This is a genomic window from Bacillus sp. NTK071 (assembly GCF_017303315.1).
Taxonomy (GTDB): domain Bacteria; phylum Bacillota; class Bacilli; order Bacillales; family Guptibacillaceae; genus Guptibacillus.
The window spans coordinates 1-57,671 of record NZ_JAFKOI010000017.1; the positions used below are offsets into that span (position 1 = coordinate 1).

Annotated in this window: 48 protein-coding genes (1 of these 48 running past the window's edge); 7 read left to right on the plus strand and 41 right to left on the minus strand. The window is 39.0% G+C overall.

Going from position 1 to position 57,671, the window contains the following annotated elements; genetic code table 11:
* Positions 1 to 111 precede the first annotated feature (111 nt).
* The 14 genes from JI666_RS18185 to fakB form a co-directional block, all read right to left on the minus strand.
* Positions 112 to 1,317, minus strand: a complete 1,206-nt coding sequence (locus JI666_RS18185) for a PDZ domain-containing protein (RefSeq protein ID WP_206894450.1) — start codon at positions 1,315 to 1,317, stop codon at positions 112 to 114.
* A gap of 82 nt (positions 1,318 to 1,399) precedes the next feature.
* Positions 1,400 to 2,839, minus strand: coding sequence for a S41 family peptidase (locus JI666_RS18190; protein WP_206894529.1), 1,440 nt, complete (start codon positions 2,837 to 2,839; stop codon positions 1,400 to 1,402).
* 157 nt (positions 2,840 to 2,996) lie between these two features.
* Entirely contained in the window at positions 2,997 to 4,328 is a 1,332-nt protein-coding gene (locus JI666_RS18195; protein ID WP_286170948.1) for a murein hydrolase activator EnvC family protein, read from the minus strand.
* 50 nt (positions 4,329 to 4,378) lie between these two features.
* The gene (gene ftsX / locus JI666_RS18200; protein WP_206894451.1) at positions 4,379 to 5,272 is read right to left on the minus strand and encodes a permease-like cell division protein FtsX; all 894 of its coding nucleotides are present in this window, start codon (positions 5,270 to 5,272) and stop codon (positions 4,379 to 4,381) included.
* A complete protein-coding gene (ftsE, locus tag JI666_RS18205) occupies positions 5,262 to 5,948 on the minus strand; it encodes a cell division ATP-binding protein FtsE (RefSeq protein WP_206894452.1) in 687 nt (228 codons plus the stop codon). Before ftsE ends, ftsX begins: the two co-directional genes overlap by 11 nt.
* Before the next feature lie 551 nt (positions 5,949 to 6,499).
* Entirely contained in the window at positions 6,500 to 6,883 is a 384-nt protein-coding gene (gene cccB / locus JI666_RS18210) for a cytochrome c551 (protein WP_206894453.1), read from the minus strand.
* A gap of 43 nt (positions 6,884 to 6,926) precedes the next feature.
* Positions 6,927 to 7,799, minus strand: coding sequence for a YitT family protein (locus tag JI666_RS18215; RefSeq protein WP_206894454.1), 873 nt, complete (start codon positions 7,797 to 7,799; stop codon positions 6,927 to 6,929).
* Positions 7,800 to 8,065: 266 nt separating this feature from the next.
* A protein-coding gene (gene prfB / locus JI666_RS18220; RefSeq protein WP_136947065.1) for a peptide chain release factor 2 occupies positions 8,066 to 9,176 on the minus strand; the annotation gives its coding sequence in 2 pieces (ribosomal slippage) (positions 8,066 to 9,103 and positions 9,105 to 9,176; 1,110 coding nt in all).
* A 206-nt stretch (positions 9,177 to 9,382) separates the two neighbouring features.
* Positions 9,383 to 11,896 (minus strand): preprotein translocase subunit SecA, encoded by a 2,514-nt coding sequence (secA, locus tag JI666_RS18225; protein ID WP_206894456.1) that lies wholly within the window; start codon positions 11,894 to 11,896, stop codon positions 9,383 to 9,385.
* Positions 11,897 to 12,111: 215 nt separating this feature from the next.
* On the minus strand, positions 12,112 to 12,672 hold the full coding sequence (gene hpf, locus JI666_RS18230; RefSeq protein WP_136947177.1) for a ribosome hibernation-promoting factor, HPF/YfiA family: 561 nt from the start codon (positions 12,670 to 12,672) through the stop codon (positions 12,112 to 12,114).
* Between the two features lie 219 nt (positions 12,673 to 12,891).
* Complete coding sequence (gene cspD, locus JI666_RS18235; protein ID WP_136947176.1) at positions 12,892 to 13,092, minus strand: cold-shock protein CspD; 201 nt, start codon at positions 13,090 to 13,092, stop codon at positions 12,892 to 12,894.
* Between the two features lie 141 nt (positions 13,093 to 13,233).
* On the minus strand, positions 13,234 to 13,956 hold the full coding sequence (locus JI666_RS18240) for a ComFC family protein (protein WP_206894458.1): 723 nt from the start codon (positions 13,954 to 13,956) through the stop codon (positions 13,234 to 13,236).
* Positions 13,941 to 15,434 (minus strand): ATP-dependent helicase ComFA, encoded by a 1,494-nt coding sequence (locus tag JI666_RS18245; protein ID WP_524535775.1) that lies wholly within the window; start codon positions 15,432 to 15,434, stop codon positions 13,941 to 13,943. The genes JI666_RS18240 and JI666_RS18245 overlap by 16 nt, the downstream gene beginning before the upstream one ends.
* Before the next feature lie 22 nt (positions 15,435 to 15,456).
* Entirely contained in the window at positions 15,457 to 16,305 is an 849-nt protein-coding gene (gene fakB / locus JI666_RS18250; protein ID WP_206894462.1) for a fatty acid kinase binding subunit FakB, read from the minus strand.
* A 307-nt stretch (positions 16,306 to 16,612) separates the two neighbouring features.
* Here fakB and JI666_RS18255 point away from each other — a divergent pair, with 307 nt between their 5' ends.
* On the plus strand, positions 16,613 to 17,536 hold the full coding sequence (locus tag JI666_RS18255) for a C40 family peptidase (RefSeq protein ID WP_206894465.1): 924 nt from the start codon (positions 16,613 to 16,615) through the stop codon (positions 17,534 to 17,536).
* Between the two features lie 287 nt (positions 17,537 to 17,823).
* Here the strand turns inward: JI666_RS18255 and JI666_RS18260 are convergent, their stop codons facing one another.
* Both JI666_RS18260 and JI666_RS18265 read right to left on the minus strand, forming a co-directional pair.
* Complete coding sequence (locus tag JI666_RS18260) at positions 17,824 to 18,528, minus strand: response regulator (protein ID WP_048311681.1); 705 nt, start codon at positions 18,526 to 18,528, stop codon at positions 17,824 to 17,826.
* Between the two features lie 3 nt (positions 18,529 to 18,531).
* Positions 18,532 to 19,683 (minus strand): sensor histidine kinase, encoded by a 1,152-nt coding sequence (locus JI666_RS18265; protein WP_206894467.1) that lies wholly within the window; start codon positions 19,681 to 19,683, stop codon positions 18,532 to 18,534.
* 365 nt (positions 19,684 to 20,048) lie between these two features.
* On the opposite strand from JI666_RS18265, the gene JI666_RS18270 reads away from it, so the two are divergent.
* Together JI666_RS18270 and JI666_RS18275 are read left to right on the plus strand one after the other, a co-directional pair.
* Positions 20,049 to 20,681, plus strand: coding sequence for a YigZ family protein (locus JI666_RS18270; protein ID WP_206894469.1), 633 nt, complete (start codon positions 20,049 to 20,051; stop codon positions 20,679 to 20,681).
* A 203-nt stretch (positions 20,682 to 20,884) separates the two neighbouring features.
* Entirely contained in the window at positions 20,885 to 21,964 is a 1,080-nt protein-coding gene (locus JI666_RS18275) for a glycosyltransferase family 4 protein (protein ID WP_206894471.1), read from the plus strand.
* Positions 21,965 to 22,021: 57 nt separating this feature from the next.
* Here the strand turns inward: JI666_RS18275 and JI666_RS18280 are convergent, their stop codons facing one another.
* The 19 genes from JI666_RS18280 to JI666_RS18370 form a co-directional block, all read right to left on the minus strand.
* The gene (locus tag JI666_RS18280) at positions 22,022 to 22,987 is read right to left on the minus strand and encodes an LCP family protein (RefSeq protein ID WP_206894473.1); all 966 of its coding nucleotides are present in this window, start codon (positions 22,985 to 22,987) and stop codon (positions 22,022 to 22,024) included.
* Positions 22,988 to 23,021: 34 nt separating this feature from the next.
* Positions 23,022 to 24,140: a glycosyltransferase family 4 protein gene (locus JI666_RS18285; protein WP_206894475.1), complete on the minus strand. Its 1,119-nt coding sequence runs from the start codon at positions 24,138 to 24,140 to the stop codon at positions 23,022 to 23,024.
* Positions 24,137 to 25,363: a glycosyltransferase family 4 protein gene (locus JI666_RS18290; RefSeq protein WP_206894477.1), complete on the minus strand. Its 1,227-nt coding sequence runs from the start codon at positions 25,361 to 25,363 to the stop codon at positions 24,137 to 24,139. The genes JI666_RS18285 and JI666_RS18290 overlap by 4 nt, the downstream gene beginning before the upstream one ends.
* 372 nt (positions 25,364 to 25,735) lie before the next feature.
* The gene (locus JI666_RS18295; RefSeq protein ID WP_206894479.1) at positions 25,736 to 26,800 is read right to left on the minus strand and encodes a glycosyltransferase family 4 protein; all 1,065 of its coding nucleotides are present in this window, start codon (positions 26,798 to 26,800) and stop codon (positions 25,736 to 25,738) included.
* Positions 26,797 to 28,488 (minus strand): methyltransferase domain-containing protein, encoded by a 1,692-nt coding sequence (locus tag JI666_RS18300; protein WP_206894481.1) that lies wholly within the window; start codon positions 28,486 to 28,488, stop codon positions 26,797 to 26,799. Before JI666_RS18300 ends, JI666_RS18295 begins: the two co-directional genes overlap by 4 nt.
* A 178-nt stretch (positions 28,489 to 28,666) precedes the next feature.
* Positions 28,667 to 29,368: a glycosyltransferase gene (locus tag JI666_RS18305; protein WP_206894483.1), complete on the minus strand. Its 702-nt coding sequence runs from the start codon at positions 29,366 to 29,368 to the stop codon at positions 28,667 to 28,669.
* Between the two features lie 21 nt (positions 29,369 to 29,389).
* Positions 29,390 to 31,510 carry a glycosyltransferase gene (locus JI666_RS18310; RefSeq protein WP_206894484.1) on the minus strand — a complete coding sequence of 707 codons (2,121 nt, stop codon included), beginning with the start codon at positions 31,508 to 31,510 and terminating at the stop codon, positions 29,390 to 29,392.
* Positions 31,511 to 31,533: 23 nt separating this feature from the next.
* Positions 31,534 to 32,904 carry a nucleotide sugar dehydrogenase gene (locus JI666_RS18315; protein WP_286170950.1) on the minus strand — a complete coding sequence of 457 codons (1,371 nt, stop codon included), beginning with the start codon at positions 32,902 to 32,904 and terminating at the stop codon, positions 31,534 to 31,536.
* Between the two features lie 12 nt (positions 32,905 to 32,916).
* The gene (locus JI666_RS18320; protein ID WP_206894488.1) at positions 32,917 to 34,200 is read right to left on the minus strand and encodes a nucleotide sugar dehydrogenase; all 1,284 of its coding nucleotides are present in this window, start codon (positions 34,198 to 34,200) and stop codon (positions 32,917 to 32,919) included.
* A gap of 61 nt (positions 34,201 to 34,261) precedes the next feature.
* Positions 34,262 to 35,470 (minus strand): glycosyltransferase, encoded by a 1,209-nt coding sequence (locus JI666_RS18325; protein WP_206894489.1) that lies wholly within the window; start codon positions 35,468 to 35,470, stop codon positions 34,262 to 34,264.
* A complete protein-coding gene (locus JI666_RS18330) occupies positions 35,467 to 36,192 on the minus strand; it encodes an ABC transporter ATP-binding protein (RefSeq protein WP_206894490.1) in 726 nt (241 codons plus the stop codon). Before JI666_RS18330 ends, JI666_RS18325 begins: the two co-directional genes overlap by 4 nt.
* Complete coding sequence (locus JI666_RS18335; protein ID WP_206894491.1) at positions 36,193 to 36,972, minus strand: ABC transporter permease; 780 nt, start codon at positions 36,970 to 36,972, stop codon at positions 36,193 to 36,195.
* 317 nt (positions 36,973 to 37,289) lie between these two features.
* Positions 37,290 to 37,943: a hypothetical protein gene (locus JI666_RS18340; RefSeq protein ID WP_206894492.1), complete on the minus strand. Its 654-nt coding sequence runs from the start codon at positions 37,941 to 37,943 to the stop codon at positions 37,290 to 37,292.
* Positions 37,944 to 37,987: 44 nt separating this feature from the next.
* Complete coding sequence (locus JI666_RS18345; protein WP_206894493.1) at positions 37,988 to 40,075, minus strand: cell wall-binding repeat-containing protein; 2,088 nt, start codon at positions 40,073 to 40,075, stop codon at positions 37,988 to 37,990.
* Positions 40,076 to 40,341: 266 nt separating this feature from the next.
* Positions 40,342 to 41,484, minus strand: a complete 1,143-nt coding sequence (gene wecB, locus JI666_RS18350) for a non-hydrolyzing UDP-N-acetylglucosamine 2-epimerase (RefSeq protein ID WP_206894494.1) — start codon at positions 41,482 to 41,484, stop codon at positions 40,342 to 40,344.
* A 103-nt stretch (positions 41,485 to 41,587) separates the two neighbouring features.
* Positions 41,588 to 42,379 carry an SGNH/GDSL hydrolase family protein gene (locus JI666_RS18355; protein WP_206894496.1) on the minus strand — a complete coding sequence of 264 codons (792 nt, stop codon included), beginning with the start codon at positions 42,377 to 42,379 and terminating at the stop codon, positions 41,588 to 41,590.
* A 503-nt stretch (positions 42,380 to 42,882) separates the two neighbouring features.
* Positions 42,883 to 46,998, minus strand: coding sequence for a cell wall-binding repeat-containing protein (locus JI666_RS18360; protein WP_206894498.1), 4,116 nt, complete (start codon positions 46,996 to 46,998; stop codon positions 42,883 to 42,885).
* Positions 46,999 to 47,273: 275 nt separating this feature from the next.
* On the minus strand, positions 47,274 to 49,358 hold the full coding sequence (locus tag JI666_RS18365; RefSeq protein WP_206894500.1) for a cell wall-binding repeat-containing protein: 2,085 nt from the start codon (positions 49,356 to 49,358) through the stop codon (positions 47,274 to 47,276).
* Between the two features lie 148 nt (positions 49,359 to 49,506).
* A complete protein-coding gene (locus tag JI666_RS18370) occupies positions 49,507 to 49,656 on the minus strand; it encodes a hypothetical protein (RefSeq protein WP_206894503.1) in 150 nt (49 codons plus the stop codon).
* A 216-nt stretch (positions 49,657 to 49,872) separates the two neighbouring features.
* Between JI666_RS18370 and JI666_RS18375 the strand changes: the two genes are divergently transcribed.
* The 3 genes from JI666_RS18375 (at position 49,873) to JI666_RS18385 (ending at position 52,167) form a co-directional block, all read left to right on the plus strand.
* A complete protein-coding gene (locus tag JI666_RS18375; protein WP_206894504.1) occupies positions 49,873 to 51,135 on the plus strand; it encodes a helix-turn-helix domain-containing protein in 1,263 nt (420 codons plus the stop codon).
* 15 nt (positions 51,136 to 51,150) lie between these two features.
* Positions 51,151 to 51,288, plus strand: coding sequence for a hypothetical protein (locus JI666_RS18380; protein ID WP_206894506.1), 138 nt, complete (start codon positions 51,151 to 51,153; stop codon positions 51,286 to 51,288).
* A gap of 99 nt (positions 51,289 to 51,387) precedes the next feature.
* Positions 51,388 to 52,167 (plus strand): HAD hydrolase family protein, encoded by a 780-nt coding sequence (locus JI666_RS18385; RefSeq protein ID WP_206894507.1) that lies wholly within the window; start codon positions 51,388 to 51,390, stop codon positions 52,165 to 52,167.
* Between the two features lie 17 nt (positions 52,168 to 52,184).
* On the opposite strand, the gene JI666_RS18390 is transcribed toward JI666_RS18385, so the two are convergent.
* The 5 genes from JI666_RS18390 to JI666_RS18410 all read right to left on the minus strand — a co-directional run bounded on the left by JI666_RS18390 (position 52,185) and on the right by JI666_RS18410 (position 57,253).
* Positions 52,185 to 53,177: a Gfo/Idh/MocA family protein gene (locus JI666_RS18390; RefSeq protein ID WP_286170951.1), complete on the minus strand. Its 993-nt coding sequence runs from the start codon at positions 53,175 to 53,177 to the stop codon at positions 52,185 to 52,187.
* 204 nt (positions 53,178 to 53,381) lie between these two features.
* Positions 53,382 to 53,669 carry a hypothetical protein gene (locus JI666_RS18395; RefSeq protein WP_206894508.1) on the minus strand — a complete coding sequence of 96 codons (288 nt, stop codon included), beginning with the start codon at positions 53,667 to 53,669 and terminating at the stop codon, positions 53,382 to 53,384.
* Positions 53,670 to 53,812: 143 nt separating this feature from the next.
* Positions 53,813 to 56,047: a SpoIID/LytB domain-containing protein gene (locus JI666_RS18400; RefSeq protein ID WP_206894509.1), complete on the minus strand. Its 2,235-nt coding sequence runs from the start codon at positions 56,045 to 56,047 to the stop codon at positions 53,813 to 53,815.
* A 212-nt stretch (positions 56,048 to 56,259) separates the two neighbouring features.
* Entirely contained in the window at positions 56,260 to 56,745 is a 486-nt protein-coding gene (locus JI666_RS18405; protein ID WP_206894510.1) for a VanZ family protein, read from the minus strand.
* A gap of 55 nt (positions 56,746 to 56,800) precedes the next feature.
* Entirely contained in the window at positions 56,801 to 57,253 is a 453-nt protein-coding gene (locus tag JI666_RS18410; RefSeq protein WP_206894511.1) for an SRPBCC family protein, read from the minus strand.
* A gap of 227 nt (positions 57,254 to 57,480) precedes the next feature.
* Here JI666_RS18410 and JI666_RS18415 point away from each other — a divergent pair, with 227 nt between their 5' ends.
* Entirely contained in the window at positions 57,481 to 57,618 is a 138-nt protein-coding gene (locus tag JI666_RS18415) for a hypothetical protein (RefSeq protein ID WP_206894512.1), read from the plus strand.
* A gap of 9 nt (positions 57,619 to 57,627) precedes the next feature.
* Here JI666_RS18415 and ykzP read toward each other — a convergent pair whose 3' ends face one another.
* Positions 57,628 to 57,671: the final stretch of a protein YkzP gene (gene ykzP, locus JI666_RS21845; RefSeq protein WP_286170953.1), read on the minus strand. Its footprint extends 91 nt past the window's final position; only the last 44 of its 135 coding nucleotides appear in the window; its start codon lies beyond the right edge, outside the window; its stop codon occupies positions 57,628 to 57,630.

A 57,671-nucleotide genomic window follows, 5' to 3' on the forward strand; every position in this document is an offset into this window, starting at 1 on the left:
TTCCGCTCCAATCTGCTAAGTGTGAAATTGTCAAAAATTATTCTAAAAGCTTCAAACTTTTTTAAGAAAAGCAATATAAAAGAAGGCTATAGATTAGCCTTCTTTTATAAGTTATTGAGCTTCTTCTATATCATGTAGGCGGTGTTCTTTTACAAACAACAACCCTAGCTCATGGTGTTCGTTATGATACAACGCTTTTTGTTCAAACCTTACTTCACCATTAAAATCGAGCACCTCTAATTTGCAATGTGCTGCATTTCTTTGAAGTGCTGTATAAAAGTCAGTTCCTTTTCCTAGTGGAATTCCGTTCACTTTTGAAATTACTTCACCAACTTGTAAATTCATATGGTCTGCTGGAGACTCAGGTAGAATGCCTAGAATGACTAGTCCTTCATTTCGTTCGTTAAAATAAGCTGCCTTATTCTTTCCGCGATGAAGAAGGAGGATCGTTGCTCTCATAACAACAACAACACCCAACATAATCAATGCAAGCCATTCATTATTCATAAAGTAACTTACTAGTCCGATAACCACAGCACCTACACCTAGAAGTAGTACCTGCCTTCCATTTCTCTTAAGTTCAGGAACAGGGAGAGCATGGTGAATGAGCTTCTGAAAACCTATTGGTAGTGGTAGAAGAATAAAAGAATAGGTCTGATCTCCAAAATTTAAAAGAGGCCACCATGAGAATGCCTCGACATTGCCGACAGGAAGAAAAAGAAAGAGTGGAATGAGCCAAAGTCTTTGAACCTCATGACCTCCCACAAGCTTGCCACGTTTACTTTCAACCAACCTTGGAGATGTCTGACTGACAGCATTCCTAGAGATGAGTAAACCTTCCATCAACACCAGAAAACCAACTAAAAGGACAACGGCTGTCATTGACGTTGAACCTATACCCTCTTGGAACGAATTTAATCGTTCGCTTCCAAAATCAATTGGTGTATAAAATAATGCAGCTACAACAGGTAAGATAAACGTAAATGCTGGGGAAAGAAATCGAATTTGTCCTGTAACAAGAAGTAAAAAAGCAGCGATACTTATAGCTATCGTACTACTGAATGGTAGTGTAATACCGAGAAACATATTAACTATCATAAATGCTGCTCCCGCTATTATTCCTGGTACGATAGCAAACGCCACATCGTCGAGAGCATCGTGAACGCGCGTATGAAAATCTCGACGATCTCGCTTTACCCGTGAGAGCCCAAGAATGAATGCCCCAATTAGCGTGATATACGTTAAAGGATGTAAAAATAAGCTGATTATCCCTTTTAGTATGGAAAGACCAATATTGTCCATTTTATATTCCTCCATGCTTTTGCCCCTGTCAGAAAAAAATTCCGCAGGATTTCCTGCGGAATAGCTTCGACATCAACAGTTTGTTTCCTTCTTGGAATTATTTAGCAAGAAGTTCTACAGCTGTTTCAAGCTGAACATCGTTATCAGAATTACGAATTGAATCTACGATATTTTCTTGAAGTTTCTGTGCAGTCTTCTCATCAATTTTTCCAGATACATTCATATTGTTTGAGCGCTGGAATGCTTTTACTGCAGTAACTGTTTTGTCACTATAATAGCCGTCCGTTCGTCCAGGTTCAAACCCAAGACCTTTTAACATCACTTGTGCTGATTCCACCTGTTTATTGTTTTGGTCAAACTCCAGAGTTTTCTCTGCTGACAAAGGATTTACGTAGAAATAAGCTGGCTGTTCAGCTTCTACAGTTGGTTCAATTCCTTTTTTATGAATCCAATTCCCATCTGGTGTGAGCCACTTGAACATGGTGAGCTTAATATTACTTCCATCACCTAAATCTACAGTTGTTTGAACCGTCCCCTTACCGAACGATTTCTCTCCAACAAGATCATATCCACCAGCCTCTTTAAGAGCGCCTGCTAGAATTTCAGCTGCAGATGCACTCCCACGATCAATCAAACCAACGATCGGATAATCTTTTTTCTTTTCTAATGAAGAGACAGAACGCTGTTTCTCTCCCTGACGATCTTCAATTTGAACATATGGTTTATCACTAGGAATAATCTCTTCAGCCATATCAGAAACAACGTTTAAGAGTCCGCCGGGATTATTACGAACATCAAGTACTAGTCCATCGATTCCTTCATTTTCAAGTTTTTTAAGTTCTTTGGAAAAGCTTTTCGCTGTATTTTCTGAGAAAGAAGTAACCTGGAGAACTCCAATTTTCTTGCCATTTTTCTCAACCGTATCCGCATATACGGTCTCAATTGGTATCTCGTCTCTTGTCACCTTCACTTCCATTACTTCAGAAACACCTGGACGTTGGACACCAAGCTTCACAACCGTCCCTTTTTCACCGCGAATTTTCAAGACAGCATCATACAGATCAAGTCCCTCTGTACTTTCACCGTCAATCGTCATAATTTTATCGTTTGGACGAAGACCTGCCTTTTCAGCCGGAGAGTCTTTATAAGGTGACACGATCGTCACTCGACCATCATCCATATTAACCTCTGCACCAATACCTTCAAACGAGGATCCAAGTGATTGGCTAAACTGTTCTGCTGTCTTTGGATCCATATAAACGGAATAAGGATCATCGAGTGTATCAATCATTCCTTTAATAGCCCCATCTAGAAGATCTTTTTGATCGACATCTTTCACATAGCGATCAGTAATCAGCTCATACGTTTTATTTATTTTCGAAAGTTCCTCTGACTCAATGTCATTTCCTGAGCCAAGTGTCATCGACTGTTCACTTCCTTGAGACTCGTCCTGAAAGAGTGCGAAAGCCGCATATGTACCACCCGAACCCACGAGTAAGGCAATCACGACGAGTAACGCGACAACTTTCCCCTGTATCTTCAATGTACTCACCTCTTCTGATTTGAAGGAAAAGGCACCCCATCATAACGATGCGATGCCTTTTCATCTTATTGTACTATATGATTCAGTTGTTTTCATTATGTTTCCATCTCAGATTGTGACAGGGACAGAACAGTCATTAACCGTCTCGAGATTAACGGAGGTAGTTCATTGGGTTAACGGCATTAGACTTGCTTGCATTCCATCCACCTTTATGGATTTCAAAATGCAAATGCTGACCTGTTGAATGACCTGAGTTACCCATTGTTCCAAGATATTGACCTGCACTTACTGATTGGCCAGTAGACACAGCACGATTTCTCAAATGAGCATAAACAGTTGTATACATTTGACCGTTAATGCTATGCGTTAAGAACACAACATTTCCATATGATGAAGATTTATATGATCTTAGTACTGTACCTGCAGCAGCCGCTGATACAGGGTTAGCCCCACCTTGTGCAATATCAATTCCTTCATGCATTCTACCCCAACGGCTTCCAAATCCAGATGTGATTGGACCAGCTGCTGGTTTTGAGAAGATTGCACTGCCAGATGGTTCTGGAGCAGGTGCCGGTGCTGGTGAAGATTGTGAGCTGCTTTCATTCGAGCTAGAAGATTTCTTAGATTTTTTTGCTGCTGCCGCTTCGGCTGCTGCCTTCTCTTTAGCTGCTTTAGCTGCGGCTTTACGTTCTGCTTCTGCTTTACGAGCTGCTTCTTCAGCACGTTTAATCTCTTGCTGAACAGCTTTCTCTTGTGCTTCTAAAAGCTCAGCACTTTCGTTTAAATCCATCATGTGATTATGAAGCTCGCCTTCTTCTTCTTCAAGAGACTTCATAAGCTTATCTTTTTCAGCCTTTTTAGCATCAAGTTCTTTTTTAAGCTCTTCTAGTTCAGCTTTTTTATCTTGTAGTGATGCTAGCTTATCTTCGACTTCCGCTTTCTTCTCTTCTACAGCAAGCTTGTCCGCTTTGTGCTCTTCAAGAATCTTTTTATCTTGATCTGCAATTGTATTAAGAGCAAGAACACGTTCAACTAGATCTCCAAAGTCTTTTGATCCAAGTAATACTTCCATGTAGTCAACAGTTCCTCCACCGTTCTGCTGCATGGAACGAACGCGATCCTTCAATAGCTTGTCTCTTTCAGCAATGCGATCTTCAAGGACAGCAATTTCTTCTTTAAGCTCATCGATTTGTTCATTAGTCTTTTGGATTTCATTTTCTTTTGTTGAAATCTTATCGTCTGTTTCAGCTACTTCTTTATCAAGTCGTTCAATTTGAGAACGAACATCTTGTTGCTCTGCCTTCACATCAGCAAGCTCAGACTCTTTCTCTTTAAGCTCCTGCTCATTTTTTGACTGCTTATTTTTCACATCATTTAATTGCTCATCAAGACTTGCTGCGATCGTAGTTTGTGGAACTGCTGCTGATAGTCCGCTCAATCCTAGAGTTAATGTTAGTGCAGTTGCGATCATTTTACGCTTCAATCTTTGTTCCTCCCCCGAAATAGATGAATCTATTTATCTAGTAGTTTTCATTAAACTTTCAAGAACTTACGCATTGACGTAAGGCTTCCCCAGACCCCGATGATAACTCCCAGGACAACTAGAAGTCCTGATAGTTGATACACAAAAGGTGTTACTGGTAATAAGTCGATAATAAAAGTTGGAAAACGGTTTGCAATCAATTCTATTAAATAATAGTAACCGTATATTAACAAACCGATTGGTATGAGTGCACCAAGAATCCCAATTAATATGCCTTCTATTAGAAAAGGCCAACGAATAAACCAATTTGTTGCACCTACTAATTTCATAATTTCAATTTCATGGCTTCTAGCAACAATTGTAAGTTTAATAGTATTTGAAATGAGGAACATAGCTGTAAATAGTAATCCAATTACGAGTGCCAGTCCAACATTACGTGCGATTTCCAAAACTTTAAATAGTTTATTGACGGTATCTTCTGCGAACTCCACGTTCTGTACATACTCTAGCTGTTCAATTTCTTCAGCGACTTTATTGACGTCTTGAGGATCTTTTGTTTTGACAAGAAAAGCATCGCTCAATGGATTTTCATCTCTTAATGATTCAAAAACTTCGCCTTCATCGCCAAGATTATTAATTAATTGATCAAGCCCTTCTTCTTTCGATTGGAAGGTAGCTGATTCAACCTCTGAAATGTTTTCAATCTTGCTTTTCAATTCGTCCTGTTGTCCTTGGTTAGCTGTAATATCAATAAACGCGCTTATTTCAACGTCGCTTTCAAGTTGATCTCCAAAGGCATTTAAATTGAGCAGTAATGCGAGACATACACCTACAAGAAGTAAGGTGACGGTTACAGCTGATATGGAAGCAAACGTCATCCAGCCATTTCGACCAAGATTCTTAAAACCTTCTTTTCCATGCCGACCAAACGTTTTAATTTTCATACCCGTATTCACCTCTTGCTTCATCACGGGTTACTAAACCACCATCTATTGCAATAACACGTTTCCTAAATGTATTCACAATATCTTTATTATGAGTTGCCATAATAACAGTCGTACCGCGATTGTTAATTTGATCTAATAAATCCATAATCCCCCACGCCGTTTCTGGATCCAGATTACCAGTTGGTTCATCTGTAAGTAGAATGCTAGGATTATTGACGATCGCTCTTGCTATTGAAACCCTCTGCTGTTCCCCTCCAGATAGCTCATCCGGTAAGAACCTCGCTTTGTTCTTCAAATTAACGAGACTTAGAACTTCCATGACCCGCTTGCGAGTTGATGCTTTGCTTTCTTCGATGACTTCAAGAGCAAAAGCGACGTTTTCATATACGGTTAGCTTTGGAAGAAGTTTAAAGTCCTGAAAAACAACGCCGATTTCGCGACGAAGTTTAGGGACGTGTTTATTCTTCATCTTGCCAACATCTTTTCCATTGATGATGATTGTTCCACTTGTAGGCACTTCTTCCCGATACATCATTCTCATAAAGGTCGATTTACCGGCTCCACTTGGTCCTACTATGTAAACAAACTCGCCTTTCCCAATCTTGATATCAATGCCGTTAATAGCTTTTATTCCGTTGTTGTATGTCTTCCATATATCTTTCATTTCGATCAAAATGTACCACTTCCTACTTGCTTAAATTCTCGATGCAAACTCTTAGAATGTAGGTTTAATAGAATAGTGAATATGTGTTTGTTTTTACATCTGTAGATATTATAACAAACAAATTCGCTAATTTAAGACAAATTTTTATTACATTTCTGTTTCAGCTTCGGCGCTATATGACATCTTTTGCAATGATGTATTAATATTTCATAGAAACTTACACAATCTCAGTCTTTATACATTTTGTTCGATTTAAACTTCATTAATTTTTGTTCACGAACAATGTTGATTTTTGACTCATTTACGCCCTGCGGCGACCTTTCGAATGAGCCCAAAATCGAGAAATCAACACTATGAGCTAACATAGCCTTATTTTAAAGCTCTTTTCTAATAGCTGTTAAATTGTTGATCTTGAGTTGGTTCTAAATATAATCCACCTTCCAAAGGGGATTGGAGTGGAAATCAACCACCTCTCTTGTAGCAAAAAATTCTATGCACAAAATCTACTTATAAAAAATCAACAAAAAAGCACGCGCTGCTATGCGAGTGCCCACTGTTCCTTATTTCATATCTGCTAGCCATTTTGCTACGTTTTCTTCTTTTTCCGTATCGCCTCTAAGGATATTACCTGGCATTTGCCCTTTGCCGTTTTGAATAATGTTCAAAATTTCATCTTTTGAGTAGCGTGAACCGACAGCTGTTAAACTAGGTCCAACTTTACCTTGTAAATTCTCACCATGACAGCTTAAGCAATTGGCATCATACGTAGCACGTGCTGCTTCAGCATCATATTCTCCAGAAGATTCACTCGTCTTATCTGAAGAGTTATTTGTGGATTCCTCATTCATAGAGCTTTCATTTTCACCGTTTTCGTTACCGCCACCACATGCAGCTAATCCTAAAATAAGAACCAATCCAAGCACCATACTCATCCACTTTTTCAATTATTCCACTCCTAATGAATCTTTTTACATTACTATTACCTGCTTACTCTCTTTTAAAACCTTCCCCCAACACTTCAGTTGCATTTGAAACAATTACAAATGCAGAAGGGTCAACATCCTTAACAAGTTGCTTTAATTTCGTTACTTCGTTTTGTGCGACAACGACCATTAAGATCGGGCGCTTATCGTTTGTGTAGCCACCTTGTCCTGATATTCGAGTCACACCGCGATCGACCACTGTTATAATCCCTTCACGAAGCTCTTCCTCTTTATCTGAAATGATGAGAGCCATTTTGGAATAGCCTAAGCCTAGTTGTACAACATCAATGGTTTTTCCTGTTAAGTACATTGCAATGAGTGCATAAAGTGCTTCTTCAAGGCTGAAAACAAAAGCTGATGCGACGACAATCATCCCATCAATCATAAAGACACATGTTCCAAGCGAAACACCACTATATTTGTTTACAATCTGTGCAGCTAAATCTGTTCCACCAGTAGACGCTTTCCCTCTAAAAACGATCCCAAGTCCAAGTCCTACTCCAAGACCGCCGAATAATGCAGCTAGTAACGGATCTGTCGTAGCTGGTTCAACGTTCTCTGTCAATTTAACGACAAATGGGAGAAAAAGAGTACCCACAAGGGTTTTCGGACCGTATTTCTTACCAAGAAAGATTAATCCACTTATAAATAAAGGAATGTTAAATGCCCACTGGACGTATGCAGGTTTCCAATCGAACACCCCTTTCGTAATCGTACTAATTCCGCTTACGCCACCTGAGGCAATACTATTCGGTAGTAAAAAGAGGTTAAAGGCGATCGCAACAATGGCAGACCCTACTATAACGCTTATGTACTCTAATATTCTGTGTGATAATGAAACTCTTTTGGCTGTAAACTTCGCTAACGTTGCAATCATAAAGGCATTCACTCACTTATTGTATGTTTTTCGTCACTGCCGAATTTTCAGCAAAATCCTTCAGTAGTATATCACCGGTCCGATAGGGTGTAAACCGCATTGTAGCAGCGCGTTATCAGATTGAAGTGTTGAATTCTCCTCATCAATTTGGACGTTTTTCATGAGTATTTCACTATCCCATTTCCTTTTCTTACTTTGCCCCATCTCACTTAAAATTAATTTGGCAATTGAAAAAGCCTCCGTTAAAAACAGAGGCTTTCAGATCTTTAATTATTCTCATTTAAACGTGAACGTAGGTAAGCATCAATAAATGGATCAAGGTCCCCATCCATTACCGACTGAGTATTACCAACCTCAACATTTGTTCGGTGGTCTTTCACCATGCTGTAAGGATGAAAAACATAAGAACGAATTTGGCTTCCCCAACCGATCTCCTTTTGTTCTCCTCGGATCTCATCAAGTTCTGCTTCCTGTTCCTCAATTTTCAATTGATACAGTTTAGCTTTCAGCATTTTCATTGCTTGTTCACGGTTTTTAATTTGAGACCGCTCTCCCTGACAACTTACCACAACATTTGTTGGCAAGTGCGTAATTCGTACAGCAGAATCAGTTGTGTTAATATGCTGTCCACCAGCACCACTTGCACGATACGTATCGACTTTTAAATCTTCTGTCCGAATATCAATTTCAATTTCATCGTTAAATTCAGGCATAACCTCACAGGATACAAACGAAGTATGTCGTCTCCCACTTGAATCGAATGGAGAAATTCGAACAAGACGATGAACGCCTTTCTCAGCTTTTAAATAGCCGTATGCGTTATGTCCTTTAAAGTTCAGCGTTACACTCTTCACTCCTGCTTCATCACCAGGAAGATAATCAAGCGTCTCAACTTTGAATCCTTTTTTCTCTCCATAGCGTGTGTACATACGCAGAAGCATAGATGCCCAGTCTTGAGACTCGGTTCCACCTGCGCCAGGGTGAAGTTCAAGAATTGCATTATTCTTATCATGCTCTTCACTTAAGAGAAGTGTTAATTCGAATTGATTAACTGTTTTCTTCAGATCTTTAATTTCTACTTCCAGCTCCTCGAACAGTTCCTGATCGTTTTCTTCTTTGACTAGTTCATATGAAACTTCAAGGTTTTCATAGCCTTCTTGAAGTGAGTCAAATTCATTAACAATTTCTTTCAAGCTATTTGATTCATTAATGACTTTCTGAGCAGCATTCTGGTCATTCCAGAAATCAGGATCTGTCATTTGTATGTCTAATTCATCAATGCGAGCTCTCTTATTTTCGAGGTCAAAGAGACCCCCTAAAATCATTTAATCGTGTTTCTATTGTGTTAAGTTCGCTACGAATTTCATGCATTTCCATTGCGTACACCTCAGCTTCGTTTTTTTCCATAGAATCGTGTAACCCTTCCGAAAAGGGTTAAGTTCATTCCGCACACTTCAAAACCGATTCGTTTAGCGGCAAAGTTGAACCCCACCTAAACGCATTGGTAATACGTTTTAAGGTGGGGGTTACTTCCCCTTATGGTTGGGATAGGCAGGTGTTCATCGTTGAACACCTACTCTAAATTATTCTGCTTTGCCGTGACAGTTCTTATATTTCTTACCACTTCCGCAAGGACAAGGATCATTACGTCCAATATCCTGCTTCTTCTTAACAGGTTTTGGCTTAGTGCTTCCTTCTTCTTTTGGATTAACAGCTTTTCCTTCAGCTACTTTTTCACGCTTTAGGTTGCTTTCAACCTGTGCTTTCATAATATAAGTAGCCACTTCTTCTTCGATCTCCGAAACCATATCTTCAAACATTTCATAACCTTCGAATTGATACTCACGAAGAGGATCGTTTTGACCATATGCTCTTAGATGAATTCCCTGACGCAACTGATCCATAGCATCAATATGATCCATCCATTTACGATCAACGCTTCGAAGAAGGATAACTTTTTCGAACTCGCGCATGCGCTCTGGCTCAAATGATTCTTCCTTCTCATCGTAGTTAACCTTCATTTTCTCAACAAGCAACTCAACGATTTCCTCTTTATCAAGACCTTTAATATCTTTTACAGTAACCTGACCTTCTTGAAGGAAAATTCCTTTCGCATGGTCAATGATTGCCTGATGGTCCCATTCTTCCTGAATATCTTCATCACCTGTATGCGCATCAACAATGCGTGTAATAACAGAAGTTAGCATTGTTTCAACAATTTCACGTAGGTTATCAGACTCGAGCACTTCTGCACGCTGTGCATAGATGATTTCACGCTGTTGTCTCATAACATCATCATATTGAAGGAGCTGTTTACGAGCATCGTAGTTGTTACCTTCTACTCGTTTCTGTGCCGATTCAACTGCTCGTGAGACAAGCTTTGATTCGATCGGTTGATCTTCTTCCATACCAAGTCGGTCCATCATATTCATCATGTTGTCTGAACCGAAGCGACGCATCAGTTCATCTTCCATTGATATATAGAATCTTGATTCACCCGGGTCACCCTGACGACCTGAACGTCCTCGGAGCTGATTATCAATACGTCTACTTTCATGACGCTCTGTTCCCAGAATAAACAGTCCACCAAGATCAAGTACACCAGTACCAAGTTTAATATCTGTACCACGACCGGCCATGTTTGTTGCGATCGTCACAGCACCTTTTTGGCCCGCTGATTCAATGATTTCCGCTTCTCGAGCATGGTTTTTTGCATTTAGAATGTTATGCGGAACACCGCGTTTTTTCAAGAATTGTGAGATCAATTCTGATGTTTCTACGGCAACCGTACCAACTAGAATAGGTTGCCCCTTACGATGACGCTCTTCAATTTCTCTTGCAAGCGCATGAAACTTACCATTCGTTGACTTGTATACAAGATCAGGGTAGTCCATACGAGCAATTGGTTTGTTCGTAGGAATAGCAATAACATTCATATTATAAATGTTACGGAACTCTTCTTCTTCCGTTTTAGCTGTACCTGTCATTCCAGAAAGTTTGTCGTACATTCTAAAATAGTTCTGGAATGTAATTGTAGCAAGCGTCATGCTTTCACGTTGAATAACAAGACCTTCTTTTGCCTCAATGGCCTGGTGAAGTCCGTCACTGTAACGGCGGCCAGCCATTAAACGACCAGTGAAGGAGTCAACAATGACAACTTCTTCTTCTTGTACAACGTAATCCATATCCAGTTGCATAATGAAATTCGCTTTCATTGCCTGGTTAATATGATGATTTAGCTGTACATGTTTGTAGTCGTACAGATTTTCAATGTTGAAGAATTTCTCTGCTTTCGTAATTCCATCTTCCGTTAACTGAACGTTCTTCGTTTTAATATCGACGTTATAGTCTTCTTCTTCTTTTAGTGTCCTAACGAATTGATTCGCTTGGATGTAGAGCGTTGTTGACTTTTCAGCACTACCAGAAATAATAAGTGGCGTTCTAGCTTCATCGATTAAAACGGAGTCTACTTCATCGATGATCGAGTAGTGAAGCGGACGCTGAACCATTTCTTCTTTATAAAGAACCATATTGTCGCGAAGATAATCGAATCCAAATTCATTGTTTGTTCCGTAAGTGATATCAGCGGCATACGCTTCAGCTTTTTCTTCTTTTGAAAGGCCACTAACATTTAACCCAACAGTTAAACCAAGAAAGTGGTAAAGCTCACCCATTTCTTCTGCATCACGCTTAGCAAGGTATTCGTTAACTGTAATAACGTGAACGCCTTTACCAGTTAAAGCATTCAAATATACGGGCATTGTTGCACTTAGCGTTTTACCTTCACCAGTTTTCATTTCAGCTATGTTTCCTTCATGAAGAGCCGCAGCTCCCATAATTTGCACAGGAAATGGACGCATACCAAGAACACGTTCAGATGCTTCGCGAACTGTGGCATACACTTCTGGTAATAGTTTATCTAGCTTTTCACCTTTTTCAATTCGTTCTTTGTATTCGTCCGTTTTATTGCGGAGTTGATCATCTGATAACTTTTTCATTTCATCTGAAAAAGTCTCCACTTGATCTGCAATCTTTTGCAAACGGCTTATCTGACGCTCATTGCCATTCGGTATAATCTTACGTAATAAACCTTTCATAGAAACGCTCCTCTTTTGTTGTCAGTAGAGTGCTATCATATATCTAACTAAACTAAATTTTTTATACTATGTAGTTATTTTAACAATTAGTTGCTAGAGGTACAAGAAAGTAAAAAACGAAGTCCCTTATCAATATATTCATGAAGGAAAAGAACGAACGCTACTAGCATATATAAAGGGCAGGGGGAAAGCCCCTGCCCTTGTTCATTTATTCTTTAATCTTGCTCAATTAATCCATATTTCCCATCTTTACGGCGATAGACAACGCCTGTGCTTCCAGATACAGCATTTGAGAAAACGAAGAAACTATGACCAAGCATGTCCATTTGAAGAATTGCTTCCTCTACGTCCATTGGCTTGAATGTAAAGCGCTTTGTTTTCACTACCTGTAATTCGTCTTCATCTAGATCAGCTTCAGCAACGCTTGTTGTTGTAGGGTTGAGTTCATCGCGGAACATATATTTAACGCTGCCTTCCTGACGGAATTTGCGGTTAACTTTTGTTTTATGCTTGCGAATTTGACGCTCTAGCTTTTCTACAACTAAATCAATTGCTGCATACATATCTTGATGCTCTTCTTCAGCTCGAAGTAGAAGGTTAGGCATTGGAATCGTTACTTCGATCATTTGCTGATCGTTGTAAACCTTCATATTGACATGAACATCAGAGTTAGGTGGAGTATCGAAATACCTTTCAAGTTTACTTACCTTCTTCTCAGTATATTCTCTCATTGCAGGTGTAACCTTAATGTTTTCACCACGGATGTTGAAATTCATCATGTGGCACTCCTCCTTCCATGCTATAACTATATTATTCGATATACCCTTCACGTTACCCTCTATAAACTTAAAAAAATCACAATTATTTTTACGTTTTTTTCACAAAACCCTCTATTATCCGACAAATTTTTACACAGTTACTTTTTATTACCTTTTTTAAGCATATAAAAAGCTCCTATCATAGACGATAGAAGCTTCATTGATTGGAATTTTTATTTAAGATACTTTTTCTACGTTAGCAGCCTGTGGACCACGAGCGCCTTCAACGATTTCGAATTCAACAGTTTGACCTTCTTCTAATGATTTGAATCCTTCACCGCTGATTGCAGAAAAGTGAACAAATACATCGTCACCGTCTTCTCTCTCAATAAATCCGAAACCTTTTTCATTGTTAAACCATTTTACTTTTCCCTGCATCTTGTTCAACATTCCCTTCAGAAATCTTCATGGCATTGCCATACTTCAACTATACGCCCAGCTTAAAGTACTGTCAAAGGGGTGTTTTTGTTGATTTAGCTCGAATGAAGGCGTTTTCTTATAAAAGTTTCGACAAAGGCATTAACTACGGCATAGGGTTAGTGAACATACGTGGGATGCACCTGCATGTTTCAGCGTTTTCGCAGCATAGTGAAGTGTCGTTCCGGTCGTATATAAATCATCAATAAGTAAAAAAGCCTTGCCTCTAATCGTGGCATTTGGAGAGATCTGAAACATATCCTCGGTTCGCTTAATTCGTTTTTCTCTTGATTTCTTACTTTGTTTTTCTTCATGGTTGATTCGGCACAAAATCTGATCTTCTAGAAACTCAGTTCCTTCTATCCATACCTCACATTGATTAAAGCCTCTTTCATACAGTCTTTCCTCACTAGAGGGAATGGGGATTACGCCATCAACGTACCCATAGGACTTCTCTATTTCTTCCCTAAAAATAGCTGAGAATACTCGTCCTGCTTCGACGTCACCACGAAATTTATAAAGAGCAAGAATGTCTTTCAAAAAATCATTGTATTCATAAAACGACTTATTAGACTCAAGCACATCCCCAAATTCACTATTACCCCACCTAATGCAATCGGAGCAATAATGGTCGTGGATATATTCAGGTTTTAACTTTGAGAGTGGGCGACCGCATGTTAAACAAAGTTCACCTGTGATTGGAATGAGCTTACCCTGACAAATTTCACAAATAACTTGTTGTGCTGCTAAACCCAATATGAATCGCCATGATAGCTGTCTAGTCAAATCTTCTCCACACCAGACACACCTCAGTAATTGAGCCATCCTCGTTCCTCCGCTTCACGATTCATTCCGTTAATATGTCGTACTGCTGATACCATTGCATTTGTTTTTCCATAATGAAAGAACTTCACAGATCCACCAGGAAATTCCTTGCTTCTTCCTGCTCTTCCAGCAATCTGAACTAGCGCACTTTCTGTAAACACATTATCTTCAGCACCGATAACAGCGACAGAAACATTCTTAATGGTTATCCCGCGTTCTAGTATGGTTGATGAAAGAAGGACTGGTAGTTCATTGTTGCGAAACCGAATCACTTTATTTACGCGATCTTCATCTTCAGAATGGACACCCTCGCACTTAACATATTCGTTCATTAAAGGTGTTACTTTATCTATTAAGCTAATAGAAGGTAGAAAAAGCAATACGGGCTTTCCATCCTCCACTTGTTTCTTAATCCATTTTATTAAAATTGAAGGGAGTAGCTCTTTCTCTATTTTCTTTCTCCAATTCCCAATCCAAGTTAAAGATGGAATTGGAAGAGGGAAACCGTGAAACCTTGATGGAATACGCACGATAGATTGCTGATTCTGAATCATTGACTTTGAAGGGGTAGCCGTTAAGTAAATGAGGGAACTATTCTTTTTTCGTGATTTTTCAACTGCATACTGAAGAGATGAATCATTGTTATAGGGAAAGGCATCTACTTCATCAATAATTATGACGTCAAAGAATTCTTTAAACCTGATTAGCTGATGAGTTGTTGAAATGACAAATTGTGTAGAGTCTTTTGAACTGCCACCGTAAAGAGCTGATATATCTATAGAAGGAAAGGCTTTTTTCAAGCGTGGGAACAATTCAAGAACAACATCTGTTCTTGGCGTTGCAATGCATACCGTTTTATTCTGAGAAAGAGCTACTTCTAAGCCATGAAACAACACTTCCGTTTTTCCACTACCACATACTGCCCAAACTAGTAGCTCCTGATTCGTTTTGATTGCACGAGTGACAGCTTGAGAAGCTTCTTGTTGGCCACTCGATAACGTTCCTTCCCATTGTAATGAGAAAGGGGATTCTTTTGGCAAAAAAGGAATAGAAGCAGTATAAAGCGGTGAACAAGAAGTAACTTTCCCCATCACTATACAATTTCTACAGTACTGACAATCCTTTCTACCACATCGTGCACAAGAAAAGTGGGAAAATGCCTGGTTGCTCCCACATCTTATGCAAGTGAGTTTTCCTTTTATAAGTTGAAGTCCTGCTTCTATATGAATAAATCCCTTGAGATAATGACCATGTATATCTGATAGAGGAAAAGGGATTTCATCTATTAAAAGATGCTTCCCTTTTAGAACCTGTAGAAGTTGAAGGTTGGTCTTGAAAGAATTGTCTATTGGTTGAAGAGGGAACGACGTGTAGTGACTAATGGGGTGAAATGGTAAAGGATCTTGTGATAGGGAGAGTTGCTCAGGTATGAGGACAGTTTGATTATTATGTTGAAGGGAAGCAAACCTCATCAGCATGCTCCCCTTCTCAATTCAGTAGTCATATTCGATACCATCCAAGCCCAAGTGAACCTTCACCAAGGTGTGTTGCAATAACAGGGCCAAAATAGCTTAGGATAATCTCTACGTTCGAATATTTCGCTTCTAATTCAGATTTCAGTAGTAAGGCTTCTTCTTTGTTATTTGCATAAATGACAGTCGCTTTAATAGGCGCGCCATCCTTTGCGGACTCATCAAACAACGAAAGAATTTTGTTTAAGGCCTTTTTTCTCGTTCTAATTTTTTCATAGGGTACGATTTGTTTATCTTCAAATGTAAGAACAGGTTTAATCTGTAGGAGGTTCCCAACAACAAGCTGTGCTGCATTTAATCTTCCTCCTCTATGGAGGTTACTTAAATCACTTACTAAGAAATAAGCATGCATTCCCTGGTGTTTCATTTCATTGAGTCGCTCTAGTATACGACCACTCGAGTAACCCTCCTGCGCCATTCGAGCAGCTTCAAGTACATAAAATCCCTGCACCATGCAACTAATCTCCGAATCAAACACATGCACATCGACACCTTCGACCATTCCACCTGCAGAAAAAGCCGACTGGAAAGTGCCACTTATTCCACTTGAAAGAGTGATCATAATAATTTCTTCATGAGTTTCAGCTAATTTCTCGTATGTCTCTATGAAACTACCTATAGATGGTTGGGATGTTTTGGGGAGCTCATTTTCACTCCTGATTTTTTCAAAAAAGTCGTCTACACCAATTTCTTTCTCTTCTAAAAACGATTCATTTCCAAAAACTACATTAAGCGGAATCATGCTAATGTCATATTCAGAAAGCATGTCGTCAGGTAAATATGCGGTACTATCAGTAACGATCGCTACTGTTTTCATAAAAAACGCCTCTCTTCAATCTAATAAATGCTTGTGTTCATTCTAAACTCAGTCAAGTTAATGATAGAGTATTTTCTTAAATGTGCCAACAGGAGCTTATAATATTTTTGATAATATTTGTCAACCATTATCCCCCACATTTTTTAATGTAAATGTCGTAAAATGATGCATTTAGTAAATTAGGCAATTATTTTGTTACGTGATTGTAATCTTATATTCATCGTTCTGTTATCTCAATCATGTAGACTAGCAATTGTTGATAGAGAAAATTTAATGTTTAAACTTATAAATCAGGGGGAATTACATAATGTTTAAGAAAGTCGTAATCACTACTACACTCGCAGGTACTCTTTTATTAGCACCAAACGTAAGTGAAGCAGCTTTAGGCGACCGTACCCTATACAATGGCATGAGCAACTCTGACGTAACTGAACTTCAAAACGTATTAGACGATAAAGGTTATTTTGACTACCATAAAGCAACAGGATATTTCGGAACAATTACAGAAGACGGCGTACGTGATTTCCAACGTAATGCTGGAATTTCTGTAGATGGTGTTGTAGGTCCACAAACAGTTAGCGCACTTACAGGGTCTACTTCTTCTAAATCTAGCAGCTATACTTCTACAAACAGCGGAACAGTTCGCTATGGCGACCGCGGACAAAGCGTTACAAATCTTCAAAGCCAACTTAAATCCAAAGGATATTACAACTATTCAGTAGACGGTGTTTTTGGATCAATTACACAACAAGCTGTTCGTAACTTCCAAAGTGCAAATGGGTTAAGTGTTGATGGAGTAGCTGGGCCAAACACATTTGGAGCACTTTCTGGTGCTGCATCTGCAAAGCCATCTTCTTCAGTGAAGAGCGCATCAACTTCTAACGCTTCTGTTGTATCAATTGCAAAACAATATATTGGCGTACCATATGTATGGGCAGGAACTACACCATCCGGTTTTGACTGCAGCGGTTTCCTACAATACGTATTTAACAAATCTGGAGAATCAATCCCACGTACTGTAGCAAGCATCTGGAATGCAACAGATAGCGTTTCTTCTCCATCTGTTGGTGATCTTGTATTCTTTGAAACTTACAAATCTGGCCCATCTCACGCAGGAATTTATATCGGTAACGGTCAATTCATTCACTGTTCTTCTTCTTACGGAGTAACAATCAGTGACATGGACAACTCTTACTGGGCTCCTCGTTACCTTGGTGCTAAGCGCGCATAAGGTATAGATTAAAGAACCTCCAAAGCGGAGGTTCTTTTTTTGTGATCTTTTCTACTAACAATATCAATTAAAGCATTCCTTATACTGAACTATACTCCAAATAAAAAAGCTCTTTTTAAAAGATTGTTGCTTTTGAAAGAGTTATGTATAAAGAACCACACTTCGCTAATTGGAGCGGAAGGAGGCTCAAGCGTCCCGCCCCGCGGAAAGCGAGCATCCTGGAGCGGAAATTCCCCCACTCTTATAGCAACAATCTATAAGAAAAAAGCCAAATAAAAAGATGCGCCTCAGCGCACCTTTACCCAACCTTTTTTAATTGCTTCAACAACAGCTTGCGTACGATCATTAACATTCATCTTTTGAAGAATATTAGATACATGGTTTTTAACTGTCTTCTCACTAATAAACAGATCTTCACCAATTGATCGGTTGCTCTTTCCATCTGTTAATAGCTGTAGGACTTCGCATTCTCTTCGCGTAAGAATATGAAGAGGTTTGCGATATTCAACTTCTTTATAACCAATTTGCGTAGAAGGTCTTTTTCCTTCTGTTGCAAGACGTCTGTATTCATTCACCAGGTTATGCGTAACTTTAGGATGAATGTAAGCTCCACCAGAAGCGACAACTTTCACTGCTTCAACAAGGGAGTTCGCATCCATTTCTTTAAGGAGATAACCTGCTGCTCCAGTTTTAACAGCATGCGTCACATACGTTTCATCATCATGAATAGATAAAATGATGACCTTCGTTGCTGGAACCTGATCAATGAGCTGTCTGGTTGCTTCAACTCCATTGACGTGTGGCATATTAATATCCATTAGAACCACATCAGGTTTGTAGTCTTCGACAAGACGAAGAGCGTCTCCGCCATCATCACCTTCAGCGATTACTTCAAAATCGTCTTCCATATCTAAAATACGTTTAACTCCCTCGCGAAACAAGCGATGGTCATCTATTATAACAATTTTTGTTTTAGTTTTTGCTGCATACATCGTTTACACGCCCTCCTGTTCATGTATCGGGATTCTGATTAGTATATATGTACCCTTTTTCGGTGTTGAATGAACCTGAATCGTACCATTTAATAATCCTACTCGTTCTTTCATCCCGATTAACCCAAATGATTGATCTTTCCGTTCATTTACATCAAATCCAATTCCATTATCTTCAATGGCTACCACAATCTTATCACCATCAAGACTCAGGTCAACATTTATTTCACTTGCTTCTGCATGCTTCAAAGCATTTTGAACCGCTTCTTGAACAAGACGGAATATCGCCGCTTCTAATCGAACATGAAGTCTTTGAATCCGTTCATTATAATCAAAGAAAATAATGGCATCTGAACGGTCATCTACTTTGTTCAAATATTTCAACAATGTGGGTATTAACCCAAGGTCATCCAATGCCATTGGACGAAGATCATAAATGAGTCTCCTTACTTCTTTTAATGCATCTTCAATTAAAGATCGCATGTCCTTAATTTCCTTAAAAGCCTCGTCTTTTCCCTTTTTCTCGTAAATTCGTTCAATCAACTGTGAACGCAATAGAACATTTGCTAACACCTGAGCTGGCCCATCATGAATTTCGCGCGATAGACGCTTTCTTTCTTCTTCTTGTGCCTCGATAATTCGAAGGCCATACTCTTGCTTTCTTCGAGCATCTTCAATCACTTCTCCATAAAGTCTGAGCTCCCCTCCCAAGTAACTAAGGACGGTAGAGATTTGACTCATAAACGACTCTGCTTTTTCTGAAGTGTTTTGGAGAGAACTTATACGGTTTTCGAGGTCAGAAATTTGATCTTTTAATCTAAATTCCTTCTCACTACTTACCGACAGCTGTATTTGGGCGTTTGAAGCGTCCTCATAAGCTTTTCTGATCACTGGTTCCCCATAGTCATGAAAGTTCTTACTGACCTTCACAAGCTCTGCACGAGCGATTTGATCCTGTTTAATATGTGCGTGCCTCTGGTTCTTTACGGTTTCCAGCTCTTCTCTCAATAATTGAAGCTGTTTATTAATCTCTTGGCGTTCATCATGTGAATGCTCTCCAATTTCGAACAATTTCGACTTACTGGTATTGATACTCTCCATTGTCCTGTCTAGAATGACATCTAATGCATTTGGATCCAGCTTTTGAATATCCAAGCTAACTCCTCCATTCCTTCAAGGTACGGTCATCCGGAAAAGAAAAGATAGTCCAAAAGTACTTCTTTTACAAAATTCGTATGTGACCGTCTGTTTATGACTTGAGGATATATATTTGATGGATTTATTTAAGGCACTTATAATAAGAATGACACACGCCGGTCTAATTCTTAGTGGTTCAATTATTGAATAAAAAACCACACTTCGCTAATTGGAGCGGAAGTTAACCTGCTATAGCAACAATGTCTATCAAAATAGCCTATCCTTATTCATTATAGATAACCTTTAATTATGTAGTATTCGATGATAACAAACAAATCCCTTTCATTCATAGTAATGTTCAAGGATTATCTGGAGGTTTCAACATGCTCACTTCATATTACACTGTCAAAGGTGATGGGGAAAATGAAATTGTGATTCAGAAATCACGTTTTATTGCTCACGTGAAAAGAACAACAACAGAAGAAGAAGCTCAGGATTTTATTCAACTGATCAAAAAAACCCATCATAACGCGACACACAATTGCTCTGCTTATTTAATTGGTGAGCATGATCTTATACAGAAAGCAAATGATGATGGCGAGCCTTCAGGTACAGCGGGAGTACCTATGCTTGAAGTATTGAAAAAGCGTCATCTAAAAGATACTACTGTTGTCGTTACCCGATATTTTGGAGGAATCAAACTCGGAGCCGGTGGATTAATAAGAGCTTATGGACAGTCCGTCTCGGAAGGGCTTAACGAAACAGGGATTGTTGAGCGCAAACTAATGACAAGAATGACGACAAAGATTGATTATACTTTATTAGGTAAAGTCGAAAATGAAATTCGATCATCGAATTATTTATTAGACGATATTCATTATTTAGAGCAAGCCCAACTCGTTACATTTGTGGAAAGCGGTTTTGAAGAGGCTTTTCGAGAGTGGATGACAAACCTGACAAGTGGCCAAGCCACAATCATGGAGGACGGACAATTATATAATGAATATGATGTCTAAAATGGTTACTTCTTATCATAAAAGGGTACTGGGAATTAAATGAATCGCTGTATTTCAACATGAAAGTCCACTATCAGGGGAAACTAGTAGTTAATTGACGAATTTCGGTAAAAAGGACCACAAGAAACACCTTGCAATAACTACTTATTTTGATATGATATGGAAGGAATGAGTTACTATTCCTCAATTAGAGGGGGATTTCATTGTATTCGTTAACGGAATATATTATTGCGTTCTTACTTTCAATAGGAGTTGCAATTATTGCTACACCTATTGTTAAATATTTATCACTTAAATTTAAAATTGCTGATAACCCAAATCAACGTAAGGTTCATAAAGGCCTCATGCCTTCAGCTGGCGGTCTTGCTATTTTCGCCGGTACTGCAGCTGGATTTCTTTATCTCATGCCTTATTCACCTTATATGACCGAAATCGTTATTGCTGGAACACTTATTATTGTCCTAGGTGTCTTTGATGATAGATTTGTTATTTCACCCAAGGTAAAACTAATTGGTCAAATTATTGCAGCTGTTATCGTTGCAACCTCAGGACTGCAAGTCGAGTTCGTTTCACTTCCATTCGTTGGTCGAATAGAATTTGGCTTTATGAGCTTCATTATTACAGTTCTTTGGATTGTAGGAGTCACGAACTCCATTAATTTAATTGATGGATTGGACGGATTAGCTGCAGGCGTATCCACAATTGCTATAGGATCTATATTAACCATGGCTGTACTTGATCAACAGTTAGTTGTTATTGCCCTTGCCGTAATCCTCATTGGTAGTACGCTCGGATTCTTGATCTTTAATTTTCATCCAGCCAGTATTTTTATGGGTGATACAGGAGCACTTTTTCTTGGTTTTTCTATATCGGTCATTTCGATGTTAGGATTATTCAAAAGCGTTACAGTATTCAGCCTTATTATACCCGTCATTATTCTTGCAGTTCCCATATTTGATACATTCTTCGCTATCATAAGAAGAGTTATGAAAAAGCAAAAAATATCTACTCCAGATAAATTTCACATTCACCATTGTTTATTGGCAATCGGTTTTTCACATCAATCTACGGTCATTATCATTTATCTACTGAGCTTTTTCTTTGGAGTATCAGCCATTCTTTTCTCGGCATCTACACTTTGGGGATCACTCTTCTTACTGATCTTACTTTTAGTTGTTATCCAGTTTACTGCTGAGCTTATCGGTGTTATCGGGAATCAGCGTAAACCACTGATTAATACTCTCAAGAAAATTTTGATCTTTACAAGCACGATGAAACGTTAAAAAGCATCCGCACATGTGCGGATGCTTTTTATTATTGGCTATTGAGTTAAAAACGAATCATTGTGTAAGAATTGCGTTTAGCTCCTGACTGACTGAAGAAATACTCTCATCAGTTGGGATAAAGTAATACACACCGTCTAATCTTTGATCCGTACCATCGAACGTAAGGCTTTCAATGTTGGATGAGCTAACACCTGAGTACGCTTTTTGCAAAGCAAACAATTCAGTTGGCTTCAGGTTCGTTTCTATGTTGTTACCGATATGCTGTGCGATATCATCTAGCTTCATTAAACCAGAAGCTGAGGAGACTTCATCCATAGCAGCTTTAATGACTTGTTTCTGTCGATCGCTTCTTCCGAAATCGCCTCGTGGATCACTTTTCCGCATTCTCGCATACGCCAAAGCTTCCGTCCCGTCAAGATTCATTGGACCTTCCTTGAACTCTGCTCTGCCACCTGGGACATCTGTGTGGGCAATGAAGTCAAATGGAACGTCGACAGTTATGCCTCCGATTTCATCAATAACATCTTTAAATCCTTCGAAGTTTACTTTTACATAATAATCAATTGGTATATTAAGAAAGTTCTCTACTGTGTTAATTGTCATTTCGGTTCCACCATAAGCGTGGGCATGAGTAATTTTATCTTCGATTCCCTTACCGACGATTTGTACTCTTGAATCGCGAGGGATACTTAGTAATTTTACTTTTTTCGTATCTGGATCGATCGTTGCGACCATCAGCGTATCTGTACGTCCATTCTCGCCGCCTGTTGAGTAATCTTCAATACCCATAATAAGGATCGATATAGGGTCTTTCGTAACTGCGACCTGTGCATCTCGTAAAGCTGATTTTTCGCCTCGTGAGAGCCCCTGATAGGAGCCTGAAGCGGCATCATAGGCGTTATAAGCAAGATATGCGCCATATCCGATAAGGATCAAAACAACGAGAAGTACAAATGTTAAAAGCCTGCGAAAAAAACTCTTTTTTCGCCTTCTTCTCATTCTTGATTGCTTCTTTTTCATTATTCATTCCCCGTTCCAAACTCATTCTTTACCGTTACCTGCGTAACAAAGCATGGTAAAATTCAAGCAGTTTTTTTTCTTCGCATGACCAATTATACTTATTTTCAAAGGCTTTTCTAGCGTTTTCGCCGAGTTGTGCCGTTTCGTTAGGTTGATTTAATAGTTGTGTGATTTTTGCCGCAATGTCTGCAGAATCTTCAGGATTAATAACCAGTCCACCTCGACTATCCTCAATCACCTTCCTATAATGAGGAAAGTGTGAAGCAATAATCGCATTGCTTGCCGCCATGTATTCAAATAACTTGTTAGGTAGAGCTACAAGATGATTCGGATATGGCAGATAAGGGAGAATCCCAATTGATGAGCGATCAACATAAGAGGATATTTGTTCGTAGGGTACCCTGCTTATGAAGGATACATTCTCTTCAATCCCCTTTTCACCAATCAGATTATATACTTCTTCTTTAAACGCATCCGATTCAAAACTTCCTAGAAAGAGAAGCTTTGCTTGAGGGACTTTGTCTACTACTTTGCTAAAGCCACATAAAAGCTCAAGCACTCCTCTTATCTTTGTAATTCCACCTAAATAAATAAGTTGATCAGGATCTTTCTCTCTCATTCCTTCTGGAAACATTCCTTTAAGCGGATAATTCTCGATTTTGCATCCATTATAAGATGCATATCGGCGACCAATTTCCTCCGTTGTATAGATCACACCGCTTATTTTCATAAGCGCGATTTTTTCTACTGCAATATAAGCAAATTTCATCGGTACTTTAATGACGGAAGGAATGTATTCTCTTCCCATGATTGTATTAGGATAATGTTCATGAACATCATAAATAACGGGCTTCTTTAGCACCATTTCAATCATTACGCCTACAATCATAAGTTCTGGATCATGAAAATGGTAGATGTCCGCTTTTGTATTTTTAGCTAATTTATAAAGATGGAAAGTCGACAAAATACGTTCCTTGATGCTTGAAGGACGCTTGAAAGTGATGAGAGGGATGTCCTCAGACTCCCAAACTTCTGGTTCAGGAGCAATTAGAACAACATCGTAACCTGCACTTTTTAAACTTTTACACTGCTTGTGATAAATACGTCCATCATAAGGTGAATGGATCGAAGTGATGACACACACTTTTTTCATTGAGACCAACCTTTTACACTATAGAGAGTAGATTGCAGTAATTGCGCTAAGTTCTTCGATAGATCCTGACGGTTATACCTTACGAGCATTTTGCTTCTTACGTCTTTATCAAGCATGTCCATGATCTCAGGATTGGAAGCTGCTTCAATAACGACATTCGCAAGCGACTCAGGATTTTCCGGTTCAAAAAATAAGCCTGCATTTAAGCTTTTAACAATATCCTTTGATTCGCCACCAATTCCTAGAAGAACAGGCTTATTCATTGCAAGACAATCAAATAATTTAGATGGTATTGTGATTTCGAAAAGCGGATGATTCTTCAAAATCACTAAACAAAGATCTGCTGCTGCATAGAAGCCATTAAGCTCCTGTTTCGCTCGGCTATCCAGGATTAATACATTCTGAAGCCCTCGTTCAGCTTTGTAAGACTTCAATCGTTCTTTCTCAGCACCTTCTCCAATTAGCACAAACGTAATGGAATGGTCATTTTTAAGACGCTCAGCTGCTTCAAGAACCGTGTTCAGCCCCTGTGCAATACCCATGTTTCCTGCATAAAGAACAATGAATTGACTTTCTAATCCATATTCACTCCGTATGGCTCTTCCATCTTCAGGCACGAGATCACAGGCTTCTTTAGGGTTTACACCATTTGTAATCACATCTATTTTGTCCGCAGATATCCCTTTTTCCACAAGATAGCGCTTGTATCCATGAGTTACGACAATAATGTGATCTGCCTGGTTAAACAAGAACCACTCAAGCTTTCGTGCAAGCTTTAATAACTTTTTATTATTTATTTGATTTAAAACCTCTGCAAAATCCACCCATAGATCTCTGACTTCAATTACGAATTTTGCACGTTTAAGTTTGCTTAATACATATCCGGATAGTCCAGCAAAAAGCTGAGGTGTCGTAGCAAAAACTACATCAGGCTTGCTTACAAATAAACCTGAAAAAATGGACGTCACCATAAACGATAAATAATTCAGCATTCTACGTAGCGTACTTTTCTTCGTATCTTGTACGACAAAAGAACGAATAACCTTCAAACCAAGGTGTTTGCTGGATTTGATGAATTTTCTAGAAGACATGTGATTAGGAAAAGCAGTAACAACCGTTACATCACAACCTTCTTCTACTAAATTCATTGACATATCATAAGCACGCGCTTGTGCTGCACCAATCTCCGGGGGGAAATGTTGAGATATATATAGAATCTTCATAATAAATCCTTTCCCTCTTAACAAGAATACGACATTTAAACACTTCTTTCATTATACTTCCTTGGGAATCGAATGAAAAGTTGATTACTGAAACCATTGAAGCTGTAAAGGAAAATTTACAGCTCGTTAACAATTGTTTCTATAAGTGTGAGTTAATTTCCGCTCCAGGATGCTCGCTTTCCGCGGGGCGGGCGCTGAGCCTCCTCGGCACGCTTGGGCGTGCCTGTGGGGTCTCACCTGTCCCGCTAGTCCCGCAGGAGTCGCGCATCCTTCCGCTCCAATTAGCTAGGTGTTGCTCTTTAGTAAAAATCCAATTTCAAAAGAAACAATCTATTAGAGCAGAGCCATACTAAAAGAAGAAATCTGGTGAGGTCACCAGATTTCTTGCGTTTTGGTTAGCTTTTGAAGTAATTCATAATAGCGGGAAACCACACGGTCAATCGAATAGTTTGCACGTACTTTTGTCATGCCATTCTTTATTTGTTCACTTCGTTCATTAGGGTCATCAAGAAGACGACTTACAATAGCTGCACATGAAGAGATATCATGTAGTTCATAGGTTAGTCGTTCAAGCGTTTCGGTATAAATCTCAGGAATCGCACCAACAGATGGCGCAACAGCCGGGCAGCCACAGGCCATTGCCTCAATTAAGCTCATTCCGAACGATTCTCCTTTAGAGGTACTAACAGTGCAACCGCCACTTTGCGCTACCATAGAATAAAGTTCAGGCATTTCACTGTACTCCATACGGTCAATCCAGTTGATACTCACATTACGATTATTCACTTCTTCAAAAAAGTGCTTCGTTGCTTTCATGGAGGCAGTTTCACCACCTACAATCCAGAAAACGCAATCATCGCGATTGTGAGCCAGTTTTTCTGCTAGGTCTAGAAATCCAATCCAATTCTTATGATCATTTAACTTTCCAACCCAACAAATAATTTTCTTATTGGTTATTAGCTCTGTCTGCTTTGGAGTAAAGAGTGTCGTATCCAGACAATTCGGGATCACATAGGTCTTTTCTTCAGGTGCATGATAATCTACTATAATTCGCTCTTTACTAAATGATGAAGGCACAATGTACCCCTGAAAATCACTCGAATCTTCTTCGACTAGGTAGTTCAGCTTGTATGATATACCGTGAACTTCCTGAATAATTGGCGTTTGACACTGCTTTTCAATCAAATAGTCTGTTATTTCTTTCGTATCAATCGCAATTATTAAATCAAATTGCTGCTCGCTTATATATTCGTATATAGGAGCTGGGTCTGACAGAACTTTTAATTTATCATAATCTTTAAAAGCCGTTCTTCCCCCATGATCTGATAAAAAGATAAAGTGGGGATCGCTAACATCTCGCAAGAAACCAAGTCTGTTGGCTAGTTGCGTTGTTACACCGCCAAGCAGTAAATAGCGATAGATATATAGTATTTTCATAGATTGCCTCCCCTTCCACCTGAATGGAGACACTGCTCTAGTACATCAGCCATTGTTTCAGTGTTCGTTGAAGGTAAAAAAGCACTCTCTTGAATGAACTGACTCCCATCCTTGATATCATAAATAGGGAATACAATCGCATTCATCAATTGAATAGCGGCCGTTTCACCTTGATCATGAAGAGGTAGTATGCCACCCATCCATCTTTGTATCCGCTTCGTCACTTCATCACAATGGGTGTATTCTCGAATCTTCAATCTGCTTGAGCGAATTGGCTTTGTTTCTGGAACATTGTAGCCGATTAGTTCAATGATTAGATCTGCATTTGCTACTAGCAATTGCTTTATGATGTTGTAGTTAACATGACCAGTATCCAAATCGCCAATAAAACCTACTATTCGTTTTGTAGTCTCAGTAGTACCGCTATATTTCGGAAGACGGCTTATTTCTATTGCACTAAACGGATACCTACTCCCCATTTCAGCGATAAAGTTCTTTGGTTCAAGGGTATCAATTAAAAATGAGTGCGCTTCATTCTGAAAAGGAATACTTGATCCATTAAAATAGTAGATGCTCCATCTTTTCCATTGGAGCCTCCCCACTTTCTTTGCTAGTAGAAGATCTGGTTCTGTTATAACTAAAGTAGGTTCATTGAAGAAAGGAACCAGTTCCCAGAAATCTTTCTGAGTGATTTGCCATAATCCAGTTGATTCATTATAAATTGGTTTTATACTATGGGGCTCTTCACTAGGAACATAAATAACTTTAGCTCCTTTATTCAGAAGAGAGCGCGTTAGTTGATGAGAGAATTTCAGACTACTATCACTGTAATATTCTTTCTCACCTAGGACAATTGTTACGTTCTGTTCGCTGAAATAGTTAGACACTAATGTACGTTGTTCAATTGCTTTTGTATGTATATCGACTTCTTTTAATTGAGGGATAAGGTCTAGTTTTTCCTTTTTGGTAAGCTCCATTAACTCAATTCGGTCTTGCTGTTTTTTCCTCAAAAACGGAATACTCATTTTAAGCTTACTTTCTTCTTCTAACCGTGCTAACTCAGCATCTTTTTTATGTTGTAGTGCTTGTTGAATCTTTTCTTCTAGCTCTATATTCGTTTGATTGATCTGCTCCTTTATTTCCGTTAGGAGGTGCTCTATTCTTACTTCTGTTTCAGTTGGATCTGCGTTTCTCCCAACCCAGCTCACATAATGAGCGTCGACTCGTTTATCAAGTTCTTCAAATGTAGTAAGAAGAGATGTCCATTGCTTTGTTAAATGAACTGCTTCGTTAAGTTTCTGAGTAAGAATAATTTTTCCGTTTGGTTTAAGTAGTCTTTTTAAGTTCTCCATAACTTTAGTGTCCGTTACAACCTCAAGACGTTCATCAACAATCACCGTATCAAAATAGTTTGTAGGAAAAGAAATGTTATGTGATAAATTTCCTTCCCAAAAAGAAGAAGAACAGTCAAATGACTGATCAACAATGCCAGCGTCATCTAATTCTAATAGGTTAACCATATCTAAATCATTATCTTTGTTAATAAGAGTCAAGATTCCTGGTGACTGACTAACTTGGAGGATATGGCGACCTGAAGCTCGAGAACCGCACCATTTTAAACGGGCTATTTGAGATTTAGGCAACGAAAGACGTTTACTTTTCAGGTGTTCTAACTGATTTTTTAACATGCCATTCTCCTGTTTATACTGCTCATGCAGCTTAATAATTAGATACCATTTATTAGCATTATATATGATTCAGCATGTTCAAAAAAGGCTAGCATCCTAATTTGTTAAACTATTGACGTTATTGATTGAAAAAGCTGCCGGATTACTTATCCGACAGCTCTCTCTTTCAACGAATGTTCTAGCCCCAGAAATTACTGAGGATTTGATTCTTCTCATTCTCATCTTCAATCAGTCCATCAATATATCGGTTCTCAAATGAAGTCGACATATTATTAGAGTGAATTACCTGAACATAGTTCCTCGGCTCTAATAATTCATGTTTCAAATTATGAACGGAAAGATGACCTTTTACAGGGTGACGCTTCCCTTCAAGATACTCAGCTACATTGTAAATTAAAGTGTAGAAAGGAGGAGACTGAATCTTTGCAGTCGCCACTTTATCTGAATACTCGTCATAGAAGTAGCCAAACTGATTGATAAGAGCCTCAGTACCTTGCTGTGGTTGATGATTCTTTAGAAATTCAAAATAACCTTTATGGTACATATCATCAGAGTCAATTCGAGCAAAATAAACTTCGTCATAATCCTGAATTTCTCGTTCAAGTGTTTTGTTGTATGCATTCTTAGGCACAAACTTAATGTTTTCTGGAAGTGGATCATGTTGTTTAAGAGCGTTTAATACATGTTCTTCTGAGCGTTGATCATATTGAAGGATCGTAGTGAAGTCTTGATTTGTTTGAGCTTTAAGACTTCTACACGTATATTTCATAAAGATCCCCATGCGATGGTCAATCCATTCCTTCGTTAAACGATTGTCATTCACGTCTGTTAACGCCCAGTTATTAAATGCGATTGGTACTAAAATCTTACGTTTCACCATCATCACTCTCCCGAGAATATTCTAGTTGTTTGCTACGACATTTGCCACGATCATTTCAGCCATTTGCTGAGCACCATTTTCTTTCATAAGGGCAAGCGCATTCTTTCTCATGTCGCGATTGTTATCTTCATCTAACGCTTTTTCAATCGCTTGTTCAAAGTCAGAAGCTCCAGGCTCTCTTAACACAATAGCCGCTCCAGCATTTCCTGCAATCATTGCTCTAGCTACTTGGTCATCCGTCTTCGTGTTTTCATTTGGAATTAAGATAGAAGGAACGCCAAAGTACATTACTTCATGGAACGTGTTGTACCCAGTCGCTGTAACGATTAAATCAAACGCATTGAAATAAATTGAGTTGGGATAGTCCCTTAGCGTGAGAACACGATCCATTTTAAGATCCATTCGGTTACCGATAATGGATTCGCCAATTACAACAAAGACATCTTCTCTCTTCAGTAGCTCATTTAGCAAGATTGAAATGGTCGAATGGATGTCGTTGATTTTACCTGCACCTAGTTGCACGTACACCATCTTCATGCCTTCTGGAATATTCCACTGACGACGTACGCTTTCTCTGTCCTTAAGTTCTTCTCGGTCAAGATAAAGCACTGGCTCACAGTATGTTTTAATGCCCTCTTTACGCAAACTGTTTTCCCCACCAGCTTCACCAGGCACATACACTTCATCAAATTCACTTTCCTTCGATTCAACAAGCTCTGCCTTTCCTTCTTTATGCTGACCTCGTTTAACCCAAATTTTCCTAAGACCATCTTTTTTACGCATGGAAGCAACAAGCCCTGCATATGGAAATGCACCATCAAACACAATCGTTTCTGGTTGGTGGATACTAATGACTGTTTCAAGATGGTCACGCAACATAGCATTCCATTGTTTCGCACTCATTTCTTTTGGAAATAGCATTTTCGAAGGTAAATGATACCCAAGAAAACCTTCCTGTAGAATTAGGTGCATGGCTGAACTTGTTGTGTGGAAAATGATTTTCTTTGAAGGATCAATACGCTTCACTCGTCTTGCTATCGCAAGCAAGCGAGTCAAATGACCGAGTCCAGCACCGTTTGTAGGGACAAAAAGAATCGCGTTGCCATCATCAATCGGTTCAACTTCAAACGATCCTGATCCATTTTTAATACGCCCTAATTTACCATTCTTCGCATCACGGTAAATTTGAAGCAAGCGCTTCGGAAGGCGAATGGCTCGACCAAAGGATTTCGAAGAACCCATAACAGCATCACCAATTAGGTACCTTGCGGATGCATTGGAATTCATATGGTTAACGATATGTTGCGCTCGATTATATTTCTGGGTTACTTGCGCAAGCTGTTTATCTTTCTTTCTCGATTCATTGGTTACACTTTTCAACTGTTCGTTGAGTTCGCGAATCTGGAATTGCTGTTGAATAACCTGATCAAGATTTTGATTCGCTACAGCTTTCGCAATAACGTCTTCCTGGTCTTCACTTTTCGTTTGTACTTCCTGCTCGCTTACACTCAACTTTTGAAGAGCTTTCTCCAATTTGAGAATGGATGCTAGCAGGTCGCTTGTCACTTCTTGCTTAATACGGTCTTTTGACACGACAGTACGTGGTTCACCAAAGAAGTAGAAATAACCGTCTTCGAAGCCCATTGAAGTTGCAACAAAAAATTGATTTAAACAAAGCACAACTTCTGAAATGTCTTCAGTACCACTATTCAAAGGTAATTTCACAACAAGCGACCCGTTCAGTTCTTCTGCTAGAAGTGTATAAACACCTTTCAGGAAAGCTTCTTCAAAGAAACGTTTTGTAAAAGTTCCCTCCAGAATAATCATATCCGATTTGTAAGACCTGAGCCTCTCTGGATCATAGAAATTAATCTGCTGAAGTGTTAACTTCTCCTGAAGCTCACGTGGCAATGAACGATAGGCTTCACTTTTTGATTGCAATTCCTCATCATAACGAACGAGCTCAAAGACCTGTTGATCAAGCTTTACAAGTTCCAGTGAAGATTGTGTTTCCCCATTTCCAGAAAGAACAAGAAGGGAATTTGCTTTTTTCCCGTGTGAAACCAATTTATTATTTAAGCTACCCTCATTAATAGAAACTTCGATATTTTCTGTATAAAATGGGCTAACATCAAAATTCATTCAGAATTCTCCTTTTACTTCAATTACTTTGGATTGACGCTTGAATTTTCTTCAACATTCGTAGGTAAATCAAAGTTCTGCTGTCCGCCTAAAAGCGTTACTTTACCTTTCGAATCTTTGTAGTTCTTCGTCACATTCCGTGTGTCGTATATAAGCTTCGAACGTTCGATAACATAATCATAGTCAACTGTTGTATGGTTAGTTGCAATCACAACCAAATCAGCATCATCTAGATTCTGATCGTTCAGTTCCACGGAATAAACCACTTCATCTCCATTCTTGAAGCTAGAAACGAAAGGATCATGATAATACACATGAGCACCTTTGTCTTCAAGAAGGCGATAAATTTCAAGTGCAGGAGATTCACGGAGATCATCGATATCTTTCTTATAGGCCATACCGAGAATAAAGATCTTAGAGCCTTTAATAGATTTCTCATTATCGTTCAATATATCTGCTGCCTGGTTAAGTGCGTATCTTGGCATATTACCATTTACATCACTTGCAAGCTCGATGAATCGATTGTAGAAGTTAAACATTTTTGCTTTCCAAGAAAGATAAGCTGGATCAAGTGGGATACAGTGTCCGCCAATTCCTGGTCCAGGATAAAAAGGCATATAACCAAACGGCTTGGTCGCTGCTGCATCAATCACTTCCCACGCATTAATTCCCATGCGATCACACATCATTGTAAGCTCATTAACAAGTCCGATGTTTACACTACGGAACGTGTTTTCAAGTAGCTTCACCATTTCCGCAACGCTTGTTGAGCTAACAGGAACGATGTTTTCGAGGAAAGAGCTATAAAGAGCAACACCAAGTTCAAGACATGGTTTTGTTGCGCCACCAAGTACTTTTGGTGTGTTCTTTGTATTGAACTGCTGGTTACCTGGATCAACACGCTCAGGTGAGAAACAAAGGAAAAAATCTTCTCCAGCACGGAAAGAAGTTTGTTCTTCAATAACAGCTTTGATTAACTCATCCGTTGTTCCTGGATACGTTGTACTTTCAAGAACAACAAGCGTTCCTTCTGTCATATACTCAACTAACTTTTCTACAACAGCATTGATATACGAAACATCTGGTTCTTTCGTTTTCGCAAGTGGTGTAGGTACGCAAATGCTTACGGCATCAAGTTTCGAGATAACTGAAAAATCATCTCCCGGGAAAAAGTTTTTACCGATGATTGCTTCAACTTGCTCATCGGAAATATCCATTACGTAACTCTTCCCTTTACTTAGGATGTCCATCTTCTCTGTAGATACATCGATTCCATATACTTCAAAGCCTTTTTGAGCCATTTCGACAGCAAGCGGAAGGCCTACATATCCGAGTCCAATAACTCCAACACGTGCATTACCTGTTTCAAACTTATTTAACAAAGATTCCTTCATCTCATTCATCCTTTATAAATGTAATAAATTCGTGTTGATTTGGGATTTCCCCACTTTTTCATACTGAAATCCAGCATTTTCTGCCTTTTCTTTGTCAATCATATTCTTAGTATCGTATAGCAAAGCATGACGCATAAGAGGCGTTAGTGCTCTAAAATCAAGCTCTTTATACTCATTGTGATCGGTCAACAGAACAAGACAATCGGCATTTTGAACAGTTTGTTCGACTGTCTCACATTGATTGTCAATTCGTTTATCTAACACATATGGATCATGAACCGAGCAGCTAATTCCCATCTCTTTTAAGTGCTGCAAAATAGTAATCGACGGACTTTCACGTGCATCGCCAATGTTTCCTTTATAAGCTAGTCCAAGCAGCGCAACTTTTGGTTTATCAATACCCTCAATACGCTCCTGGATTTGTTCTGCAATAATTTCTGGAACACCATCATTAATGGATCGCGCTGTCTTAATAAGCGTCGCATCTTCCGGACTAGCTTCAACAAGAAACCAGGGATCTACTGCGATACAGTGTCCACCAACTCCAGGACCAGGCGAGTGCACATTTACTCTTGGATGGCAGTTGGCCAATTCAACAGCTTTCCAAATATCGCAACCTACATTTTCTGCAATCCGAGCAAGCTCATTTGCAAGTGCAATATTCACATCACGATACGTGTTTTCCATTAATTTTACCATTTCTGCTGTTGTTGCATCCGTTTGGTGGATAATTCCTTTTACAAAGATTTTGTAAATTCGCTCCGTCATGATACTCGACTCAGCATTAACTCCTCCAACAATGCGGTTATTATTAACAAGTTCCTCTAGCAGCTTACCAGGTAAGACCCGTTCAGGAGAGTAAGCTACATGAAGATCCTTACCAACTTTTAACCCTGTTTCCTCAAGAATAGGGGCAAGAACCTTTAACGTTGTTCCAGGTGGGCTTGTTGATTCAAGAACAACAAGATTTCCCCTTTCTAGAAATGGATTGATCATCTCTGTAGCAGACCTAACATAGTTCAAGTTTGCACTTTTGTCAGGATTAACAGGTGTCGGTACTGCAATAATAAAGCCATCTGCAGGTACCGGCGTTGTGCCAAACGTTAAGTTACCAGAATCAATCGCTTCGATAAGCATATCGCCTAGTCCAGGCTCTTCAATATGAAGTGCCTTATTCTGTAACGTCTCAACTACTTGCTCATTTATATCGACACCATGGACCTGAACTCCATGCTTTGCGAACATCACAGCAGTAGGTAGGCCAATGTATCCTAAGCCCATTACGACAAGTTTCATAATTTACAACTCCTCACTTACGGTCCTCAATTTCAGAATTAGCGCTGCGTTTGTGTTTCTTTTAAGGAAGCAGCTCATTGTACATATGAATGAGCTTGCGTGATTCATTTGGCCAATTCAACACTTTACTTGCTTCGTGACATTTTTGAACATAATAGTTCCTTCTTTGCCCAATCGCCTTAATTGCCCTTACAATGGCCTCTTCCGTTTCGTCGATGGCTAATCCAAAATCATATTCCTCTAATAGATAGGCTTTCCCTGGATGATTAGAAGATACTACAGGGAGTCCCATAAGCATGTATTCGAAGATCTTGTTCGGTGTCGAGTAATAATTATTTTTACTAACATTCTCATACATCACGAGACCGATATCCGCTTCTTTTGTGAGTGAAAGAATCTCTGCAGGAGATACTTTAGGATGAAAGTGCACGCGAGAATCAAGTTGCTCTTCTTTAACCAGTTTTTCAAGATCTCCTTTTATGTCACCATCACCAAGTAGAACAAGATGAAAATATTCATCCAACTGCTTCATTGCTTTCACACAAAGCTCAATACCTCTATTCCTTGAGAATCCACCTTGATACAAAAGCACAATCTTATCAGTGCTTAATCCATATAGATGGTGAAAATAATGATCATTCTTTCGTTCCTTCTCATGGCGTAACAGCGGAATATTCTGCAAATAAATAGCAGCCGGTAATTCACCATACCGGCTCTTGAACTTATCTAACAAGAATGGATTAACGGAAATGAGCCGATCGACTTGTTTAAGCAGCTTTCCTTCAATAAAGTAACCGTAGCGTCTATCTAGCTTATTTCGTCCTGTCATTTCGTTAAAAAGCTCATGTGAATCATACACTAACTTACATCCAAAATGCTCAGCCAACCGTTTGCCTGCAGGAAGCGTATTTAAATCATGACAGTGAACAGCATCAATTTGATGAGACGCCATCACCTGCTTCACTTTTTTGTAGAATTCGTACCCGGCATACTGATCTTTGGCAAGTTTGATTAGTGGACTCCTCACTACTTTCGTTACAAAGGATGGCTTTCTTGATGGTCCGTTCGCCATTCCTTTCTTTGCTTGCTTTGTTGAGATCGATAACTTGATAATATCGATCAACTCATGCAAGAACGTGGGCTCAGTATCGTGCTCATTCAAGCAGCAGATCGTCACCCTATAACCACTTTCTGCAAGCGCAATAGCTTCACGCTGAACCCTCGCATCGTAATCAATGTCTTTAAACAAAACCATAAGAATCTGCTTCATTTGCGTTTAGCCTTCATAAATTCATCATACTGCTCAACGATTTCTTTTGTATCTCCCACAGCTTTCTGTTCACCGCGATGAATCCAAACAACCCGGTCGCAAATTTGCTTCACAAGTCCTGAGGAATGTGTCACAAGAATAACTGTCCGATCCTGTTGAATCTTTTCTAGAATCGCATCCTTGCATTTCTTTTGAAATGCAGAGTCTCCAACGCCCAAAACCTCATCAATTAATAAAATTTCTGGATCAAGCATGATGGCAGTCGAGAAGGCGAGTCTAGCCTTCATCCCAGACGAATAAGTTCTAACAGGCTTATATATAAAATCGTCTAACTCTGAAAACTCAATGATGGATTCGAGATTGTCATCTATCTTCTTTTTGCGATTCCCTAAAAGCAAAGCATTAAGATAGATATTCTCAATCCCTGATAATTCCGGCTGAAATCCTGCCCCAAGTGAAAGCAACATTGGACGCTTTCCTTCCACATGGTAATCGCCCTTATCAGGTTCAATTAAGCCACTCATCAGTTTCAAGAGAGTACTCTTACCCGATCCATTCCGTCCAATAATACCGAGTACTTCACCTTTTTTCACTGTAAAATCCAGGCCTTTTAACGCCCAGAATTGCTTTTTATTCTTGCTGATTAATTGTTTAATTGGATTATCTGAGTGCTCCGGATACGAAACCCATATGTTATTAAGTTCAATGATGTCCTTTTTCAATTAAATCACCTTAGCGTATTGTTTGTCGTATTTGTTCAAAATGCGAAGTCCAATAAACAACAGGACTAATGAGATAGCTAATATAATGAAGAGATTTTCCCAAAGCGGTTGTCCCTTATATAAGAAAATATTTCTGTAGGAGACTAGAAAGTCTGTGAACGGATTAAAGTAAAGCAGATCTCGCAGTCTTTCAGGAACATCTTCCATTCTGAAAAGTACTGGTGATAAATAAAGCAATGTTCGTGAAATGTATTGCATCATATTCTTGATATCCTTCATGTACACTCCGATATGAGCCATAATGATCATGATCGGGAGTAATAGAAGAAGGTTAAATACGATTAATATAAAGAAATTCAGGGCATTGACAGTTAATTCCACTCCGCTAAAGTAGAGGAATAAAACCATAATGACCGAACTTACAAGAAACTTAAATGTATTCACGCCAAGCCTAACCAAAATAAACGTTAACTTTGGCACGTATACCTGTTGAAGAATTCTCGCTTTTGACGAAATCGCTGTAGTGGCATCGACCATACATGCCGTTGCCCATTTAAGTGGAATTAACCCCGTGAATAGATAAACTGCGTAATCGTCTCCACCTCTATTTAAAATAATACCAACGAGAAAATAATAGATCGCCATATAGAGAATAGGATCAACAATCCACCATAACGTTCCGAGATACGTTCTTGCTGTATTCGATTTCAGTTCAGAAACTGTCAGATGATAAAGCAAATCTTTATTGTTTCGCCAATCATTGAGTAATTTTTTTACCATCACTTAACTCCTAATCTAACCACATTTATAGTTACAAACGTCTTGTTATATTTTATATAATTACACTTAAACCGTCTACTAAAACAGAAAAGGCTCAACTTTAATCGAAAAGCCTTGATGTATCGGCATTTCTCTACACTTTTTCGTCAATACTCCCCCTTATTCAACCGTAATTTACAAAAACTTAACGTTTCCGTATAGTAGCAATCATCAACTCATTCTTACATAATTAAACCTGAATTACCATCTTTTACAGATTCCATTGTTAACACATGAGCCAATAAGAAAAAGCAACCGTAAAGGCTGCTTCTCGTGTTTTACTTGATGGAAGAGAGTTCTGCAATTTCTTTTTGTGAGTTTTCACCCGTGGTTTCATAGACCTGCTTAATGAGACCGACAGATTGGGCGTAATAAGTTGTGATCATCACGCCATCCTCTCCTGCTGCTTTTCTCACCTTCAAGACATCCTCAAAACTTCCGTATGGAACCTCAACGCTGTCGACTTTCGTTATTTCCAAATCTGCATTCTCACTTGTTGGCTGTTCAACAAGAGTAGCTATCTCTTCCACCGCTTCAAATTCACCAAGAACACTTTCAATATCCCCACCAGAATTCTCGTCTTCATAGACAACTGTTACATTCTCATCAGACCATTTTAAGATTTGCATCGTCTTCATGCTACCAAGCGTGATCATCCGCTGAACATATTCATCATTCTGATTAATAATCGTTTCTGTAAAAATCGTTTCATTATTTGATGTGAATACTTTAGTATCACCCGTCTTAGGACGATAGGTTGTTAATTGAACTTCTATTTCTTTTGCCTCACCATTTGCTTCAGTTGATGAGTTGCTCTGATCATGAGCACCAGTGCCTTGAGTCGTTGCACTTTGATTCTCTAACGATGCTGTTCCACAACCGGCCATAATTAGAAGAAGCAGAATAACTACAATTCCTACTTTGTTCTTCATAGATCCCTCCATGCGATCAGACTTTCATATACGTTGAAATTAAATCAATACAATCGATTCACCACTTGATTTTTCGCTCGTTCTTCCACTCTTCCTCCAATGGTGAGTAGGGACGTCACACGATTATCCATGCCATATTCCCATAACACATCTTGAACAGACGAATTTAGGTCATTATTTACAAGAATAAGTGGCGCACCTGATTTAACTGATAAAGAGGAAGAAACGAGAGCGTCAGGGAAATCTTTCCCAATTGAAAGGAGGACTGTATCTGATTTCATCTCATTTCTAAATTCACTAACAACAGCTGCAAGTGTTTCATATCGGTTTTCCCCCGCTAAACGTTCCACGCTTGATCCACCATTTAAATCGGAAATCTGGCGGTCAATTGTTGGGGACATAACCGCTTCTCCACCAAGAACTTTGGTTTGCTTCCCATCGAGGTATTCTAAGGCTTGATCAGATAGTCCATCTTTATCGGACAAAAGAATAGACCAATTGGCGGATGAAGCGATGGGGGCACTAGCTAATGCGTCTGCATAGCTATAGCCATTTGCCACAAATACACCCTTTAAATCTTTATCTAACTTCTTATTAATCATTAAATTCGTTTCATAGCGATCCTCTCCACCTATACGCTCAACAGCTACACCCAACTTCTTCACTTTAGTTTCAACGGAAGGTGAAATGGCATTCGGACCACCAATTAAGATAACCTTATCTGCTTTCAATCGTTTTATTTCTTCTTCAGTAAATGGATCAAGTGCTGAAGATCTTGTCAGAAGAATTGGCGCATTACCTAATTGGGCTGCAAGAGGTCCAACTGAGAGCGCATCAGCATACCCAAAGCCATCAGTCAGAATGGCCGTTTTCTCTTCTTTATTGGACTTAAAACCATTTGGATAGATTTGCTTTGATATCTTCACTGCTGTTTCAAAACGATCAATACCAGCAAGTGATGCAACATCCACTGACTTTGTGATCTCAACGCCTGATATGTTCGTCCATAGAATATCTCCTGAGGAACGTTTGACGATTTTTATGTTTTTCATTGAACTAGCAGCATTTTTAGCCTGACTCATTTCGTAGTAATTACCCTGGCTAAATCCGTTTTCGTTCTGAATTTGATAAGGTCGATTTAAATAATTGGACCACTCTACTGTACCCGTCTTTTGATCCATGACCTTGGCATTTTCTTGATCGTCTGCATACTCGATTGCATCCGAAAGTTCAGTAAAGGCTTTAACAGAATCTGTTCCTTTAACAAATACTTCGTACCTTTTATTAATAGAATCATAGATTGTTTTTTGCTTATCTTTATCGAATACCGTTACGTTCATAAGCTGTTTGGCATAGTTGATAGCTTCATCTCGTGAAGTAAACTGCTTAATGACCTTGCCTTTTTGATCTTTCACTTCAAATACTTTAAAGAAATTGATCGCAGCTTTGGCTAAAGACTCAGCTGCATCATTTTGAAAACCACTTGATTTAATTAGGCTTTCTTCAGAAGGATTTGACATATACCCTAATTCAACAAGTACTGAAGGCATTTGTGTGTTTCGAATAACATAAAAAGCTTGATCGTTATGTATATCTTTGTCTTGTAACCCTGTTCCTTTAAGGACGAGAGGATGGACAAGATTTGCTAGACGACGACTCTCTGATTCAAACCCAACTTGAATAGGGTCTGGTGGATATTCTTCGTCCCATGCAGCGGCTTTACTATAATAATAGGTTTCATAACCTCTAACAAGTGTGCTATAAGGATAGGCATTGTGGTGGATGGAGATGAATAGCGAATTATCATTATTTCCTTTAGCATATTGATTAGCGATTTTCGTTCTTTCAATAAGATCTTCTTTCTGATCATTTGCGAAATCCCGATCGGTTGCTCGCGTCATGAAAACTTTAATATCTGTTCCTTTCAGTTCTTCCCTGAGTTTTAACCCAATCTTGAGAGTACCTACTTTCTCATAGAATCCTGTCTTGTTCCCTGAGTAGCCTGCAGTACCAGTGAAGCTCCCTCCATGGCCGGGATCAATCACGATAAACTTCTCTGCATTGGCAAATGACGGCAGCTGAAAAAGCATCAAAATGAATGCAAAACTACTTATAATAAACCGTTTCTTCATAGTTCACTCCCCTATCATGGTTTTCTATACCATTTTATTACAGAGAGAGGTGAAGTTCTATGCTAGTTTAGGAACTTTTCCAAAATAAGAGTATTCTACTAGAGATCTAACATAACTATAAGAGTGGGGGATTTCCGCTCCAATCGGCTAAGTGGGGTTCTCTATAGAAAAATTTTTTAAAAGAAACAATCTTTTAGAAAAAACCCTTTAGAAATAGCATATTAAAAAGAACCATTCTGATAAACCAGAATAGTCCTTTACATAGATTATTCAACAAATGATGTTGGTTTTGTGTTAGATAACTCGAAATAATAGAGGATGGCATCGACAATTCGTTTAGATGCTAATCCGTCACCATACGGGTTCGAGGCTTTTGACATCCGATTGTACTCTGCATCATCTGTCAGTAGTGTTGCTGCTGCCTTATAAATGGTGTTTTCATCTGTTCCAACAAGCTTAAGTGTTCCAGCTGAAACTCCTTCTGGCCTTTCCGTATTTTCTCTTAGCACAAGTACCGGGCTACCGAGGGATGGCGCCTCTTCTTGAACGCCGCCAGAGTCTGTCAGAATGAATGAAGCTCTTGATGCGAAGTTATGAAAGTCGATGACGTCCAGCGGCTCAGTGAGATGTATACGTGGGTTGCCACCTAATACGTCATCTGCTAATTCCCGAATCATTGGATTTAAATGAACAGGAAAAACGACATGCACATCTTCGTGCTCCTTCACAATACGATTAACCGCTTTGAAAATATTCTTCATTGGTTCTCCGTGATTCTCCCGTCTATGGGAAGTAAGAAGAATCATCCTCTTACCTTCTACCTTCGTTAAAAGCGGATGAGAATAATCAGAACGAACCGTATTTTTCAACGCATCGATTGCTGTATTGCCTGTTATGTAAATTTGATCTGGTTTTTTGCCTTCATTTAATAAATTATCATACGCTCGCATCGTAGGAGCAAAATTAAGATCTGCGAGCGTACCTGTTAACGTACGATTCATTTCTTCAGGAAATGGAGACCATTTATCATTAGAACGGAGCCCAGCCTCTACATGACCCACAGCAACTTGATTATAGAAAGCTGCCAAACTTGCAGCAAAAGTCGTTGTTGTATCACCATGCACAAGGACAAGATCTGGTTTTTCGGTCTTCATGACTTCATCAAGCCCAGTAAGAGCTCGAGTAGTAATATCCGCAAGTGATTGCTTGCTTTTCATAATATTTAAGTCATAATCTGGTTCTATATCAAAAATAGAAAGAACTTGATCAAGCATTTCGCGATGCTGTGCTGTTACGGCAACAAGCGGTGTGATGAACTGTGGATGCTTTTTCAATTCATTTACTAGCGGTGCCATTTTAATCGCTTCAGGTCTTGTCCCAAAAACACTCATTACTTTAACAGGTGCCATGTTGACTCTCCTTTTATCCGAATGATGATGCATGTTCTGTTCCATCTTATTAAAACAGAACCAAAAAAGCAAAAGCCTTCCTTAAGAAAAGGAAGGCTCCATTTTATTTACCACTCATATAATCTACAATAACGTCTCCCCATACTTCAAACCCTTTATCATTTGGTCTTGCGTCAAGTAAATAGTCATCGATCTTTTCCCCATCTACAGGTGGCCATTCTTTCCAATGATCCAAATAAACATAATCCTTCGCCTCTGCATATTTCGCAAGAGCACTAATTTGATAGGAATAATACTGAGGATCAGAAATAGGATTTGAAGGCATTAAAATAACGCTAACTCCAGGTATGCCTTTGTTCAATTTAGAAATAATCGCTGAGAGATTCTGATGACCTTCGTCAATCGTCACGTTTCCATTATCATTAAGCGTGAATGCTTCCAGAAATACGACATCGGGATTTTTTTCAATTACGTCTTTGTATAATTTCTCCTCAACAATCGTTTCTGTTGTTTCCTTCTTAAAGGTTAATTGCTCTACAGTAAAAGCGCCTTTCCAATAGGAAGAAGCTAAGCCCTCTTCTACAATAGTTTGAAGACCGGAATCCTTTGTACCAATTGATTCAGAACCCACCATAACAACTGAAATTGGATCATTAGAAGCCATCATTTTTTCTTGAAGCTGTTCTGGAAAATTAGCTACTAATTCTTTCAGTTCATCATTTGAAATGGGTTGTTCAATTACCTTTTCACTTTCGTTTTCAAGTTCGGATGAAGACTCTTCTTCAGCACTTACCGGATGTACAGACTGTTCAATTTTCTCATCCCAATGAAATTTACCAGCAACCACTAGTGCTATGCACCCAATGATAGCAAGTAGAAACACTACATTCTTCATACCTTCCCCCCTAGAAATCTGTCGAATAATGGTATCTATTAGTATTATTGTAATAAAAAGAAAATGATTGCAAGTATAAATTAAGGATCTTTTCTAATAGATTATTGCTTATGAAAGAATTATTTTATAAAAACCAAACTTAGCTAATTAGAGCGCAAGTTGCTCACCGCTCGCCCCGCGGAAAGCGAGCATACTGGAGCGGAGATTCCCCCACTCCTATAGCAACAATGTATACGAAAGGCTCTTTTCTAAAAGATTGTTGTTTTTGAAAGTACTTTCGTAAAAGAACCTGACTACGCTAATTGGAGCGGAAGGATGCTCGACTCCTGCGGGACTAGCGGGACAGGTGAGACCCCACAGGAGCGTTAGCGACGAGGAGGCTCACCGCCCGCCCGCGGAAAGCGAGCATCCTGGAGCGGAAATTAACCCACGCGTATAGCAACAATGTATACGAAAAGAGCCTAAATTAAAAAGCCGCTCACGAATGAGCGGCTTCTAAACGATTAGTTATTTAACCACTTATTAAACTGATCTCTTACTTCTTTGTTCACTGCGTTGTCTCCACCAAGCACTGTAGCACCTGATACATCTGTTGTTGTAAAGTACTTAACAAGATAAGACTCAATTTCTTTAGGAATCTTATTACTTTCTACAAGGAACATGCTACCTTGATCCTTTACAACAAGCGGGGAAGCTGCAAGGGCATCCGGGAAGTTACGTCCATTTGCCACAAATAGGTTATCTGTATTCGAACCAAGCTCCTTATGGATTTCAACAAGCGTTCCATAACGGTTCGCACCAGCAAGACGTTTGGTTGTTGCAATTTTATCAGCCATTTCCACAACTTGATCTGAAATGACAGCATCTCCACCAAGAACATAAACCATCTTACCTGTCATTAGCTTTTTCGCTTCGTCAGTAAGTGATTGACCATCTGTTAAGATAATCGGCATATCATTCGCACCAGCAATGGATGCTGCACTTAAGGCATCAGCAAAGTTTTTGCCTGTTGCAAGGAAGACTTCTTTACTCTTTGACCCTTTTTCAGCAAGTTTGTTGATGATTTGGACGTTTGTATCATAACGATTCGCACCGCTTAGACGTTCAATATCAGCTGTACTTACGCCAATGTTAGCAAGCTGCGTGTTTACTTTCTTAGAAATTGCATTCTCTCCGCCAAGAATCATGACATTCTTCGCTTTCAGACGAGAGATTTCATTTAGAACCTCATCAGATAGCATACCTTTGCTTCCTGCAAGAAGGATCGGCGCATCATAAGCACTTGCAAGAGGTCCTGCTGAAAGGGCATCCGGGAAGTTATAGCCCGTTGCAATGAAAACTGTATCAGCAGTTGTACCTTCTGGATACATTTTCTTCGACACTTCAATAGCTGTCTCTATACGATTCTCACCAGCTACAACATCAACTAGTTCGCCATCCGTTTCAACTGGAATAATAGATAGGACTTCTCCTGTTGCTTTATCTTTTAAGAAAATACCGGCTGTATATTGACCGCTTTCTTTTGGAGTCGTAATTTTCACATCCGTTGTTGCCTTTTTACCAACACCAAGATCAAAGCTTGATTTTCCAGTTACATCAATGCTACCAGCGCCTTTTTCACCTGGTTCTAAAACTTTTGCTTCAGTAATGGAAAGATCAAAATCAGTTGAGTCTTCGACAGTTGCATATCCGTCTACTCTGACTGTATATTCACCATCCGGAAGATTTTTGAGAGAAATAGATTCTTCCGAGTCGCCATCAGCATCGATTGCAATATAGTCTCCAATAACCTTTCCGTCCTTAGAGCGGTAAATATATAGGTCAAGATCATCTTCGGCATTATTTGTGTTACCGATTGAAACATCTAAAGTAATATTATTTTTCACTGTAATTGTTCGGTCAAATGTACTACCTTCAGCAACATTTTCACGAGTTTTGGATGTTTCCCCTTTACTAAAGTCCCCTCCTACCACTTCAACAGATCGCTTAGTAGATAGGTAGTTTTCAAACGTTACTGTTTTAGAGACTTCAGTACCAGGCATTGCGCTTCCAAGCTCAACTTTTCCTGGACTTGATACGACATCTTGAACGAATGCCTCTAGTTTAAACTTGTTCATAGCATAGCCATCTTTAGGACCAGCAGTTCCATATACCGCTACTTCCCAAACACCGGATTTAGGACTCTTCGCTACGTAGTCTTCAACTCCAATACCATCATAGCCAGCATATCCTTGGAATGCATTAACTTGATCACCATCAGGGTTCATAACTAACATACGAACGCGGCCCTGGAAGTCGTCGTTTTCTTTAAGTGCTTCAAGTGCAAAACGGATTTCCTGTGCACCAGGTTTAACATTAAAGAAATAGCTCTTCGTCTTAGAAGATTGTACTTCACCTTCATGCGTTAAGCGGAAGCGATCTTCTGATGTGAAATCTTCACCTAGAATAATCGTTTGGAATGAGCGTGCTTCTGCATAAGCTGTATCTGGGTCATCGATTAATAATGTACCCGCATTAACACCGACATTCATTTTGCTCTTATCATAGCTTACAGTCATTTCTTTGAATTCACCCGGCGCTAACTTAATCTTATCAACGGAAGGTGTGAACCATTCAGAATCTGATGAGATGGTAAGGTTCTTTGTTTCATCAGTTGGGTTTTCGACCATTACAGTTACTTCTTCTGGTACGTCTTTGTTACGTACATAAAGTCCAGGACCACCAGAAACTTTTTCACCATGGTACACAGTCACATTCACTTCTTTAACTTCGTTGATGTAGTGTTTACGAATATATTCATAAGCAGCTGGAACATCAATGAGTCCTGCTCCTTCAGCTACACGAGTATAGCCGTCAATATGAACAGAAGTCTGTATAAGCGCTTCGCGAGCTAGCTCGTAATCAAATGGAATACGATCTTTCAATGCTGCTTGCTTCAATATAGCTACAGCACCTGCTGCATAAGGAGACGACATACTTGTCCCTTGAAGCACTTCATAATTACCTAAATGAACAGGGAATGAAGCATAGGCAGATCCTGGTGCTACGAAGTCTGGTTTTTGTTGTCCATCTTCAGTAGGTCCATTAGCTGAAAAATACCAGAGCCCTTCACCTTGCACAGGAGATCCATCTGCGTTTTTACCATATGGATAATAGCCATATTCCGTTGCCCACATTTTACTATTAATATATGCACCAATGGACAAGGCCTTAATGCTGTCTCCAGGAGCTCCAACTGAATCCACGCCTGGACCATCGTTACCAGCAGATGTGACATAGATGGTATCGAATGCTTTACCCATATCTTCAATAATTTTGCCATAAGTACCAGAGCCATCGTTAAGATCAGGTGATGAACCAAGACTCATATTAACAACGTCTGTTCCAAACCCACCTAGCTCTTCTGGGATAGCTGCTAGATACATTGCGTTTGCAATAGCCCATGCGCCAGTTCTACCAGCTGAATCAAATACTTTCAAACCATAGAGGTCTGCTCCAGGAGCAACCCCGTCAGCCGCAACAGCACCTGTCTCATTCTCTCTTGCCGGACCATTAGCAGCCGTTATACCTGATACGTGAGTTCCGTGTCCATCGCCATCAAAAAAGACTGTCTTTGTCGGGAAATTTGGATCTGGGAATAATGTATCAGCAACTCTAAAGTTAGCTCCAGCTATCTCATCATCTTGATTTACATCTAAATTAGCAGTCTCTCCCACAGAGTATGATTTCTCATCTGTAAAATCCATATCCTGATCAGAATCAATATAGATCTCATCGTCTACATGAAGAATACCAAACTCTGAATCACCTTTTTCATCACCATTGATATCAAAGTAAACTGCTTTACCATCTTCATTTACACTGTAAGGAGAAGGCTCTAGTGTACCGAAATAATATGTATCATCAGAAGCATCGATACCATCAGTATTATATGTTCCCTCCTCTACTGTTAGCGTATTGGATTCTGGTGCTTTTTGATCAAATACAACATCACCTTCACCAACAGTATCTACAACGCCTTTAACTTTTGAATAGACAATGTTGCCATCCTCATCATACTGAGTAAATGCTTCATGCCCTGGATCAATTCCTGTATCAATAATCCCTACTTTAACTCCTGTACCATCATATTTACTATGAAACTTATCAACACCGGTTGCTGAATGAGTTTCTTCTGTTGCAGGTTTCACAACTTCTTCAGGATTTTTATCAATTGGTTTAAGATCTGTATCTTCTTGATTATTTTTATCTAGCACAATTTCATTGTTAGCTCCAAGCATTCCAACTGAGTCTAAACGATATACTTGTAAAATTTTGCGAGTTGGTACATCAGCAAGGTACAAATAATTGTTCGTATTTTTCTTTACAGTAACGCCTAGGCTTTCAAGTTCTTTTGTTAGATCAGGACCCCCGTGCTTATTCGCTACAATAATAAGTTCCTGCTTTGCTTGTTCGCTCGCTGCAAGGGAAGCAATTTCCTGTGTGACAGGAAGCTTGAATTTCTTTGTTTCTGATAAAGCCGCTTCAGCTTTATCTGGGTTATAAGTCATGCCCGCGAATGAAGAAGCAACTAACGAAGCACCAGCAACAACTGTAAGAAATTTTTTCTTAAACGTCATTTATAAAAATCCCCCTTTTAATTTGTGAAAACCTGGTAATCGCTCCTCCTCAAGCGATATATTATTATAATAATTCACTATTTTCAGTTTAATTTGAAAATAGGAGGTAGTCAATTAATAACTGTAAAAATTGTGAAAAAATTTGATATTTTGTAGATAATTTAGGACTTTTGTCCATAAAAGCGTAATAGTGGAAGGTGATGTTTGACCTAAATTCGACTTAGAAATGACAAAAAAACGCCAGTATTTAGCTGGCGTTTTTATCTTTCACTATTCTATTGTTCTAGCAATTGATCAATCGACCAAGCTTTCTTAGGTAAGATAGCTTCAGGTCCACCTAAAATACGATAGTCAATAATGCCATTGTTGGTTAAGTACAAAATCGACTTTCCTAGGGGTTCTGTATACCTCTTTGGATGAAGCAAGACGATAGCATCGCCTGACAATGACGCAGCAGCTCCTCCTGTTAAAGCATCCGGGAACTTAAGACCTGTAGCAAAATACGTCTTCTTACTCGTTGAAGATGCCCCGAACCGTAGCAGAACTTTAAAGTTCGTATCATAACGGTCGTCTCCTCCGATACGTTCGAGATCTTTAGAAGGAATAGAAGAATAGGTAGCCTCACTAACCACCTCTTTACCACCAATTACGTATGCTCTGTCCGGGACCTTTTGATCAAGGTAGCTTTTTGTTTCCTTAGGTAAAGTACTTTGCTTTGTAAAGAGAACGGGCGCTCCGAACCTTGCCGCAAATGATGATATCGAGAGAGCGTCAGGAAATTTTTCACCAGACACGATAAATGCTTGATTAACATTATCACGATCGACAAGACTTGCGATTTCAGTAGCAGTTTCGTACCGATTTGCGCCACCTATGCGAATTGTATTGATTCCAGCTGATTTAATTTCATTTGATATCTTTTCTGGAATAGCGTTTTCGCCACCTATGATAAATACGTGATCAGCTTTTAATCTGTTTAATTCAGTTAATACTTCAGAAGATACACCAGTTTTTTTTGTTAACAAGATCGGACTCTCAAGTTTAGAAGCGAGTGGAGAAGCAGCGAGACTGTCAGGAAATTCGTCGGACCTTGCAAGGATTACAAATTTACCACTGATCGGTTTCCCATCCATTTTCAAGGTTTGTTCCTCTAACTCATTCCAGTTACTCTTGGCGATTTCAACTGCAGTTTCAATCGCTGTGTTTCCGTAAATCCGGTTATACTCGGTGATGCCTTGAATAGCTGAGTCGACATTTAACAATCCACCTCCGAGAGAGTAACTCGAATTGACTGCATCTGCCGTCTCTTTCATTAGTTTAATTGTTTGCTTATTCGTTAAATAAGGGGCAGATTCATTTATTAACAAGGCTGATGAGGTTGCAATTGGTGCCGCCATGCTCGTTCCCTTATCAAAAGCATATGTACCATTTAGAGAAGTACTATAGATTTCAGTTCCTGGCGTTGCAAGATCAACAAGTGAACCGTAATTTGAAAAGGCAGCTTTGTCATTTGTTCCTGTTTCAACGGCAGCAACTGCTAAAACGTCCTGGTATGCTGCAGGATAGACTACGGACGATTCATTATCATTTCCCGCCGCCCCAACGACTAGAATATCTTCTGCTACAGCCTCTTCGATGACTGTTCTTAACGCATAAGAATGATCATAGCTTCCTAGACTTAAGTTAATAACATCTGCACTGTGATCAATCGCATAACGTATTCCTTGTACAACGTTTGATAACTCACCTTTTCCGTTTTCAGTAACCTTAATTGGCATTAGCGAAGTTCCTCGCGATGGAGAAACTACTCCTAAATTGTTGTTTGTTTCTGCTCCTATAAGCCCGGCTACTCTAGTACCGTGACCATCAACGTCCTGAGCCGTTTTATTAGGAGTTACCAAATTAACACCATCCACTATGTTTGCCCTCAGATCTGGATGAGTTAAATCTATTCCCGAATCAATGACAGCAACCGTCTGGGTGCTTTCCTTGGTAGTTGCTAGATTCCAACTTTTTAATAAATGGATTTGATTAATCCAAGGTTTTTGGTAAGAGAAGAATGGATCATTTGGTTCAGAGGCCCCCATAAGAAAAACAGGCTGATCTTTTTCAACATGTTTCACTTCTTTCTTTGAGGTAAGATGATCAATGGTTTCTTCCACTTCCGTTTCTGGTACCTCAATTACATCCACTTTCGAAGGCTGTTCAGATGAACGAGATGGAGCTTTTGTCGTTTCGTATGTAACGAGTAACCGTTCTGTGTTATTCTCTGTTTCTGCTCTTGAAACGTCAGGATTTAAAGAAAAAAGTAAACTTGAAAGAAATAAAAATAGAATTTGTTTAGACTTCAGTTGTGACACCTCTCCCGTGGTTTGTTTCTTATCCATTATTACGAGTATATAACGAATTTTTCGACAAATCACTAGAATAGTATCACATTGGGGTTTAGAAAAAAAATGGTGAATTGTATCGATTTTAACTGAGGCTCTGCTGTAGGTGAATGAAGGATTAGACGCGTTCGTGAAGTAGGTGTTGCTGCTGTTGCTGGAGAGTTTGAAGTTTTTCTTCGAGGATGTGCTGTTCTTTACGCATGCTTCCAATAATTAAAATCAAATTTGTAATCATATTTTCTACTCGCTCAAGTCGATCTTCCTGCAATTTTTGTCACCTCCTTTTCATTTTCATCATTCTACCATATAATGATCTGTATAGTTCGAAAATTCATTCGACAAAGCTATGTTGGGAAACACGACTAGAAAAAGGGCCTTAAAACGTCAAAAAACGATGTATATTTCCCAACCTCAAAACTATTCTCTTTTCTGAGAATTTTTAGTAAACTGTAATCAAATAGTTCTAGGAGAAAGGGAGCAAAGAATGATAGGGGCAAAAATTCGTTATTTTAGACAAATGAAAGGCATCACGCAAGAACAACTTGCTTCCGGGATCTGTTCTATTCCATATTTAAGCAAAATTGAACACGGACTTGCCCAACCGAGTGAAGAACTTGTCGAACACTTGTGTAATGAATTAGGCGTTTCTCTTGATCAAGTGGATGATGAGGATAAAATGAAAAGGCTTCATAACGACCTCGATGCGTGGTACAAAGAAATGCGCCTACGTAATTTTGAAGAAGTAACGAGCTTCAAAAAGCGTATTGAGGAAGAGATTGAAGGTGTAGAAGATCCTGATATGCTAACAAAGTATCTACTTCTAACTTTCAGATATCATATTCTCTTCAGGGAAACGGATAAGGCCAATGATATTCTAGAAAGACTCTACCATGTGCAGGAAAGATTATCTGAGAACCTTGAATACTTCTACTTTTACTTTCTAGGGTTGTACTATTACCAAAACCGGAAATTCCGCGAAGCTGGAGAAAAGTATAAAAAAGCTAATAAACTATTAACTTCTATGAAATCAAACAACGCAGAGTGGGCTGAATTCTATTATCAGCAGGCTTTAGTTCATAATCGACTTAGTCAAATTACGCTATCCAATAACCTTGCTATAAAATGCTTGGACTTGTTTAATAAAGAATATAACTTTAAAAGAGCAGCTGATACTGAGATTCTGTTAGGAGTAAATAACAGAGTCATCTTAAATTACGGTGAAGCTGAACATCATTTTCAAAATGCATTGAAGTATGCAGAATCCTTTAATGATAAGAGACTTAAAAGTATTATTTATCACGATTTAGGGTATGTCTATTCTTGTCAAAATGAATCCAAAATTGCATTGGAGTACTATCAATCTGGTCTCCAAAACAATGAAGAGCACGAGATTGAGGATCGTGCAAAAACCGTTTATCTTATAGCATCTGAATACCTGAAAATCAATGATTTGGAACTAGCTAAACATTGGATTGATGAAGGAATGAGGATTGTTAAAAAAACGGAGTTCTTGGAGTACATCTATCACTATAACGTGCTAGAGTTGAAGCTCTCCAATTCTGAGGACGAGCATACTGAATCCTCTTTGAGAGATGCTGTTAATTACTTCGAGACAAAAAACTACTGGAATTACGTTTCTGAATATGGGGAAATGCTGGCTGATTACTATTTTAATAGTAGTCAATATAAAAACTCCAGCTTTTACTTTAAACTAGCGAATGATGCTAGAAAAAAAATTATGAATTAGAAAGGAAGAAGATCTATGAAGAAGTTTCTTGTTAACATGTTATTAGTTACTGGTGTAGTAGGAATCGTTATTGTACCAAATCATGACAAAGTACCAGATTCTCATGATAAGGTACCTGATTCAAGCCCAGCAAAGACTGAAATTCACATCTAATTAACTAAACCCGGCGCATTGCGCCGGGTTTTTATTTGCCCTCACTTCCCTTATAACGCTATAATACGTGTCATACTATCAGAACAGGAGCGTGCTGAAATGGCATTTTATATGTTTGATGTAGACGGAGTTTTAACAGATGAGAATGCTAGACCTGATCAAGATTCAGTAAAGATGATTGAGAAACTAGCAGAAGCTGGACACGTTATCTCGTTTGTGACTGGACGTTCTAGGGGATGGCTTGGCGACAATTTATTCCCTCTTTTCAGAGACGATTTAGATTGGTCTTCTCTTTATTGCGTATCAGAGCATGGTGCTATTAAAGGCCGCGGCACTGATATTTCTTCATGGAATCTCGATGACCATTATGTCGTTACCAATGAGGTTAAAGAACAGTTATACGATGTTAGCCAAAAAGACGATTACAACGGATTGATTCAATGGGATCAAACAAAGGAATCCATGGGTACGGTAGAAGCAGTTCATGGCGATCCGGAAGATAAAGAACACTTAAATAAAACACGCCAGGCTCTAAGCGACTACGCAGACGAAATTGAATCGATTGCAACAAATTCTGGTAACAAAACAGTTGTTTCCACATATGGTGTAGATGTTATTCATCCAGACTTATCTAAAAGAATTGGTGCTAAATGGATACTAGAGAAAATATCAAAACCAGAAGAAGTATTTGTTTTCGGTGATAGTGGCGGTGATATAGTGATGGCGGTTACGGCAAGAGATCATGGACTGTCTAACATTACATTTCATTGGGTAGGCGAAGGCGATGCCCCTCATGAAGAGAATATCACGACTGTAGCGAGTTCTAATTCATATTCAGAAGGAACAAAAGAATTACTTAGAAAGCACATTGGCTCTTAAGCCAATGTGCTTTCTCGTTAAGTCATCTCAATTGGGCTATTCGTGTCTAGTGATCGATAACAAGCTTCAATTGCTTTCAGGTTGTTAACCGTTGCTTCACCTGAATAGGATGGTGTCTCCCCAGTCGCAATACAGTGAGCGAAATGATCAATCATTAACGTATACTGTTCCCTGTTAACGGTTTCTTCTCTTACTTCACCTTTACTGTTTGTCACTTGAACAATGCCGCTAGCTCCAGGTGCATCTGGACGATAAGCATATGGAACTTTAATACTCCCTTTGGTTCCTAGTACTTCGTAGGTATTACTCATCTGACGCTCAAAGCTACAGTCGAATGAAGCGGTAACACCGTTCGCAAATGTTAAAATACCTGTTGCAGATAGATCGACACCTACTTCAGTAGGTACATTCCCTTCTACGTATACCTTAGTCGGTTCATTTCCAAGGATGTTACGAGAAGAGTGGATGCAATAACAACCAACATCCCAGATGCTACCTCCGCCCAATTCTCGGTTCAAGCGAATATTATCTGGTCTATCGCCTAAAAAGAATGAAAAGGTAGAGCGCATGTGTTTGACGTCACCAATTTCACCTGAAGCAATCACATCTCTCACAACATCGTGCTGTGGATGAAATTGATACATGAAGGCTTCCATGAAGGTAACTCCATTATCTTCACAGGCTTGTACCATTTCCATCGCATCTTCAACGGTAATAGCCGCAGGCTTTTCACACAAAACATGTTTCCCTTTTCTAGCTGCCTCAATTGTCCACTTTTTATGTAGTGTGTTTGGGAGTGGAATATAGACTGCATCGATTGAGTCATCCTCAAGCATCGCTTCATAGCTATCATGAAATCCTTCAATGCCCATCTCCTCTGCAAACTCTTTCGCGCGTCCACTACCACTTGCAACACTGACTACTTTTGCATGTTCAGAGTTCGTTATGGCTGGAATGACTGCTTTCCTAGCAATATTTGCTGTACCCATAATGCCAAATCTCAATACCAATTCAATCTCTCCTTTCGCTATCCTTAATCATACTAGCATGAACCAATCGTTCTTTTGTTCTCATATGCTAGATTTATCTTCCTTTTTCATCTACCCCCAACACCTAGTTCAATAAACCGAAACATTAAGTAATCCCTTTAATCCCCCCTTTTGATTATAAGGATAATAAGAGCCGGCCCCATTCCCTGGGACCGGCTCTTTTCTTCAATCTACGAATCGTCTAATCACTTCAATTAATTCAGGACGTATGTGTTCCTCAAGATCTCTGATTTGTGATTCATTACGGTATTTCTTCTCGATGATGTCTCTTTGCTTACTATTTTCGAGCATCCAGTGTAACCAATTTAGATCATCGGTTTCTTCAAATGCTTCTTCTTTTTCATACTTATCATGTAAATCCTTCAATAAATGCCCGAGATTCTTCTCAGGATGTTCATTCCAATAAGTACGTAAAGCATCACAAAGAATTTCAATTTCTTGCTTCTCGTGCACGACACCACATCCTTATTCATTCGCCAATGTGCCCCCTGAATAGCCTTTCCTATTCGAGAAGTACTCATAGCTGTATTTTTATCATTTATTCCATAATAACATAAACACCTCCCACTCATTTCTTTATGGGAGGTGTTTCTATTCTACTTCGCTAATTTACTCACACGATCTTCTATTGGTTTACTAATTGCAGCCTCTCCGCCAAGGAAATAGAATTCTCTACTTAAAGTTGACTTAAGGTACTGCTCCACTTCTGTTGAGAGAGTATTTTGCTTTGTTAAAATAACTGGTGCTCCTAATGCTGCTGCAAAAGGTGATCCAGGAAGGGCATCGATGAATACATCACCATTTGCAAAAAAGACACCTTTGTTCTCAAAATCAAACGTCTGTGCAATTTTCACACTTGTTTCATAGCGGTTTGCTCCAGCTACACGATCAACAGTAGAAGAAGTAGCAAGCTGATCTCTAACCGCGTTGGATACTGCATTCTCTCCACCGATAATCGTGGTTTTAACAGGATTCGCCGCAGTCATATAGTCTGCTGTTGCGCTACTTAGCTTCTCAGTTGCAGTTAAAATAATCGGAATTTGCTTTGAGGCCGCGTAAGGAGCAATGGAAAGAGCATCCGGAGATTTTCCATCCCCAGTTGTTACAAATACCTGATTGCTATTCCCAATTTCATTCGCAACAGCAACAGATGTTTCATAGCGGTTTGCTCCACTGATTCGATCGATTTTCGCAATATAATCTTTCGTTGAAAGCTGCTTGTAAACCTCTTCTGAAATAGCAGCTGGTCCCCCAAGAATATACACTTTTTCTGGCTTTAATCGATCTAATTCTGCCTCAACGACAGAAGGAAGTTTGTTACTTGTCGTTAATAACAAAGGCGCATTGTGCTTTTTAGCAAGTACACTACCTGTTAGAGCATCTACAGATAAGTCTCCTCTACCAAGCACGACAACATCAGAAGCTTGTTTCCATCCTGCCTTTGAGATCTCAACACTCGTTTCATAACGATTATTCCCAGCAAGTCTATTAATAAAGCTGGAGCTTGCTTCAGTGACTAATTCTGTCCCTGGATAGTAGAATGATAGAATTTGATCATGAGTACGTCCTTCTTTTGACTGCTGATATGCACCATATTGGCTCATCCCAATTCCATGGCCATACCCACTACCAGAAACTACAAAAGAGTCACCTTTGTCTTGGATATTCTTTACATATGGACTCTTCATAATTGTAGTTCCAACCATGAAACGAATATTGTAAGAAGAGTCCTGTATTGTCATTGTATGTTTCTTCAAATCACCATTTGAGTCAAATACAAAACCATCTTTGTTTTTAAGGAAATAGTTAATTGTCATACTACCCTTTAATACCTCATCTGATTTAAATGGTGGAAGGGTAAATGATATATTCGAAATATCGGTAATCTTAATTTCATCCGTTTTTCCAATTTTACTTTTAGAAGTAAGCCACGTTTTAATATTCTTCATTTCAGTTACGTTTGAACTTAATTCAGAAACGTTTGCCCACCATGTTTCTGGCTTTTTCAAGTCTAGTTTACTCGCATCAATTTGTTGCTTCCCAAGCGTATACTCCCAATAGTCATATCTAGTGACCATTTTCTCATCATACGGATCGGCTTTAGTTTGTAAATAAGGAACTAACCTACTTCCCCACGAGTTTGTATTCGACATAACCATTCCGCCGTTAGTTGAAGAATAGAAAGCACCTATGTACTTATTGTCGTGCTTCAGTACTTGACCAGCTGTATCATCAATCGCCTCATTTGTCGTTGCGTACCAATCATAACCTTTGTAAACCTGACTTGATTGACTATCTGTCAACGAGTCTTTGCGTGGTAAAGCAAACGTTCTTGCTGCAACTACTTGAGCTTTTAACGCTTCCATTCCCCCATTGTTCCCCCAATAAGCAGGCATTTCACTTGGAACTACGCCTTTCAAGTACTCTTCCATCGAAAGCGTATTAACGGGTCGAATGTAATTTCCTTCTACTTTAAATTCCATCCCCCCGAGGTATTGCTTGTCCCCAAGTTCTACGTAGCTGTCCATTGCGTTGGTAACTGTAGGTACCAACTTCATCGAACCTCCAAAATCCTTTAGCTTCGAGTCGCCCATGTAAAGAACAACATTGCTACCTTCAGCCTTAACATGGTATTGATCTAAACGATTGCTGTCCAGCACAATCTCGCTATCTTCAATTTGGTAGCTACCATACACATTGAATGACAAATCATTACTGTTCTTAATATAATTTACTAGTTTAACAGAAACCGTATCCCCCGCTGCTTGAACGCCATGCATCGACAAAGAAAATGCTAGAATGCCAACCAAAAGTGACGTAAAAATCTTCAAATCCCTTTTCCCCCTATACTTTTTTAAAGAAAATTTTAGATATATTCTCCCTTTTTAACACTTTAGCATAAATTTGCCATAAAACAGCGTCCATTATGCTAATTTTATAAAAATAAAATAGAAGACCTATGAACTTTGTCGAATTAGTAGGATGTTTTTACCATAAAAGTGTTACATATACCAATTGGATGACCAAATAAAAAAACTCTCTTTTAACTGAGAGTTTTTGCTGAATAACATTTTTTCCATATGCTATACAAAATCACTCCGTGTAGACTTCCTAAGAGATCAACAAATACATCCATTACTAAGGACGTTCTACCTGGAATAAAGGCCTGCACAAATTCATCTGTAACAGCAATCGTGCAAACAATCATAAAAACAAGTATTGGTTTAAGGAAAGAGGATTTCGTAAGAGGAAAATAGAGTAGAGAGATTGTTAGGAAGCTATAAACAAAAAAATGACCTAGTTTCCGAATGATAAAATGTGTTAATCCTAGCTCACCATTGTGGATGACACTGAGTGTAAGTGGACCATAGTGAAATTCCTTTGCTTTAACAATTGAAGTAAAAAAATTCACCAATAAAGGAGATGGCTCATGGCCCACTAATGTCAACATGGCTACAGTCGATAGAAATAGCCCAATACATAGCCAGCATCTTACCAACACTGTCACGAACATAGATACACTCGTCATCAGTCTCCACTCCTTTCAAAGCAATTCAAGTATTGCCTCAAAGGAAGGGTTTTATTCAGCTATTTTCAGCCATGATTTTTAACTGTATGGCTCTTTTTTCTAGAAGCACTTTCATGTATTTTTTCAAAAACAGTACATTTGCAAGTGAGCCTAATACGCCAAATGGAGCTTTATAAATAAACTGATCAATCATGAGCGTCACTTGTCCCATGTCCTCGAACCGATGTGTATGTACAAAAGACTGAAATGCGCCAGAGACCATTTCATCAATAAACCAATCAGGTTTGTGCATTGCCGTTATTTCAGCAGTTAGACGTTGCTTTATTCCAAAATGAACGGCTTCCCATGTAACAGAATCACCGTTCTCCATTAAACCAGTCGTTACTCCACCGACCGCACGTTCCTTTGTCTCTTCAGTACTTTTCATATGTGCTTCAATATTTCTAGCATTATCGAAGCACGTTTCAATAGGCGCTTCGATAAAGGTTTCAAGATAAATAACAGGCATTTTTCCACTCTCCTATGTCAAACGACTCTATTAACTTCCAGTAATTTGAATATAAATAGGCTATAAAGATTATTTCTTATAATTCGACAAGAAGATCTATATCTATACACGGAATTAGCCGATAATAGAAAAAAATAGCCTAAATCGCTTCATGATTTACCTGAAATTATATCAATAAATAACAGGTGCGATGAGACGATCTGTGCGAAAACATAGGGCGGGATACAATGAATAGAAACTGGAGAACACCAGAAGAAATCCAATTCCAAAAAAAACGCAAGGAAAAAATGCTTTTCCTTGCCATTCCGATTATTTCAATCTTACTGGGTGTATTGATTGCCATTATTTCTAATCAAGGAATCTAATGACTACGATTACTGCTCATATTTGGGAGCGGTTACTTCCTTATGTTTGCTAC

Coding starts and splice junctions, on each gene's coding strand:
- JI666_RS18285 (WP_206894475.1), bottom strand. CDS start 24,140: ATGAAAAAAGTGTGTGTCATCACTTCGATCCATTCACCTTATGATGGA.
- JI666_RS18410 (WP_206894511.1), bottom strand. CDS start 57,253: ATGCCTGTTATTTATCTTGAAACCTTTATCGAAGCGCCTATTGAAACG.
- JI666_RS18310 (WP_206894484.1), bottom strand. CDS start 31,510: ATGAATTTTGATGTTAGCCCATTTTATACAGAAAATATCGAAGTTTCT.
- JI666_RS18300 (WP_206894481.1), bottom strand. CDS start 28,488: ATGTTAAAAAATCAGTTAGAACACCTGAAAAGTAAACGTCTTTCGTTG.
- JI666_RS18315 (WP_286170950.1), bottom strand. CDS start 32,904: ATGAAGGAATCTTTGTTAAATAAGTTTGAAACAGGTAATGCACGTGTT.
- JI666_RS18415 (WP_206894512.1), top strand. CDS start 57,481: ATGAATAGAAACTGGAGAACACCAGAAGAAATCCAATTCCAAAAAAAA.
- JI666_RS18335 (WP_206894491.1), bottom strand. CDS start 36,972: ATGGTAAAAAAATTACTCAATGATTGGCGAAACAATAAAGATTTGCTT.
- JI666_RS18290 (WP_206894477.1), bottom strand. CDS start 25,363: ATGAAGATTCTATATATATCTCAACATTTCCCCCCGGAGATTGGTGCA.
- JI666_RS18280 (WP_206894473.1), bottom strand. CDS start 22,987: ATGAAAAAGAAGCAATCAAGAATGAGAAGAAGGCGAAAAAAGAGTTTT.
- JI666_RS18385 (WP_206894507.1), top strand. CDS start 51,388: ATGGCATTTTATATGTTTGATGTAGACGGAGTTTTAACAGATGAGAAT.
- JI666_RS18345 (WP_206894493.1), bottom strand. CDS start 40,075: ATGAAGAAACGGTTTATTATAAGTAGTTTTGCATTCATTTTGATGCTT.
- fakB (WP_206894462.1), bottom strand. CDS start 16,305: ATGAAAACAGTAGCGATCGTTACTGATAGTACCGCATATTTACCTGAC.
- secA (WP_206894456.1), bottom strand. CDS start 11,896: ATGAAAGGTTTATTACGTAAGATTATACCGAATGGCAATGAGCGTCAG.
- JI666_RS18215 (WP_206894454.1), bottom strand. CDS start 7,799: ATGATTGCAACGTTAGCGAAGTTTACAGCCAAAAGAGTTTCATTATCA.
- JI666_RS18320 (WP_206894488.1), bottom strand. CDS start 34,200: ATGAAACTTGTCGTAATGGGCTTAGGATACATTGGCCTACCTACTGCT.
- JI666_RS18255 (WP_206894465.1), top strand. CDS start 16,613: ATGTTTAAGAAAGTCGTAATCACTACTACACTCGCAGGTACTCTTTTA.
- JI666_RS18305 (WP_206894483.1), bottom strand. CDS start 29,368: ATGGTGAAACGTAAGATTTTAGTACCAATCGCATTTAATAACTGGGCG.
- JI666_RS18380 (WP_206894506.1), top strand. CDS start 51,151: ATGAAGAAGTTTCTTGTTAACATGTTATTAGTTACTGGTGTAGTAGGA.
- JI666_RS18355 (WP_206894496.1), bottom strand. CDS start 42,379: ATGAAGAATGTAGTGTTTCTACTTGCTATCATTGGGTGCATAGCACTA.
- cspD (WP_136947176.1), bottom strand. CDS start 13,092: ATGCAGGGAAAAGTAAAATGGTTTAACAATGAAAAAGGTTTCGGATTT.
- JI666_RS18185 (WP_206894450.1), bottom strand. CDS start 1,317: ATGGAGGAATATAAAATGGACAATATTGGTCTTTCCATACTAAAAGGG.
- JI666_RS18260 (WP_048311681.1), bottom strand. CDS start 18,528: ATGTATGCAGCAAAAACTAAAACAAAAATTGTTATAATAGATGACCAT.
- JI666_RS18360 (WP_206894498.1), bottom strand. CDS start 46,998: ATGACGTTTAAGAAAAAATTTCTTACAGTTGTTGCTGGTGCTTCGTTA.
- JI666_RS18240 (WP_206894458.1), bottom strand. CDS start 13,956: ATGGCTCAATTACTGAGGTGTGTCTGGTGTGGAGAAGATTTGACTAGA.
- JI666_RS18295 (WP_206894479.1), bottom strand. CDS start 26,800: ATGAAAATACTATATATCTATCGCTATTTACTGCTTGGCGGTGTAACA.
- JI666_RS18270 (WP_206894469.1), top strand. CDS start 20,049: ATGCTCACTTCATATTACACTGTCAAAGGTGATGGGGAAAATGAAATT.
- JI666_RS18405 (WP_206894510.1), bottom strand. CDS start 56,745: ATGACGAGTGTATCTATGTTCGTGACAGTGTTGGTAAGATGCTGGCTA.
- JI666_RS18245 (WP_524535775.1), bottom strand. CDS start 15,434: ATGCTGATGAGGTTTGCTTCCCTTCAACATAATAATCAAACTGTCCTC.
- JI666_RS18340 (WP_206894492.1), bottom strand. CDS start 37,943: ATGAAGAACAAAGTAGGAATTGTAGTTATTCTGCTTCTTCTAATTATG.
- wecB (WP_206894494.1), bottom strand. CDS start 41,484: ATGGCACCTGTTAAAGTAATGAGTGTTTTTGGGACAAGACCTGAAGCG.
- ftsX (WP_206894451.1), bottom strand. CDS start 5,272: ATGAAAATTAAAACGTTTGGTCGGCATGGAAAAGAAGGTTTTAAGAAT.
- hpf (WP_136947177.1), bottom strand. CDS start 12,672: ATGAATTTCAACATCCGTGGTGAAAACATTAAGGTTACACCTGCAATG.
- JI666_RS18325 (WP_206894489.1), bottom strand. CDS start 35,470: ATGAAGCAGATTCTTATGGTTTTGTTTAAAGACATTGATTACGATGCG.
- JI666_RS18375 (WP_206894504.1), top strand. CDS start 49,873: ATGATAGGGGCAAAAATTCGTTATTTTAGACAAATGAAAGGCATCACG.